This window comes from Oceanobacillus neutriphilus, from assembly GCF_014645515.1.
GTDB lineage: Bacteria > Bacillota > Bacilli > Bacillales > Amphibacillaceae > Oceanobacillus > Oceanobacillus neutriphilus.
This window is the reverse complement of the sequence record NZ_BMLW01000011.1, coordinates 57,672-115,342: the sequence shown is the minus strand read 5'-3', so window position 1 is coordinate 115,342 and position 57,671 is coordinate 57,672. Positions and strand designations below refer to the sequence as shown.

53 protein-coding genes and 1 riboswitch (2 of these 54 cut by a window edge) are annotated in these 57,671 nt (G+C 36.8%); of the genes, 50 read left to right on the top strand and 3 right to left on the bottom strand.

The annotated features are described in order from the left end of the window. From IEX29_RS18020 to IEX29_RS17870, 31 genes are all read left to right on the top strand, one after another. Window positions 1-1,057, top strand: the 3' portion of a protein-coding gene (locus tag IEX29_RS18020) for a glycosyltransferase family 1 protein (protein WP_229720278.1). It extends 80 nt beyond the left edge of the window; the window shows 1,057 of its 1,137 coding nt (coding positions 81-1,137); the start codon falls outside the window, past its left edge; its stop codon occupies window positions 1,055-1,057. Then, window positions 1,029-2,219 (top strand): glycosyltransferase, encoded by a 1,191-nt coding sequence (locus IEX29_RS18015; protein WP_188735879.1) that lies wholly within the window; start codon window positions 1,029-1,031, stop codon window positions 2,217-2,219. Before IEX29_RS18020 ends, IEX29_RS18015 begins: the two co-directional genes overlap by 29 nt. 74 nt (window positions 2,220-2,293) lie before the next feature. Further along, window positions 2,294-3,436 (top strand): polysaccharide pyruvyl transferase family protein, encoded by a 1,143-nt coding sequence (locus tag IEX29_RS18010; protein ID WP_188735877.1) that lies wholly within the window; start codon window positions 2,294-2,296, stop codon window positions 3,434-3,436. Window positions 3,437-3,464: 28 nt separating this feature from the next. Beyond that, window positions 3,465-4,655, top strand: coding sequence for a glycosyltransferase (locus IEX29_RS18005; RefSeq protein WP_188735875.1), 1,191 nt, complete (start codon window positions 3,465-3,467; stop codon window positions 4,653-4,655). Between the two features lie 33 nt (window positions 4,656-4,688). Beyond that, a complete protein-coding gene (locus tag IEX29_RS27135) occupies window positions 4,689-5,855 on the top strand; it encodes a glycosyltransferase (RefSeq protein WP_188735873.1) in 1,167 nt (388 codons plus the stop codon). Beyond that, the gene (locus IEX29_RS17995; protein WP_188735871.1) at window positions 5,848-7,026 is read left to right on the top strand and encodes a glycosyltransferase; all 1,179 of its coding nucleotides are present in this window, start codon (window positions 5,848-5,850) and stop codon (window positions 7,024-7,026) included. Before IEX29_RS27135 ends, IEX29_RS17995 begins: the two co-directional genes overlap by 8 nt. Window positions 7,027-7,226: 200 nt before the next feature. Then, window positions 7,227-8,993, top strand: a complete 1,767-nt coding sequence (locus IEX29_RS17990) for an ABC transporter ATP-binding protein (protein WP_188735869.1) — start codon at window positions 7,227-7,229, stop codon at window positions 8,991-8,993. Between the two features lie 29 nt (window positions 8,994-9,022). Continuing rightward, a complete protein-coding gene (locus IEX29_RS17985; protein ID WP_188735868.1) occupies window positions 9,023-10,156 on the top strand; it encodes a GNAT family N-acetyltransferase in 1,134 nt (377 codons plus the stop codon). 65 nt (window positions 10,157-10,221) lie between these two features. After that, on the top strand, window positions 10,222-11,163 hold the full coding sequence (locus IEX29_RS17980) for a PIG-L deacetylase family protein (RefSeq protein ID WP_188735866.1): 942 nt from the start codon (window positions 10,222-10,224) through the stop codon (window positions 11,161-11,163). Beyond that, on the top strand, window positions 11,160-11,864 hold the full coding sequence (locus IEX29_RS17975; RefSeq protein ID WP_505762183.1) for a hypothetical protein: 705 nt from the start codon (window positions 11,160-11,162) through the stop codon (window positions 11,862-11,864). The genes IEX29_RS17980 and IEX29_RS17975 overlap by 4 nt, the downstream gene beginning before the upstream one ends. Before the next feature lie 259 nt (window positions 11,865-12,123). Continuing rightward, window positions 12,124-14,109, top strand: coding sequence for an asparagine synthase-related protein (locus tag IEX29_RS17970; protein ID WP_188736059.1), 1,986 nt, complete (start codon window positions 12,124-12,126; stop codon window positions 14,107-14,109). Next, entirely contained in the window at window positions 14,063-14,206 is a 144-nt protein-coding gene (locus IEX29_RS17965) for a paeninodin family lasso peptide (RefSeq protein WP_188735862.1), read from the top strand. Before IEX29_RS17970 ends, IEX29_RS17965 begins: the two co-directional genes overlap by 47 nt. Window positions 14,207-14,417: 211 nt before the next feature. Next, complete coding sequence (locus IEX29_RS17960) at window positions 14,418-15,401, top strand: phosphoenolpyruvate carboxykinase (ATP) (protein WP_188735860.1); 984 nt, start codon at window positions 14,418-14,420, stop codon at window positions 15,399-15,401. Continuing rightward, window positions 15,398-15,688, top strand: a complete 291-nt coding sequence (locus IEX29_RS17955; protein WP_188735858.1) for a lasso peptide biosynthesis PqqD family chaperone — start codon at window positions 15,398-15,400, stop codon at window positions 15,686-15,688. Before IEX29_RS17960 ends, IEX29_RS17955 begins: the two co-directional genes overlap by 4 nt. 15 nt (window positions 15,689-15,703) lie before the next feature. Further along, window positions 15,704-16,162 carry a lasso peptide biosynthesis B2 protein gene (locus tag IEX29_RS17950; protein ID WP_188735855.1) on the top strand — a complete coding sequence of 153 codons (459 nt, stop codon included), beginning with the start codon at window positions 15,704-15,706 and terminating at the stop codon, window positions 16,160-16,162. A 5-nt stretch (window positions 16,163-16,167) separates the two neighbouring features. Further along, on the top strand, window positions 16,168-17,352 hold the full coding sequence (locus IEX29_RS17945) for a nucleotidyltransferase domain-containing protein (RefSeq protein WP_188735853.1): 1,185 nt from the start codon (window positions 16,168-16,170) through the stop codon (window positions 17,350-17,352). Window positions 17,353-17,364: 12 nt separating this feature from the next. Further along, window positions 17,365-19,158 (top strand): ABC transporter ATP-binding protein, encoded by a 1,794-nt coding sequence (locus tag IEX29_RS17940; RefSeq protein ID WP_188735851.1) that lies wholly within the window; start codon window positions 17,365-17,367, stop codon window positions 19,156-19,158. A 32-nt stretch (window positions 19,159-19,190) separates the two neighbouring features. Then, entirely contained in the window at window positions 19,191-20,186 is a 996-nt protein-coding gene (locus IEX29_RS17935) for a metallophosphoesterase (protein ID WP_188735849.1), read from the top strand. A 673-nt stretch (window positions 20,187-20,859) separates the two neighbouring features. After that, window positions 20,860-21,474, top strand: a complete 615-nt coding sequence (locus IEX29_RS17930; RefSeq protein ID WP_373290693.1) for a TetR/AcrR family transcriptional regulator — start codon at window positions 20,860-20,862, stop codon at window positions 21,472-21,474. A gap of 264 nt (window positions 21,475-21,738) precedes the next feature. Next, complete coding sequence (locus IEX29_RS17925; RefSeq protein WP_188735845.1) at window positions 21,739-21,921, top strand: anti-repressor SinI family protein; 183 nt, start codon at window positions 21,739-21,741, stop codon at window positions 21,919-21,921. Between the two features lie 304 nt (window positions 21,922-22,225). After that, window positions 22,226-22,555 carry a helix-turn-helix domain-containing protein gene (locus tag IEX29_RS17920; RefSeq protein WP_188735843.1) on the top strand — a complete coding sequence of 110 codons (330 nt, stop codon included), beginning with the start codon at window positions 22,226-22,228 and terminating at the stop codon, window positions 22,553-22,555. Between the two features lie 112 nt (window positions 22,556-22,667). Then, window positions 22,668-23,420: a phosphotransferase family protein gene (locus IEX29_RS17915; protein WP_188735841.1), complete on the top strand. Its 753-nt coding sequence runs from the start codon at window positions 22,668-22,670 to the stop codon at window positions 23,418-23,420. Between the two features lie 63 nt (window positions 23,421-23,483). Continuing rightward, window positions 23,484-23,672 (top strand): undecaprenyl diphosphate synthase family protein, encoded by a 189-nt coding sequence (locus IEX29_RS17910; protein ID WP_373290692.1) that lies wholly within the window; start codon window positions 23,484-23,486, stop codon window positions 23,670-23,672. A gap of 143 nt (window positions 23,673-23,815) precedes the next feature. After that, complete coding sequence (locus tag IEX29_RS27265) at window positions 23,816-23,968, top strand: undecaprenyl diphosphate synthase family protein (protein ID WP_188735837.1); 153 nt, start codon at window positions 23,816-23,818, stop codon at window positions 23,966-23,968. After that, window positions 23,929-24,366: a polyprenyl diphosphate synthase gene (gene uppS, locus IEX29_RS17900; RefSeq protein ID WP_188735834.1), complete on the top strand. Its 438-nt coding sequence runs from the start codon at window positions 23,929-23,931 to the stop codon at window positions 24,364-24,366. Before IEX29_RS27265 ends, uppS begins: the two co-directional genes overlap by 40 nt. A gap of 81 nt (window positions 24,367-24,447) precedes the next feature. After that, complete coding sequence (locus IEX29_RS17895; RefSeq protein ID WP_188735833.1) at window positions 24,448-25,281, top strand: ABC transporter ATP-binding protein; 834 nt, start codon at window positions 24,448-24,450, stop codon at window positions 25,279-25,281. Window positions 25,282-25,292: 11 nt separating this feature from the next. After that, window positions 25,293-25,997: a hypothetical protein gene (locus tag IEX29_RS17890; protein ID WP_188735831.1), complete on the top strand. Its 705-nt coding sequence runs from the start codon at window positions 25,293-25,295 to the stop codon at window positions 25,995-25,997. Window positions 25,998-26,079: 82 nt separating this feature from the next. Next, on the top strand, window positions 26,080-26,388 hold the full coding sequence (locus tag IEX29_RS17885; protein WP_188735830.1) for a hypothetical protein: 309 nt from the start codon (window positions 26,080-26,082) through the stop codon (window positions 26,386-26,388). Between the two features lie 380 nt (window positions 26,389-26,768). Continuing rightward, window positions 26,769-28,670: a heavy metal translocating P-type ATPase gene (locus tag IEX29_RS17880; protein WP_188735828.1), complete on the top strand. Its 1,902-nt coding sequence runs from the start codon at window positions 26,769-26,771 to the stop codon at window positions 28,668-28,670. Between the two features lie 31 nt (window positions 28,671-28,701). Continuing rightward, window positions 28,702-28,929: a heavy-metal-associated domain-containing protein gene (locus IEX29_RS17875; protein ID WP_188735827.1), complete on the top strand. Its 228-nt coding sequence runs from the start codon at window positions 28,702-28,704 to the stop codon at window positions 28,927-28,929. A 75-nt stretch (window positions 28,930-29,004) separates the two neighbouring features. Further along, the gene (locus IEX29_RS17870; protein ID WP_188735826.1) at window positions 29,005-29,670 is read left to right on the top strand and encodes a Crp/Fnr family transcriptional regulator; all 666 of its coding nucleotides are present in this window, start codon (window positions 29,005-29,007) and stop codon (window positions 29,668-29,670) included. A 44-nt stretch (window positions 29,671-29,714) separates the two neighbouring features. Here the strand turns inward: IEX29_RS17870 and IEX29_RS17865 are convergent, their stop codons facing one another. Both IEX29_RS17865 and IEX29_RS17860 read right to left on the bottom strand, forming a co-directional pair. Further along, window positions 29,715-30,263: a GNAT family N-acetyltransferase gene (locus IEX29_RS17865; RefSeq protein ID WP_188736057.1), complete on the bottom strand. Its 549-nt coding sequence runs from the start codon at window positions 30,261-30,263 to the stop codon at window positions 29,715-29,717. Window positions 30,264-30,480: 217 nt separating this feature from the next. Next, window positions 30,481-31,410 carry a C40 family peptidase gene (locus IEX29_RS17860; protein ID WP_188735824.1) on the bottom strand — a complete coding sequence of 310 codons (930 nt, stop codon included), beginning with the start codon at window positions 31,408-31,410 and terminating at the stop codon, window positions 30,481-30,483. 575 nt (window positions 31,411-31,985) lie between these two features. Here IEX29_RS17860 and IEX29_RS17855 point away from each other — a divergent pair. From IEX29_RS17855 to IEX29_RS17795, 13 genes are all read left to right on the top strand, one after another. Next, on the top strand, window positions 31,986-32,495 hold the full coding sequence (locus IEX29_RS17855; RefSeq protein ID WP_188735821.1) for a hypothetical protein: 510 nt from the start codon (window positions 31,986-31,988) through the stop codon (window positions 32,493-32,495). A gap of 11 nt (window positions 32,496-32,506) precedes the next feature. Continuing rightward, window positions 32,507-33,535: a TFIIB-type zinc ribbon-containing protein gene (locus IEX29_RS17850; RefSeq protein ID WP_188735819.1), complete on the top strand. Its 1,029-nt coding sequence runs from the start codon at window positions 32,507-32,509 to the stop codon at window positions 33,533-33,535. Continuing rightward, complete coding sequence (locus IEX29_RS17845; RefSeq protein WP_188735817.1) at window positions 33,532-34,314, top strand: TPM domain-containing protein; 783 nt, start codon at window positions 33,532-33,534, stop codon at window positions 34,312-34,314. The genes IEX29_RS17850 and IEX29_RS17845 overlap by 4 nt, the downstream gene beginning before the upstream one ends. 36 nt (window positions 34,315-34,350) lie before the next feature. Beyond that, window positions 34,351-35,391 (top strand): SPFH domain-containing protein, encoded by a 1,041-nt coding sequence (locus tag IEX29_RS17840; protein WP_188735815.1) that lies wholly within the window; start codon window positions 34,351-34,353, stop codon window positions 35,389-35,391. A 238-nt stretch (window positions 35,392-35,629) separates the two neighbouring features. Beyond that, complete coding sequence (locus tag IEX29_RS17835) at window positions 35,630-36,409, top strand: SDR family NAD(P)-dependent oxidoreductase (protein ID WP_188735812.1); 780 nt, start codon at window positions 35,630-35,632, stop codon at window positions 36,407-36,409. A gap of 19 nt (window positions 36,410-36,428) precedes the next feature. Further along, window positions 36,429-37,814 carry an aminomethyl-transferring glycine dehydrogenase subunit GcvPA gene (gene gcvPA / locus IEX29_RS17830; protein WP_188735810.1) on the top strand — a complete coding sequence of 462 codons (1,386 nt, stop codon included), beginning with the start codon at window positions 36,429-36,431 and terminating at the stop codon, window positions 37,812-37,814. An 18-nt stretch (window positions 37,815-37,832) separates the two neighbouring features. Continuing rightward, window positions 37,833-39,401 carry an aminomethyl-transferring glycine dehydrogenase subunit GcvPB gene (gcvPB, locus tag IEX29_RS17825; protein ID WP_188735808.1) on the top strand — a complete coding sequence of 523 codons (1,569 nt, stop codon included), beginning with the start codon at window positions 37,833-37,835 and terminating at the stop codon, window positions 39,399-39,401. 37 nt (window positions 39,402-39,438) lie between these two features. Next, on the top strand, window positions 39,439-40,851 hold the full coding sequence (locus IEX29_RS17820) for an ABC transporter substrate-binding protein (protein ID WP_188735806.1): 1,413 nt from the start codon (window positions 39,439-39,441) through the stop codon (window positions 40,849-40,851). Between the two features lie 200 nt (window positions 40,852-41,051). Further along, window positions 41,052-42,005 carry a carbohydrate ABC transporter permease gene (locus IEX29_RS17815; protein ID WP_188735803.1) on the top strand — a complete coding sequence of 318 codons (954 nt, stop codon included), beginning with the start codon at window positions 41,052-41,054 and terminating at the stop codon, window positions 42,003-42,005. 1 nt (window position 42,006) lies between these two features. Further along, entirely contained in the window at window positions 42,007-42,831 is an 825-nt protein-coding gene (locus tag IEX29_RS17810) for a carbohydrate ABC transporter permease (protein ID WP_188735801.1), read from the top strand. Between the two features lie 128 nt (window positions 42,832-42,959). After that, window positions 42,960-44,651, top strand: coding sequence for an amylo-alpha-1,6-glucosidase (locus IEX29_RS17805; RefSeq protein WP_188735799.1), 1,692 nt, complete (start codon window positions 42,960-42,962; stop codon window positions 44,649-44,651). A 48-nt stretch (window positions 44,652-44,699) separates the two neighbouring features. Continuing rightward, window positions 44,700-47,783 carry a beta-galactosidase subunit alpha gene (gene ebgA / locus IEX29_RS17800; RefSeq protein ID WP_188735798.1) on the top strand — a complete coding sequence of 1,028 codons (3,084 nt, stop codon included), beginning with the start codon at window positions 44,700-44,702 and terminating at the stop codon, window positions 47,781-47,783. Between the two features lie 307 nt (window positions 47,784-48,090). After that, the gene (locus IEX29_RS17795) at window positions 48,091-49,242 is read left to right on the top strand and encodes an ROK family transcriptional regulator (RefSeq protein ID WP_188735796.1); all 1,152 of its coding nucleotides are present in this window, start codon (window positions 48,091-48,093) and stop codon (window positions 49,240-49,242) included. Between the two features lie 72 nt (window positions 49,243-49,314). Here the strand turns inward: IEX29_RS17795 and IEX29_RS17790 are convergent, their stop codons facing one another. Next, the gene (locus IEX29_RS17790) at window positions 49,315-50,346 is read right to left on the bottom strand and encodes an aldose epimerase family protein (RefSeq protein WP_188735794.1); all 1,032 of its coding nucleotides are present in this window, start codon (window positions 50,344-50,346) and stop codon (window positions 49,315-49,317) included. 327 nt (window positions 50,347-50,673) lie between these two features. Between IEX29_RS17790 and IEX29_RS17785 the strand changes: the two genes are divergently transcribed. The 6 genes from IEX29_RS17785 to IEX29_RS17760 all read left to right on the top strand — a co-directional run. After that, entirely contained in the window at window positions 50,674-51,504 is an 831-nt protein-coding gene (locus IEX29_RS17785; RefSeq protein ID WP_308423654.1) for a sulfite exporter TauE/SafE family protein, read from the top strand. 12 nt (window positions 51,505-51,516) lie between these two features. Beyond that, the gene (locus IEX29_RS17780; protein WP_188735792.1) at window positions 51,517-52,911 is read left to right on the top strand and encodes a bifunctional metallophosphatase/5'-nucleotidase; all 1,395 of its coding nucleotides are present in this window, start codon (window positions 51,517-51,519) and stop codon (window positions 52,909-52,911) included. A gap of 80 nt (window positions 52,912-52,991) precedes the next feature. Beyond that, window positions 52,992-53,300, top strand: a complete 309-nt coding sequence (locus IEX29_RS17775) for a YunC family protein (protein WP_188735790.1) — start codon at window positions 52,992-52,994, stop codon at window positions 53,298-53,300. Between the two features lie 218 nt (window positions 53,301-53,518). Beyond that, a complete protein-coding gene (yunB, locus tag IEX29_RS17770; protein ID WP_229720277.1) occupies window positions 53,519-54,310 on the top strand; it encodes a sporulation protein YunB in 792 nt (263 codons plus the stop codon). Between the two features lie 45 nt (window positions 54,311-54,355). Next, a riboswitch (Lysine riboswitch) is annotated at window positions 54,356-54,531 on the top strand. Window positions 54,532-54,771: 240 nt separating this feature from the next. Further along, window positions 54,772-56,334 carry a Na+/H+ antiporter NhaC family protein gene (locus IEX29_RS17765; protein WP_188735788.1) on the top strand — a complete coding sequence of 521 codons (1,563 nt, stop codon included), beginning with the start codon at window positions 54,772-54,774 and terminating at the stop codon, window positions 56,332-56,334. A 249-nt stretch (window positions 56,335-56,583) separates the two neighbouring features. Then, window positions 56,584-57,671, top strand: partial view of a sodium-dependent transporter gene (locus IEX29_RS17760; RefSeq protein WP_188735787.1) — the 5' portion only. The gene runs 436 nt beyond the window's last position; the window shows 1,088 of its 1,524 coding nt (coding positions 1-1,088); it begins with the start codon at window positions 56,584-56,586; the stop codon falls past the right edge of the window.

Here is a 57,671-nt window from a genome sequence, read left to right as displayed (position 1 = left end):
TAGTGAAAAAATCCAATTTGATTTTATCTCCTACAATCAGGAAGAAGCACATTATGATCAGGAAATAAGAGAATTGGGTGGAAGGATTATCCGGCTAAAAAAAACGAATTCCGTTTTCGAACTCTATCATGTGATAAAGAAGTATGGACCCTATGACGCCGTTCATGCACATACCTTATTTCATTGCGGTCTCTCCATGATTGCAGCACGATTAGCCGGTATAAAGGTAAGAATTTCCCATGCGCATACAACGCTGGATGACAGTGAAGGGCTGCTTAGAAAGCTCTACCTGAAATCGATGCGTTTTTTTATTGCTCAATACTCAACAGATCTGTTGGCATGCAGTGAAGCAGCCGGGAAATACTTATTTGGAGAAAAAAGAAGTGCAGGCTCAAAGTACACCTATTTTCCCAATGCCATCGATTATTACCCGTATTTGGAAGAACCTGAAATGAAAGTAAATGAATTTTTGCTTCAGCAGAGTCTGGGGAAGAGTATCATCATTGGACACATCGGCAGATTTATAGATGCAAAAAATCATCTATTTTTAGTAGAGATAATGAAAAGAATCATTCAAAAGGATAAGACGGTGAAGCTGCTATTCGTAGGAGATGGTGATTTAAGAGATGAAATAGAAGCAATTGTATCAGCAGCAGATTTGAAAGAAAATATCCGGTTTGCCGGTTTAAGAGAAGATATTCCAGTTATGCTGCATAGTATGGATGTTTTTGTCTTTCCATCTATTTATGAAGGCTTAGGACTGGTCTTATTAGAGGCTCAGGCAAGCGGTGTGCCATGTATTGTTTCAGAGGCAATCCAGCCGGAAGCAGATCTTCACATCGGCTTATTCACAAGACTCTCCCTATCGGATCATCCAGATGTATGGGCAGATAAAATTATTGAAAAAGCGGGGCAAAAAGAACAGAACCTATCTAAAATTAAGGATGGATTTGAGAATAATGGTTATTCTGTAAACCAGGCAGTTCATAAATTAAAAAAAATTTATCAATATAATGAGGTCGAAGAGCATGGAAAATATATTGATAGCTTCTTTTGATCTGGAGGTAGGAGGGGTCGAGCGCAGCCTGATCAGCATGTTAAATAATTTTAATTATACAGATTATCATGTCGATGTTATGCTGTATAGCCATACTGGTGATTTTATGGATCAATTACCAGTTCAGCCTAATCTGCTGAAAGAATCAGAGACCTATAAAACATTCCGGATGTCTATCAAAGATACTTTTAAAGCAGGACATCCAATCATGGGGCTCGCCCGTTTATTGGCGAAGTATAAGGCTGTCAGAAATCAGACATCTGAAACGGGCTATAGACAAATGCAATATATGTGGAAGTATGCATTACCGTTTTTACCAAAGCTGGATACAGCATATGATGTGGCAATAAGTTACTTATGGCCACATTATTTTGTTGCAGAAAAGGTTGATGCCAAGACGAAAATTGCCTGGATACATACAGATTTTTCTGTAGTGGAAACCGATAAAACAATGGATGTAAGCATGTGGATGAAATTTGATTATATTATAGCTGTTTCCGAGGAATGTAAAAAGGCATTTATAAATAAATATCCCATTTTGAAGAAGAAAGTTATTGTTATCGAAAATATTACTTCTCCGGACCTTATTCAAGCGTTATCAGCAGAAAATCTTGAAAATCCAATGATTCACGATAATCGTTTTAAAATCATTACCGTAGCCAGATTATCTCATGCAAAAGGTATTGACAATGCAGTCAGAGCACTAAAGCTCTTAAAGGAAAGAGGCTGCCATAACCTTGCCTGGTATATTGTCGGCTATGGAGGAGATGAGGCAATGATTCGGCGTCTTATCTCTGAATATGATCTTCAGGATAATTTTTTCTTATTAGGAAAGAAAATTAATCCATATCCGTATATGAAGGAAGCGGATCTTTATGTTCAGCCATCACGATATGAAGGTAAAGCAGTAACGGTCAGTGAAGCACAGATTCTCGCAAAACCGGTGCTTATAACAAATTATTCTACAGCAAAAAGTCAGGTTCTGGATAGATATGACGGGATGATTTGCGAATTATCCGTAGAGGGGATAGCAGATGGAATAGAGGAATTATATCATAATTTGAATTTAAGGAAGAGATTAGCTCATCATTGTTCCAGATCCAATTTTAACAATTCCTATAATGAGTTAAGTAAGCTTTATGATTTAATCATGTCTTGTTAAAGAATGTTCCAAACATCCAGTAAAACACACACGTCGGCATGTACACGCACTGAAAAGAAAAAACGGGGTGTAATATGAAAATTTACACAATAACATGTCATGATGCTTATAATCACGGAGCATCATTGCAGGCATTTGCATTATTAAGGTATTTAACCAAATGTGGACATGATGTCGAAGTAATTGACTATAAGCCAGCGTATTTAAGCAATCATTATAACTTATTCCGAATTGATAACTCAAAATGGGATACGAATTTGCTGACAAAGCTGATCTATTTAGGGATTAAAGTTCCATTAAGAATACCGGGATTTAAAAGGAAAAGAGCTTTTGATCAATTTACAGCTTCATATTTAACATTAACAAAATGTCAATATCACTCAAACGAAGAATTAAAGGATAAATTGCCTGAAAGAGACGTTTATTTATGTGGAAGTGATCAGATTTGGAATAGTCTTTACCAAAATGGAAAAGACCCAGCCTTTTATTTAGAGTTTGTACCGGAAGGAAAGATAAAAGCATCCTTTGCAGCAAGCTTTGCTACAGAAGAGATTGCACCGGATTTGGCCCCCATTGTTCAAAAAAGGATAAAAAGGCTGGACGGAATAAGCGTCCGGGAAAAAAGCGGCATTAACATCCTGAATAAAATGGGAATTTATAATGGAAAACAGGTTGTTGATCCCGCGCTTTTGTTGAGTAGGGAGGAATGGAATGAAATAGGAAAGAAACAATTTCACGATAAGTATATTCTGGTCTATGATTTTGATAATAATTCGCTGATAAAAGAGGTTGCTGTAAAGATTTCTAAAGAAAAGGACTTGAAAATATACAGTATCAATCCAGGAAAGGTAAATTATGCTGATAAGTATTTTCGGCATGTTGGTCCGGACGTGTTTATCTCACTTGTCAGAGATGCAGCCTTTATTATTTCCAACTCATTTCATGCGGCAGTATTTTCCGTACTGTATCAGAAAAACTTTGCCATTGTGAATAGAGAAGAATCTATTAACACGAGAATGAGAGATTTTCTGGAGGATTTAAAGTTAGAATCAAGATTAATAAATCCTCACTATAAAATGAAAGATTTATTAAATCCAATAAACTATAAGGAAAGTGAATTAATCCTTAATGAGAAAATAACGCAATCTAAATTCTATCTAGAAAATGTTTTACATCCTGGGGAAGCTGCAGAGCCATCATTAAGTGAAAATGGGTAATCCAGAAATAAAAAAGGAGGGCAGAAAAGTGAAAAAAAATATTCTATTTGTGATTGATTCATTGGATATTGCCGGAGCAGAGAAGAGTTTAGTATCTTTATTATCAATACTGGATTATTCAAGATTTAATGTGGATTTACAATTATTCTCCTATGGACATATTTTGGAGAAATTAGTACCGAAAGAAGTAAATATACTTACACCGCTGGGCTATACGACTTTTGCAAATCAAACGATGAAACATTCGCTGAAACATGCCCTATCAAAAAGAGAGTTCCAAATGCTTTTTACAAGAATTAAATACTCCATGGCAATTTACAAAAAGGAATATCATAATACGAAGCGGGCCATTCTTTATTGGAAAAACGCATCTAAAGTAATTGAAAGCAACCATAAAGAGTATGATGTGGCAATAAGTTATGCACAGGGAGTTCCAACTTATTATGTAGCAGAAAAAGTAAGTGCGGAAAAAAAGCTGGCTTGGGTTAATGCTACCTACATAATTGATGAGGAAGATATAGCGTTCCAAAAAAAGTACTATGCTTCTTATAATAAGATTATAGCTGTATCCAAAACAGCTGAAAAAGATCTAGCAGAACGTTTTCCTTATTATGCAGGTAAAATAGAAGTAATGTACGATATCAATAATCCTGAGCTTATTTCCTTCATGGCGGGTGCAGGAAATAGTTATCAGGATTCTTTTAATGGAATAAGAATTTTAACCATTGGCCGGTTATCTGCTCAAAAAGGCTATGATATTGCACTTCAGGTATGCAGGATGTTAAAGGAAAAAGGAATTCACTTCAAGTGGTATGTATTAGGAAAAGGACCTTTGAATAATGAAATAGTGGATTATATAAAAAAGCATAATCTGGAAGAGCACTTCATTTTATTAGGAGTTGAGGCTAATCCCTACCCGTTTATCAAGCATGCTGATATATATGTTCAGACTTCTAAATTTGAAGGATTCGGTCTTGCTATTGCGGAGGCAAGAATGCTAAATACGCCTGTTGTAACGACAAGGTTTGATGCAGTATATAATCAGATGATTCATGAAAAAAATGGGCTTATCGTCGATATGAATGCGGAATCTGTCGTGGAAGGGATCTTAAGATTAATTCATGAACCAGACCTTAGAAAAGCTATCACCCATTATCTGAAGCAGGAGAAGAAGGGGAATACGGAGGAAATCGAGAAATTTTATCAATTAATTGGATAACACAACATGCGCCTGTAGGAAGAGGGTAGCAGTATGAAGACGAAAATGATATTTATGCTGATTAATATGAATATCGGCGGTACAGAAAAAGCATTGCTAAATATGATAGCAGAAATGCCTGAACAAAAATATGATATTACTATTCTAATGCTGGAGAAATATGGAGGTTTTTTAAACGCAATCCCAAGTCATGTCAACGTAGAATATGTGACTGAATATCCTGCAGTAAAAGGGATGCTTACTAATCCGCCGAAGCAGACTATATGGAACCTTATGAAAAACGGCAGGCTTATCAGAGCAATGAATTTCTCGCTGATATATGGACTGTCCCGACTCTTGAAAAATAAGAGTATTTTCTTGAAGTATATGCTAAGAAATGTGGCGGATATAAAAGATGAATATGATGCAGCAGCGGCTTATGCTGGTCCGATGGATCTCATAAGCTATTTTGTTATTCACAAAATAAAAGCAGAAAAAAAGCTGCAGTGGATTCATTTTGATGTGACAAAGATAGATTTCGATGTACAGTTTTCCAAAAGATTATACCCAAGGTTTGACAGAATTTATACTGTTTCAAATGAGGGGAGGGATCGGTTGATTCGTGTACTGCCTGAATTACAGAGTAATATAGCGTTTTATCCTAATAGAATATCTTCTGATTTGATCTTACGAATGGCAGAAGAAGACAGGGGCTTTGATGATGCCTTTGATGGAATAAGAATATTAACTATCGGCCGGTTAAGTAAAGAAAAAGGGCAGGATCTTGTTATTCCGGTATTAGCAAAACTGAGAGAAAAAGGATATAAAGTCAGATGGTACTGCGTTGGCGAGGGTAATAGCAGGTCTGAATATGAATACCTTATTAAACGTTTTGATGTAGAGAAAGATTTTATTTTATTAGGTGCACATGCAAATCCTTATCCTTTTTTTAAGCAATGTGATATCTATGTTCAGCCGTCCCGGCATGAAGGATTCTGTATAACGCTGGGAGAAGCTAAGGTCTTTAAGAAGCCCATTATTACTACTAACTTCACAGGTGCACATGAACAAATGGATGGAATAGATACTGGTGTTGTAGTTGAAGCTGATGGACGGGAAATATATCAGGCAATTACTCATTTCATAAATAATAGATTAAGAAACAAAGTTGAAAAAAACCATATAGAACCGCTTTTTAGTGAGGTGAGAAAAGATGCGTAAAAAAATATTGATTGTAACACAAAAAATGATAATGGGCGGAATCGAAAAGGCATTAATTGCTATGCTGAATAACATGCAGGTAAAAGATTACGATGTGACAGTAAAGCTGGTCGCAGAGGATGGAGAGCTTTATGGGGAAATTCCGGATTTTGTGAGCGTAGAAAATATATTTGGAGCTAAGGAAACGGCATTGGAGAAAATGTTAGATTATACAAAAAAAGGGGATATTAAAACCGCTTTTAAAACCGGTTTATACACGAAATTGATACAGCATACGAAGTCTAATTATAAGCAGAACAAGTATTATTCCAGGATGGTCCCAAGAGATGAAACAGTTTACGATATTGCTATAGCCTACCATAGTCCGGTCACACTTCCTACCCTTTATGTGATGAATAATATTAAAGCAAAAAAGAAAGTCATCTGGATTCATTGTGATGTCTCTTATTACGAGGAGGGAATGCGGAAACATGGCGAGAAGTTTTATGACAGATTCGATTGCATATTTTGTGTTTCCAAATACGCTGTGACAAGGTTTATTGAAATATTCCCTAATCTGAAAGATAAAACATTTCCATTTTATAATATTATCGAAAAGAACAAACTGGAAATCTTGTCGGAGCAGGAAGAAGGCTATCATGATAAGTTTGAAGGAATCCGCATTCTGACAGTTGGCAGACTGTCAGAAGAGAAGGGGCAGGATATTATACCGGAAATTCTCTCAAAATTATTATTGAAAGGATACCCTGTCCGCTGGTATTTAATAGGTGATGGTGTTCTCAGAGAGAAGATGGAGACAATGATCAAAGAATATCATTTAGAAAATAATCTGTGTTTACTGGGTACGATAAAAAATCCCTATCCGTATATAAAGGAATGTGATATTTATATTCAGCCATCCCGACATGAATCCTATGCTCTCACCGTTGCAGAGGCAAGAGTGCTGCACAAACCGATCATTACAACAAATACCGGTGCAGCCGAACAAATCAGCCATGGAGAAACAGGACTAATCGTAAATTTTGAGAAGGAACAGATTTATAATGCCATCCTGCGATTACTAAGCGATAAAAGCTTAAGAGGGAAATTTAGCAGTAATCTGGCGGAGCAAGCTGCAGATACAACGATAGAGATGGAAAAGCTTTATAACATGGTGGAAGGGATCCAATAATCTGTCTTAAAAACTTCTAAAAGAGGATGTTCAAAAAGTCCAATAAAGATGACATGGCGAATTTCTGCGTTGACGAATATTTTACAATACTCACGTATTATAAAGCATACGCTCCGTTTGAAAAATATTCGTCGCCTTGAACTTCTTGGTCCTATTTACCGGACATTTTGAACACTCATTAAAATTAAAAAGGTGAGGAAATGGCGAATAATGTTCATAAACTACTAAGACTTTTTTCAAAAAGAGAAAAGCAGAAACTAATCATTTTACTTATTATGATGATTGTCGCAGCAGTATTTGAAACCATCAGTATAGGCATCATTGTTCCCTTTGTTGGAATTGTTGTAAATCCAAAAGTGATCCAGGAGCAGCCTGTCCTTGAAAATGTATACGACTGGTTTAACTTCCAGACAGTAAACGCCTTTATCATATTTGCAGTAGTCATCTTATTAGCGGTATTTATCGTTAAAAATGTGTATTTACTTATTTTTAATTACACTCAAATTACAGTGACATTGAATCAAAAAGTAAGATTATCCCGGGATTTATTTCAGGCGTATTTAACCAAGCCCTACACCTTTCATCTACAGAAAAACACGGCTGATCTTTTGAGAAATGTAAACGAAGAAGTAGCAAAAGTCTTCAATGGAATAATGATTTCCGGATTTCAATTATTAACGGAGATTCTGGTAATCCTGTTTATTGCAGCACTATTGTTAATAACATCCCCGTTGGCAACCGCAGCAGCAGCTGTCTTATTAGGGGGAAGTGTCTGCCTGTTTTTTATCAGCTATCGTAAAAAAATCAGTTATCTCGGGGAAGAACATCAAGAGGTAACCGGAAAAATGATAAAGTGGGTAAATCAGGGGCTTGGAGCCAGTAAAGAAGTAAAGGTTTCCGGGAGAGAGCATTTTTTTATAAAGGAATATACGGAGCACAGTCAAGTTCAAGCAAATAATACAAAATACTTAAAAATGCTGGAAATTGTTCCTAGATACTTTATCGAAACAATGCTGGTGGCAATCGTTCTAATAACAGCACTGATCATTATTCTTCAGGGGACAAATTTATCTCATTTTATTTCAACAATGGCATTATTTGCTATGGCAGCATTTCGGCTGATGCCTTCTATAAACCGTGTTGTTTCATTGATTACGATAATGCGGTACAGTATGCCGGCTTTACACATTGTGTATGATGATTTATTTATGAATAAAGATGTTCTGTTATCCAGTCAAAATGATATGGAAATGAGCCGGGGAGAAAAAATATTTCACAACACCATTCAAATGGATGAAGTATCTTTCAAGTATCCAAATCAAAATAAGTATGCTGTTCAAGACGTTTCTTTATCGATTCCTATTGGGAAATCAGTTGCGTTTGTCGGAGAATCAGGAGCCGGTAAAACAACGATTGTTGATATTATATTAGGCTTGTTCCCGCCTGAAAAGGGGAGTATTTTAGTTGATGGTATAGATCTATTGGAGCAGCGATCTTTATGGCAGGAGAAGATTGGGTATATCCCGCAGGCTATTTTTCTTTCGGATGATTCTATCCGCAGAAATGTTGCTTTTGGATTAAATGATGATCAAATTGAGGATGAAGAGGTTTGGAGAGCTTTAGAGCAGGCCCAGTTAAAGAAATTTGTAGAAGAGCTTCCAAACCGGCTTGATACACCGGTTGGCGAAAGAGGAGTTAAATTATCAGGGGGGCAGCGCCAGCGAATCGGCATTGCAAGATCGTTATACCATAATCCGGAGATATTATTTATGGATGAGGCAACTTCTGCATTAGATAATAAAACGGAAAAAGAAATTATGAATGCGTTCAATAAACTGAAAGGAAATAAGACTTTAATTATCATAGCACATCGATTAAGTACCATTGAAAATTGTGACATTGTCTACAGGATAAACAACGGCAGGTTAGTATCGGTAAATAATAAGCTGAATCAATCCATTATGTAAGGTATGAGCTTTTAAAGGAGGACAGGGGAGTGGAAGTTATTCTGCATAAAGATGAGGATGCAGTGGAAAGATTATTTTCTGAATGCAGTATTTTTAACGAGAAAACTCATGAATTTACCATTTTCCAGGAGGGCAGCTGGATGAAAAACTGGTGGGAATATCAAAAAAACTGCAAAACAATACATCCTTATATGATAGAAGTTAAAGAAGGAATGAATACCATAGCGATTGTCCCTCTTTACAGTTATAAAGCAACCTGGAGCTTTACTGTCATCCGGCCAATTGGATTAGGGGCGGCAGATTATTTAGTACCAGTTATTTCAAAAAAATATGATATGGAAGAGATCTTTAACCTGATAATAAAGAAGCTTATAGAGGACAGGAGAAAGTGGGACTGTATAGTATGGTCAGACTTACCCGGAGATTCCATATATAATAAAATCTTTTCTGATAGTTTACTAGATGGTTTTAAAATGATAGAGAAAGTAAAGACGGTAGATTGTCCTTATATCATACTTGATCAAAATATGGAACAGGAGAAGTTTGGACTAAATAACAAGTATGTTAAGAAAATACTTTTTAAACAAAGAAAGCTAATCAGACAAAAAGGGGAATACCTTTATCAAAGAGTAAGAAGAGAAACAGATATAGAACCTGTGATGAATAAATTATTTGAGCTGCATCAGAGAAGATGGAATGGTACGGAAACTCCCAGTAAATATAATAATCGGAAAGAGAGGGAGTACGCACTATTAACTGCAAAGAATCTTTTTCAGAACGAATTATTACATCTTTCTTATTTGGAAATAAATAAGCAAATTATTGCAGTACATTTCGGCATGACCGATGGAAATAGATTCTATTTTTATATTCCAAGCTTTGATACTGAATTTGGAAAGTATTCAGCAGGTCAGCTATTAATTTATCATCTTATCCTTGATGCCGGTAAAGAAGGATGTCAGCATTTCGATTTCTTAAAGGGAGAGGAAGCCTATAAATACAAATGGGGAGCAGTCAATAGACAGAATGTAGAATATACATTCACCAATAAAACATTAAAGTCACAGTTTTTCCATTTTTTATTTCGAATAAATAAATCCCGTTTATTTCATGTTTACTTGCGGAAAATTGCAGAAAGACTATTAATCAGAAAGACTTCATAAGATTCACAGAAACAACGAATAAAGGTTGGATGGTGATTATTTTGGCTGTTATAAATATCAGGAGCATGATTTTTAAAGGTATTAAAAGGACACTTGGTGAGGAGAGAACAATTAAACTTATTGAATATACACGGGGATTGTATAGATATCCCGAAAAAATGATGGGGAGAGCATTACCGGATAATACAACAACAAAAGCGGATATACTTGTTTTTGCAGCACATCCTGATGATGAGGTTCTGGGTTTAACTTCCGTTTTATACGATCATCAGCAAAAGGGTGAGAAATCCGTCATAACATATGTGACGAATGGATCCGGGTTAATTGGCGAGAGCTGGCGGATGAATAAAGCCTTTTCAAAAGATAGAGCGGAGGAGAGATATAGAGAAGGCCTGCACGGATTATCACTATTAAATATACCAAGAGAAAATATACATTGTCTTGGATTTCCTGATGCTGGAACACATCGCTATTTAAGGGAAATAGCGAAGGATGTTCTTTTTTTAATGGAAAAATACCAGCCCAAAAAAGTTTATGTTCACTGTGTGGAGGGGGGACACAATGATCATGATATAACAAGCTATGTTGTTAAATCCGTTTGTAAGCAGCTGGACTTTTCTAATGTATTTGAGTGGGCAGAATACAACGAGCTGCAGCCCCTTGGTACAGAGAATATTCATTTTAGGAACTCCAAATCAGCTAATACTGAGGAAACTATAATGAAGCTATCAGACAATCAGTACAAGATAAAGAAACAAATGCTGGCTTGTCATCAATCGCAGGATGTTGCTAAATATTATTTAATGGGAGAAGCCATCCGAAAGGCGGATTTAGATGATTTGGAAAAAGAAATATTAACGTATTCAAATTTCCAGGAAGCAAGAATCAAGCCATTTATTAATCGGCATTCTAAGTTTATTAAACATGTTCAAATAAAGGAGTCTTCTATTCACAGCAAGCATCATTATTCAAAAAATAAAATGAAAAAATTGATGAATGGGAGGTGATTTTTCTGGGAGCTATTGCTGGAATTTATCCGTTTTACAATAAACAGGTACAGGGAAATCATATATATATAATGATGAAGGAATTGCAACGGTTCCTTGGGGATGATACGGTACTGTGGCAGCAGGAAAATATTTTTCTCGGCTGTCATACCCGGCAGATAACGCCTGCGCCAGCGGAGGAAATTTTACCTTATTATGATAAGGAGAAACAACTGGCAATTACTGCTGATGCAGGGATAGATAATCGCAATGAATTATTTGACAGGCTAGAAATGGATCGTTCCAGGAATCAGGCTCTGCCGGACAGCCAGTTAATATTGCTTGGTTATCAAAAATGGGGAGAAGCATTACCGGAATATCTGGCAGGTGATTTTGCATTTATGATTTGGGACGGAAAATATCAGAAACTTTTCGGTGCGAGAGATTACTCGGGGGCAAGGACGCTTTATTATTTTCATAATCAAGAGCATTTTGCATTTTGTACATTAATACAGCCGCTATTATCATTGCCATATGTAGAGAAGCGCTTCAATGAGGTTTGGATTGCAGACTTTTTCCTGGCTGACCCGGATAGAGTTGATCATATGAACCCGATGACTACCATTTATAAAAGTATCACGCAGGTACCTCCATCACATTCTATTTCTGTTTGCGGCAGCACAGTTAAAATCAAAAGATACGATCAATTTATCAACAAATAGAAGTGTTTTAGATGCTGCAGCTGATTAGGAAGAAGTCTATGAATATTAAATAATTTTCAAAAAAATCAGGAATAAGTATTGAATTATTATTTGAAATGATGTATGTTCTTTATATAGAACAATAACATATTTACTTTCTTTTTTTAAAATGACTATCTAAATAAACTGCTCTTAATTAATAGCAGAATTTAGTTTTTTTTAAAACTTGTTGTTCTTTAATAAGAACAATCGGATAATCCTATATATTGGAGAAGATATGATGAGTGCAATTGCTGGAATTTATCACGTGAAAGATACTGTTCCGCAACAATTTGGACGGCAGATGATGCTGGCATTAAGGAAGTTTCCGGCTGATGATATACAAATCTGGAGTAAGAAAAATGTGTTTTTAGGCTGTCATGCGCAGTGGATTACGCCTGAATCAATTCATGAACAGCTTCCTTTTTATGATGAGACAAGACAACTGGCAATTACGTCAGATGCAATCATCGATAATCGGGATGATCTATTTGATAGATTGGGAGTTCATATGGGAGAAAGAAAAGGGATGCCGGATAGCCAATTGATATTACTTGCTTACACAAAATGGGGCGGGGAGGTTCCTAAATATTTGGTTGGCGATTTTGCCTTTATGATTTGGGATGAAAAAAATCAAAAGATATTTGGGGCAAGAGATTTTTCTGGTTCAAGGTCACTCTACTATTTCTCTGATGACCAGCGATTCGCATTTTGTACAGTTATGGAGCCGCTGTTAAAGCTGCCATATGTTAACAGACAATTAAATGAGGAATGGCTGGCTGAGTATTTAGCAATATCGACCTTTATAGATGCCATTGATGTATCAAGAACAATTATAAAGGATATTCAGCAGATCCCGCCATCTCATACGATTACTGTAGCTGATGGAAGGGTGAAGCTTTCGAAATATCAGGTGCTGTCATTTAATGACAAAATCAGATTCAAGAAAGACGATGAATATGTGGAGGGTTTCCGTGATATATTCCAGAAAGCAGTTGATTCGAGATTGCGTACATTTAAATCTGTCGGTTCTCAGCTGAGTGGCGGCCTTGATTCTGGCTCTGTTGTCAGTTTTGCTGCAAAAACGCTGCGAAAGCAAAATAAAAAATTACATACCTACAGTTCAATCCCGGCTGCAGATTTTAATGACTATACACCAGGAAACTATTTGCCGGATGAACGTCCATATATTCATGCATCGGTTGATTATGTAGGGAATATTGAAGATCATTATTTAAGTCTGGATAGTAAAAATCCATACCATGATATAGATGACTGGCTGGATATTATGGAAACACCTTATAAGTTTTTTGAGAATTCATTTTGGATGAAGGGGATTTTTGAACAGGCCGCCAAGGATAACGTCGGAGTTTTGTTAAGCGGTGCCAGAGGGAATTTTACAATATCCTGGGGACCGGCAATGCAATATTATGGACACTTATTAAAGAAAATGAAGTGGGTTCGTTTTGCCCGTGAATTTACACCTTACAGCAGAAACATCGGGGTGGGCAGAAAGAAGCTGTTATCGCTTATAAGTAAACAGGCATTTCCGTTTTTAAACAAGGAAGAAGATAATCCATTTCCAATGCTTGTGAATCCTGATTTTGCTAATAAAATGAATGTGTTTGAAAAAATTCAAAAGTATGGTATTGGGGCTGATGGGCTAACTGAACTTACCATTTTAAATCAAAGAACCTACCTGATTGATAATGAATTTATTTGGAATTCTAATGGAGTAGCATTTTCAAAGCTATCCCTGCAGTATGGGGTATTGATGCGTGACCCGACAAATGATGTCCGGGTAATTAAATATTGTATGTCCCTGCCATTAGATCAATTCATAAATAACGGAATGGACCGGGCGCTAATCAGAAATGCAACAAAAGGATATTTGCCTGATAAAGTGCGGTTAAACCAAACGAAATATGGTGTCCAGGCAGCAGATTGGCTTCACCGCATGATATCCTGTTGGCCGGATTTTATTAATGAGGTGAAGGAGCTTTTAAATGATAAGAATATAACACAATATTTGAATACAGATTCAATCAGAAACGCCCTGTCAGCAGCTATGGAAGAACCAAAGGGAGCTTTTGCTTTTAAACCTGAGCTCAGGTTGCTAATGCGTAGTATCATCGTTTATCGATTTCTGAAAACATTTGACCTTAAAGGAGGTGATACAAATGAAAAAGCATTGGAAAGAACCAAAATTGGAATTATTGGATATTAAAGAAACAATGGCGAAATGGACAGGTGATTCTTGGGATGGATTTTTTATTGGCAGACATAATAAACCTGATCCGAATCCGGGAGAAGACATAAGTTAAGCAGTACATTGAGAGAATTTTACAAGATCAACATGTTCTTCATCCAAAGATAGATACTTAAACCTGAATCGCAGTGCTCTTCGAATAGTTGCAGCCGGTAGATTATTGGCCCTTATACCATCCTGTTTGTATAAGGGCTCATTTTTTCTTGTTTCCTGTATTCCACCTCTCTGCAATAGCCTGTTTATTATAAAAAGAAGGTGATTAATAGATGTTTGAAACTTCAAAAATTCATTCCTATCGAGCATTTGGATTAAATATTTTAAGTGATTTCCCATTACCAGAATTAATACCTGTCAGCTGCGAAAATTTTGATGAAGCAGATTTAACAATAAAGGAAACCAATTTATCTTCCTTATGGTCAAAGCTTGCCGAACCAGATGCTTACTACTACATAAAAAAGAATTTTTGCATGATTAAAGTTCCGGGTGTGGCCATTTATAGAATTGAAGATGGAAGGACTATTTCATTCTCAGCAATAGAGGGTTCAAACAATAATCAAATCCGGCTTTACATGCTTGGAACATGTTTGGGTGTTTTGCTCATGCAAAGAAAAACATTGCCGATACACGGAAGCTGCATTGTCATTAATGAGAAAGCCTATGCTGTTGTGGGAGATTCCGGTGCAGGAAAATCAACACTCGCCTCCGCATTTTTAAATCGCGGCTTTCCATTACTGACAGACGACATTATGGTAGTGACACTATCTGAAGATAATATTCCGCTAGCTATACCTTCTTATCCGCAGCAAAAATTATGGCAGGAAAGCTTAGATCACTTTGGTATGGAGTCTAATCAATTTAAACCAATCTATAATAGAGAAACAAAATTTAATATACCGGTTAATGACCATTTTGTTGATAGACCAATACCTTTAGCCGGGATTTTTGTATTAAGTGAAGCTAATCAAAATGATATTGAAATAGCATCCATCCCAAAATTAGCACGTTTCCCTGTCCTGTTTCATAATACCTATCGTAATTTTATGATAAACCGTTCGGAATTATTGGATTGGCACTTTGCATTTTCGGCTAATTTGGCGAATAATCTTGATTTTTATCGAATCATACGTCCTGTCTCACGATTTACAGCCAATGAATTAGTGGACTATATTCTGAGATTAATTACGAAGGATACTAATTTAAATGATAAAAAAGCAGCTCCAATCTATCAAAAGGGAGAGATAGTAATATGAATAAGACGATTTCAAACAACGATATTGTAAGTCAATTAGAGGGATTGATTGTCAGCGATATGGACGGGGAAAAGGTCATGTTAAGTATTGAGAATGGAAAGTACTACAATCTTGGTGAAACAGGAGGAGAGATTTGGGATTGTATGAAAGAGCCTATCTCTATCCAGGATCTTATTCAATCATTAGTTAAGGAATATGATGTGAGAGAGTATGAATGCAGTGAACAGGTACTCAGATTCATAGATCGTTTAGCAGAAGAAGGCTTAGTGAAAGTAGAGTTTGTTTAAAAAAGGGGGAGCGGGATGAGAAGAGTGAAATTATTTCTGTCTTTAAATAAGAGAATGAGACACCTTCTATTTGAAGCATTTATTTATCTTGCTTTAGCTCGTCTTATCAAAGCGATGTCCTTTTCAAAAATGGCACCTTCATTAGGTGAAAAAATGAAAGAAACTTCGACAGATCTAAACCCTGAATACAAAAAGACATTGATGGGGATATCACAGGCTATCCATATTATGAGCAAGTATACGTTTTGGGAGAGTGAGTGTCTTGTTAAGGGAATCGCTGCTTTGAAAATGTTAGAAAAGCGGGATATAGAGAGTACACTTTACTTAGGAATGACAAAAGATAAGGATGGAAAGTTAATTGCTCACGCATGGCTGCGCAGTGGTCCATTCTTTGTAACAGGAGTAGAAGGGGCGGAACGATTTACAGTTGTCAGCAAGTTTGCAAAGAAAATAGATACGAAGGATAAAAGGTGAAATGAATGATAAATAAACATCAATTGGACCTGAGTAATATACCTGAGGAATTACAGCTCATCATTGAATTATTAAAGCATGAGCATCTTGACAGACATTTGAAAGATTTAGAGGCTTTCACTGATATTAATTGGGATGCTTTTATTGATTTAGCAATCCATCACCGTATTTATCCGATACTTTATCCGAAATTGAAAAAAATGGGTGAAGGTATTATTCCTTCATTGGTTTTAGAAAGATTTTCTTATCTGTATAGAAGAAATACAATGAAAATGCTTTTCTTAAGCTCAGAAATGCAGCAGGTCAGCAAGCTGTTTTTAGACAATCACATATACCTTCTTTTTTTAAAAGGACCTGTATTGGCTCAAGCGTTGTATGGTGATATTTCACTCCGAACCTCCAGGGATCTGGATGTTCTTATTCCGATAGAAAAACTGGATGATGCGGAGCAACTGCTATTAGCGCAAGGCTATGAAAAGGAATATGAGATAAATAAAGAATTAAATGAATGGAAGTGGAGACATCGTCATGTCAACTATTATCATCCGCAAAAGAAAATCACTATAGAAATTCATTGGAGACTGAATACCGGTCCGGCGAAAGAGCCGAATTTTAATGAATTGTGGGAACGGAGAACACAGAGCACAGTGCCGGGGCATGAAGTCTATATGCTAAATGGCGAGGATCTCTTTTTATATCTTAATATTCATGGAGCACAGCATGGATGGTCACGATTGCGCTGGTTATTTGATATCCATCAATTAATGGATAAAGATTTGAACTGGAACAGGATATATAAACGATTAAAACGCTTTGGTTACCTTCAGGTTGGCGGACAAGGTCTGGTGCTTGTGTCTGAATTATTTAATAGAGAGCTTTCCAGTGAAATGAAGCAGTATTTAGTGAATAATCGTTCCGAAAAATTGGCTGCAAAATCCATTTTTTATTTGGAATCTATGATTAATATATATACGTTACCAGTACCTGAAAATGTTATGAAGTATCATAAAAAATATTTAACGGACTTAATGTCGGTGGAGCAGAGAATTCTTTTTACTTTAAGTTTGCTGTATCCATATCCGGATGACGTGAAAATTTTGCCATTACCAAAAACGCTCCATTTTCTCTATTTTCCGCTTCGTCCATTTCTCTGGGCATGGCGAAAAAGAAGAAAGCATGCACTATCATAAGGAGACATAGAGATGAAACCGATTTTATATTTTTTGAAACAAATCTATCGTTATTCCGGGAAAATCGTCTATATTAATTTATTTGCAATGGCTGGTATTGGTCTATTAGATAGTGCTGCGATTCTATTACTTGTCCCATTGATCAGCATGAGCGGCATTGTAGATATGGGAGTAGAAACAATACCGATTTTAAGCATGTTTGACTTTATGGCGGACATACCAGCCGCTCTTGGTCTGCCAATCATATTAGTTGTTTTTGTCATGCTTGCCATTGGGCAAAATATTGTAAAACGGCAGCTGAACGTGAAAAACACCAGGTTACAGCAGGGCTTCTTACGATATATGCGTGTGGAAACATATAATTTGTTACTGTATTCTAAATGGCAGATTTTCATTAGAAATAGAAAGTCCGATTTTATTAACATTTTAACATCCGAAATTGCACGTTCCAGTGTAGGTGTTTATTCTGTATTACAATTTATATCATCTATTGTGTTCACTTTTATTCAGATAGGGCTGGCATTTATTCTTTCTCCTGTGATTACGGCATTTGTACTTCTGTGCGGCTCTGTCCTTATCCTGTTTAACCGTAAATTTTTAAAAAGGTCATTGACTTTAGGAAACAGGAATTATGAATTGTCTAAGGAGTATATCAGCGGGATAACTGATCATATGAATGGGATAAAAGATATTAAAAGCAATACATTGGAAAAATCAAGATTAGACTGGTTTGGGCTGGTGACCAAAGAAATGGAAAATGAACAAGTGGAGTATATGAGGTTGAAATCAACTTCACAGTTATATTATAAAACAGCATCTGCTATTTTAATTGCTATTTTTATCTATTTTGCCATAATGATGTTTCATGCCCAGGCAGCACAGCTTATGCTGATTATCATTATATTTTCAAGGCTATGGCCCGGAGTTGCAGGGATTCAGTCATCGATGGAACAAATCGCAGCAACAATTCCTTCTTTCAGGGCAGTAATCTCCTTACAGGAAGAATGTAGAAATGCGAAAGAGTTTAACACAGATGAAAGTTTAAAAAGCACCCCAATTATAATGAAAAAAGCTATTCAATGTGACCAAATTTATTTTCGCTATAATGCAAATAACGATTGCGCCTTAACAAATATTAATCTGGTGATTCCACCCAATCAAATGACAGCATTTGCAGGGCGCTCTGGAGCAGGGAAAAGCACATTAATTGATTTATTAATGGGATTGAACCGGCCGGAGAAAGGAAAAATTCTAATAGATGGGGCACCACTTTCGTATGATAATATTTCAGCCTGGAGAAAATCTATCAGCTATGTGCCACAGGAACCGTTTCTTTTCAATACAAGTATTAGAGAAAACCTGGAAATAGTAAAAACAGATGCAGCAGAGGAAGAAATATGGGAAGCTTTGGAGTTTTCGTCGGCTATAGAATTTGTAAAGAAACTTCCTGATGGATTGAATACTATTATCGGTGATCGTGGAATTAAGTTATCTGGCGGTGAACGGCAGCGTATTGTATTAGCGCGGGCAATATTAAGAAAGCCTTCTATCCTTGTGTTGGATGAAGCCACTAGTGCTTTAGATACAGAGAATGAGTCCAAAATTCAAACTGCACTGGAAAGGCTGAAAGGTAAGATGACAATTATCGTTATTGCACATCGTCTATCAACCATTCGAAATGCCGATCAGGTCGTTGTACTGGAGGAAGGGCGGATTATACAACAGGGAGGCTTTATGGAGCTTTCCAATGAGAAGAAAAGTATGTTCAGCCATCTTTTAAATAACCAGATAGAAGCAATGAGATAAGAGGAGTTTTCTGTATTGGAGAGTGATAAACTGTGAGGAAAATAAGAGCAAAAATTCTTCCAATCCTATTTTTAATATTTCTTGTAATCGTTTTATACACTGTTTGGGACAATAATCGGTTTATCATCGCCAGACAGGAAATCAAAATAGATCATTTACCAGAACAGCTGAACGGTTTCCGTATTCTCCAGGTTAGTGATCTGCATGAAAAGCAATTTGGTGAAAATCAAAATAGGCTGATAGAATCAATTAATTCGATAGACTACGACGCCATTGTTTTTACAGGCGATATGCTCGATGATGTGGAAAGCACCAACTATGACAGCTTTTTCACATTAATCGAAGGAATTGATAATAAAGAAAATGCGTTATATATACCAGGGAATACAGATCCGGCAAATTATCAGATTGACAGAACAGTTGAAAAGAGTGAGTTTATTCAAGGGATGGAAGAACGAGGAGTTCAATTATTAGAATCCATTTATTCAGTTCCTGTTGATGGAAAAAATGTTCATTTTATTCATTTTGAATTGTCTATCTTAAAAGATCCAGAATATATGGGCAGCGTACGAGGAATATCAAAACCGGATTACATGAATGAGGAAAGCTACCTTCTGCAGCAGGAAACGTTGTGGGAAGAGCTGTCATCACTTGAGGACCGGGATGAAGCGGATGTCCTTATTGCATTGAACCATTATCCGATTCCTGATATTCGGATTGATCATATTCAAGCCAATCCTGAGCTGGTATGGCCTGACTATGATTTGATTATGGCAGGACACTATCACGGAGGACAGATTCGTTTACCATTTATAGGTGCTCTCTTTATTCCAGAGCCCTGGTATGAACCAAACAGCTTATTTCCACCGCAGGGCCGTGTAAAAGGATTATGGGAATATAGTGATACAAAGCAGTACGTCAGCGCAGGGCTAGGCAGCAGCGGTGCAGTTCCTTTTATGAAATTCCGCTTGTTTAATCCTCCTGAAATCAACCTTGTTATCTTAAGAGGGGCAGTCAACGGGCAATAAAATAATAATTGTAGAAATCCAGTTGTATTTATCAGACAGCAGAGCTCGTAATAAATAAATTTCCTTATAAGAGAAAGATAGGATACTTTTAATTTTTAAATAAGAATAAACTATAAATACAAATGAAGATTATTATAAAAAAATTAATTTATTGTCAAAATCCCCATTGGAAATTCGACTTGTTTTTTGGTTTTATTCTTTATTATTCACAGATTTTGTTTCAATAAAAATTTCAGATTTATAATAAAAAGAAGCCCTGTTTGTTGAATGGAGCTGTAGTTATAGTTATTTGCTTCACCAAATAGATGGTTAAATAGGGGGGATATGTCATAATTTGAATTTTCTTATTTGACAAAACTAGTGCGCTAATGACAAAACAAGTCAAACGCTTCATGCTAAATATATAGTAAAATAGGCTTGTGTATTTGTGTTTATAGGTAATCTTGGGGCATTTCTATTCCGTCTTTTTAATACAAAAGAGAGTGGAGAAAACATGGTTATCACTATCGCCCATTATTTTGTGTTATCTGTTAAATATGTTGAAGACCTGCACTGACACGGATGAAAAAGCTTTTCTGGACTTGTTATCTCTTGACTATATAAATTTCATTCTATTATAATACTAATGAATAATATTACTGGTGAGTAATATATTTAATATAAACTGGAGCAGGTGTTTTTCTTGAATCAAAGAGGAAGAAAAAAAGGAGCAGATGGAACAAAAAGCAGAGAATTATTTCTTACTATTGCTAAAGAAGAATTTGCCAATAATGGCTATCATGAAACAAAGGTAAGCACAATCGTTGAAAAAGCTGGTTTGACACAGCCAAGTTTTTATTTATATTTTCAAAGTAAGCAGGCAATTTTCCAGGAAATACTGGATTCATTCCGTATTAAACTAACTGATTTGACAACACAGAGCAGACTTAGTCCTGGAATTGATGAACATGCTTTGGAAGATCGGATTGCTGGAGGATTAAGTGCCATTTTTAAATTTTTTGCAGAAAATATACATTTAACGATCATCGGTTTTTATATGTCTGCAGAGGCTGATGACATCAAAGAAAAAATGGCAAACCAAATCAAAGATAACCTTCTTTATGAACAGGAAATCGGCTACTTTCATCTTCACCTTGATATGAAATTTGTTTCGGAAAGTCTGGTAGGCATGATAGAGTACTTGACAAAAACTCAATTATTTACAGGATTAAAGGAGCCGCAAGCACTTGCTAAGGATATTGTTCAAATCTTGTTATATGGTATGACAAGAGGAAAAAATGAAATTTAAAATTACAAACATATTGTTCTGAAAATAAATCTGCTGGTATTATTAATCAATTTAAAGAAGGGAGGTGAAATGATAGTCTCATTTGACGTAAGCTTTGTCGTTTAATTAAAAATTGAAAGTAGTCATTAATATGGGTGGCAGCTACCATTCATATCTTTGTTGCCTTTATGATAATAGATAAGAATAAATTTCGGAATATTTTGTTTTAATTATTGTTACTAATTTACCCTGTTTGATAAGTAGAAAGGTCTTTAAGCAGCATGAATGACTGATAGTAGCCATATTATCTGTATTAATGATGGGGGCGGGGTTGTGAAAAAGAAAATCGAAAATGTTGTGCTTGATCAAGAATGGATTACATTAATAAAAGAGGCAAAAAAATTAGGGCTGTCACTGGAGGAAGTTCGTCAGTTTCTAGTTCATATAAGAGAAAAAACAAAAGTTTGATTTGGATTTCAATGATAGAGAATTTAATAAATGCACCTTTGGCAAAATGTGGTAAAATAAAGAATCTTAAACAGTTCAGAATACCAATTTGCAAGGTGCATTTTCTTATGAAATTACAACTTAAATATACACTTGATTTTTCCTCAGTCTGATTATTATACTTTTATTTCTAATTATGAAGGTGTAAAATACCATAATTATACCTGAACCCTCATTAAGAATTAACTTTCTGTACATCCTCTAAATAATGATAGAACTCTTCACCAAAGTTATGATATAATTCGCAGAGAAAGAGGTGAAAAACTTGATTGGTGAAAAAATCAAACAATTACGAAAAGAAAAGAGGATGTCGCTTTCTGAGCTTGCTGAAAAAGCAGGAGTGGCGAAGTCTTATTTAAGCTCAATTGAGCGAAACCTTCAATCAAACCCTTCTATCCAGTTTATCGAGAAAATCAGTCAAGTGTTGGATGTTTCTGTAAACGATTTAATAAATGAGAATAATACGATAGTTGAAACGGAGTTAGACAGTGAATGGATGAAAATTGTAAAAGAGGCAATGGAGTCCGGAGTTTCCAAAGAACAATTTAAAGAATATCTGGAATTTAATAAATGGCGGCAAGAAAAAGATAAGTAAGTCACCTAACCGTTTAGCAGCATGCTTTACGGTTTTTTTGATTATATGGCCTTCATTTTTTAATCAGACATAGAAACTGCAACCTAAAAGAATCGGAAAAGGAGAGATTCCAATGAACACAGATACTCAGATAGCGACAGGGAATACTGCTGAGATATACCTTTATAACAATAGAATTGTAAAGGTTTTCAATGATTATCTGCCTGACACAGAATCTGAGATGGAGGCAGTGAAACAACAATTTGCCTTTTCATCAGGTCTTCCTGTGCCAGAAGTTTTCGATCTTGGACAGTTTAAAGGAAAACAAGCTATTATGATGGAATATATTAAAGGAAGAACTTTAGGAGACCTGTATATGAGTAATAGAGAACAAGCAGAATATTACTTGTCTATTTCCGTTGAAATACAGCAAAAGATCCATCGGGTGATTCCTGATTTAGGTGCGTCAGAATTAATGTATAATAAGCTTTGCCGGCAGATTAAGGAAGCTGACAGCTTAACTGAAAAACTGAAAAACAATCTATTACGAAAACTGGACACAATGACATTTGAAAACAGACTTTGTCATGGAGATTTTCATCTGTTTAATTTGATTTCAGCAGATGGAAAGGTGTATATCATTGACTGGGTAGACTCCAGTGCAGGAGATATCCGGGCTGATGTATGCAGGACTTATCTATTATATAGCCGGCATTTCTCTGAATTAGCTGACAGCTATCTTCAGTGTTATTGTAAAAAAAGTGGATTGTTAAAAGAAGAAATTTTGCAATGGGCTCCAATAATTGCCGGAGCGAGATTATCAAAATACGTGTCTACAGAGAATGCAGCACAATGGATAGAAATTATTAACAACTATCGTTTATAATGAAAATAAAATAATTTTGCTTGAAAAGATGTATAAATGTACTATTTAGGGAGATGCGAATTAATGGATACAGATTATTGGACGAATTTGGATCATATACCAAGGCATGTAGCAATGATTTGTGATGGAAATGGACGATGGGCAAAGAAAAGAGGGTTACCGCGTAGTGCCGGTCATCTTGCGGGTGTGAATACTGTAAACGAAATAACAATTGAATGTAAGAGGGCAGGCGTAAAATATTTATCGTTATAGAGGATGTTCAAAAAGCTCCCAAATGATAAGCTGCGAATCTCTGCGTTGACGTGGCTTTTACGATACTCACGTATTTAAAAGAATACGCTCCGTTCGTAAAAGCCACGTCGCCTTGACCTTCTTGCTTCTAATCTGGCTACTTTTTGAACTCACATTTATATGGATTCTCCACAGAGAACTGGAAACGCCCAATCAAAGAAGTAAATTATTTAATGCAATTATTTGTGAAATTTTTGCTTGAGTGGAGCAGGAAGCGATGGAAAATAATATACGTTTCCATCATATTGGTGATTTAAATGGATTACCGGAAAAATTAATAGAGGAAATAAACAAAACTATTTTGCTGACCAAAGATAATGACGGTATGGTTTGTAATATAGCTCTAAATTATGGGGCAAGATCTGAAATTATTCGGGCAGTAAAAAGAATTAATGAGGCATCTCAAGAAGATAATACAATAATTCAGCAGCTTAATGTAGAAAATTTTAATAATTACTTAGACACACAGGAACAGCCCGATATTGATATTTTGATCCGGACAGCTGGAGAACGCAGAATTAGTAATTTTCTTCTTTGGCAGATACATAATGCCTATTTATGGGCAGATAAAGCATTCTGGCCCGATTTTAAGATTGAAAATTTGGCTCTGGCTTTTCAGAATTATAACAGCTATTTGATGAAGCAAAGAGTATAACTATGCTTCCGTTAGTAAATGAAAATATATTTTTCCAAGTGTTATAGAGATATGATGAAATGGCACAGCAAGGAGAATCACATGAATCAGCTTGCAGAACTAAAAAACATTAATAAGAAATACGGAAAGAAAAAAGTTTTACATGATGTTTCACTTACCATAAAAGAAAAACAGGTTATTGCGATTCTGGGGGAGAATGGAAGCGGTAAAAGTACCTTTTTACGTATTGCAGCAGGGATAGAACGGCCAGATTCAGGGCAGGTTTTATATGCTCCTAAGAACTTAAGGACCGGTTATGTACCAGAACGGTTTCCTAAATATCTCCGTTTTACACCGGATGAGTATTTGCACTATATTGGAAAGATAAACGGTATTTCAGAAATTATTCTAAAACAGCGTATTCCATTATTATTGCGCCGTTTTCAATTGGATAAATGGAGTAATAGGAGAATTAACGAGTTATCTAAAGGGAATATCCAAAAAGTCGGGATTATTCAAGCAATTCTTCAGCAGCCAGAATTATTAATTTTAGATGAGCCGTTATCTGGATTAGATCTATCAGCGCAGCAGGAATTGCTTTCTATTATCAGCGAATTGAAGGAACAGAAGACAACGATATTGTTGACCTATCATGAATCTTCTATGTTTGAAGGGATTGTGGATCAAACATATTACATAAAAGATGGCTGCCTGGCGGAAGAAATGATAACTGAAAAACAAGATATGAAGCTGATTGAGATAAAAGGTTTAATAGATATCGATGTGGAGGAATGGAAGGAAATATTATATAGTGAAAAAAGAGAGGATAAATTATTACTATATGTAAGCTCAGATGATAGTAATCAAATTTTAACGAGAGTGCTTACAGCTGGAGGAAGTATCGAATCTGTCAACAGCACAGATTTTAATAACTAAGGAGAGATTTTTTGAAAGATGTAATTAAATATAGTTTGCATGACTATATACGTTCCCATAAATATTTTCCGCCAATTTCTACTTTTTTTGTGCTAATCCTGGTGTTTTATACTTATAAGCCAAATCCAATTGTTGACAGTTATGCGATTACGGCATTATTTTTATTTGTAATTTCTGCCTGGCTATGTTTGAGTGTTCTTTCCCTGGATTCACCTGTCCAAAGACAGCTGATGATTTTGCATTTGGGAAGCAGCTATCGGTATTATTCAGCAAAATTATTGACCGTGATGCTGATTGCCGTCCTGTTAACTGTATTTGCGTTTCTCTATCCAATTATTTTTAATATGTTTCCTGATTCAGTATCTCTTGCAGTTGGTTTCATATCTTTTGTTAATCATCTTCTCTTAGCTGCTCTTGGAATTTGTGTTGCCAGTTTTTTTAGTAAAGTGATGATGGAAAGTGCTATCAACGCCTATGGAGGATTAGTGCTGACCATTATTTTGTCTATTGCTGCACTGGGTATTGAGAATGTTTTACCCGCATCGTTTAAATATACTGTCTGGCTTTTGCCTCCAGCAACCATTACCCAACGGCCATTGATTCAATGGGAGGAAGAAAGCCTGTCCAGTATATCCTATCTACCATTTTTATGGATTGTTATTTATACTGTAATTATTCTGCTGTTGTTTCTAATAATGGCAAATAGAAGACGGTAATATATATTATATTATGTTCCTAAGCACAGCTATTTTGATAAGCAGCAGAAGATTTACAACATGGAAATAGGGGTGAAGATTCTTGGCTGGTATACTTTCTGTTTTATGTACTATTTTATTAGTTTTTAATTTTTGGAAAAACAGAAAAAAGCTGAAAGAAACATATTCAAAACTTAATTATGTTCAAATAATAGGTGTGATTATTTCGTATTTGATAACAATTGTTATAGTATTTATGCTTATTTATTATGCTGGAAACTGGCTGGTCAGCTTTATTCCATTTACTTTTCTTCGTTCTGCAGCATTTTTGGTAATTGTAGTTGTCGTACTCTTTTCTTGTTTATATTTGCTTAATAAAGCATTAACGAAGATAACAAATGGTATTTTATAAATGTATGCTCAAAATAGCCGGTTGTATAAAGTACCTTTCGAGGTACTTTTTTTAGAGCATAGGAAACTATAGAATTGTAGCCTTGTGGATAACTATTTATAAAAATACAGCCGAGTCCAGCTCCAAGCGCCAAAAACTAGGAGATTTCACGTCGCGCCCTACGATAAGTCAACATCGGTTCGTCACCTCACCGTGTTTCCTTTATCTCAGTTGCGCCGCTCCAATCTCTACGTTTTTAAGCAGGCGCTCTGCGCTTTTGTTCTTGAATTAATAATTGTTCTTTAAGATATTTTTTTATAACTTGATGGGCATCAATTATTTTCTTTTTCCTTCGCGATAAAATGACAGTGTAATCAAAGTAGAAGCGGAGGGAATAAAAAATGAAGCTGCAGAAATTTTTGATAAAACATAGATACTCTTTTGTCTATATCAGTGGTGCGTTGATCGGGTCAGGGTTTATCTTTAAATTCTTATTCAACTGGGATGCAGGATATTCACTTGCAATGATAACAGCTTCCATTATTGGCAGCCCGTCGATAGTTATTCAGGCATATCAGGCACTGAAAGTAAAAATAATCAGTATTGAACTGTTAGTATCCATCGCTGTAACCGGAGCGTTTATAATCGGTGAATTCAGTGAAGCTGCTATTGTTATCTTTCTGTTTTTATTTGGAGGTTTATTGGAACAAAAGACACTGGAGAAAACACGTTCGGCCATTCAGGAACTCATAAAAATGGCACCTGCCAGTGCTTTACGAATCGATAAAACTGCCATAAAAGAAATTCCTGTTGATGAAGTAAATAAAGGAGATCTGCTTCTTGTTAAAACGGGAGCACAAATTCCTGTAGATGGTGTTATTCGAGAAGGAGATGGCTATATTAATGAAGCGAGTGTAACAGGAGAATCCAGAGTAGCTGGTAAAGCAATCGGAGAGAAAGTGTTTGCCGGTACAATTTTAGAAAATGGTACGTTGAAGATAGAAGCTGAGAAAATAGGGGAAGACACGACTTTTGGAAAAATTATTGAGCTTGTTGAAGAAGCACAGGATAATAAATCTGAAGCGGAACGATTTATTGACCGTTTTGCTAAATACTATACGCCGATTGTATTGCTGCTTGCGTTTATCGTCGGTTTTCTTTTCCAGAATATCCACTTGGCAATAACAATTCTGATTTTAGGATGTCCAGGGGCACTGGTTATTGGCGTACCTGTTTCTAATGTTGCCGGCATTGGGAATGGAGCAAAGAATGGCATTTTAATAAAAAGCGGTGAATTGTTGAACGCATTTAGTAAAGTAGATACAATGATATTTGATAAAACAGGGACATTGACCAAGGGCAAACCGGCAGTTTCTGAAGTGAAAGCATATACGGATGATATACAAGAAGCTCTTCAGCTGACTGCAAGTGTGGAAAGAGAATCGGAGCATCCGTTAGGGCAAGCAATATTAGATTACGTGAGGGAAACCAGATATACAAAAATTAATAAAACAGAAGTTGTGAAAGGGCAGGGAATTATTGCACAAATCGATGCACAGAAAATAATAATTGGCAATCAAACATTAATGGAGAATCATTCTGTTTTGGTAAACAGTCAAGCAGAACAGGACTCACTTCGCCTTCAACAGTCGGGAAACTCTACAGTGTTTGTAGCAATCAATAATCAGCTGGCATTGTTGATCGGTATTAAAGACCAGGTTCGACCGGATGCAAAAAGAACGCTGCAAATCTTAAAACAAATGGGAATAAAGCATTTTGTTATGTTGACAGGAGATAATCAGACAACAGCAGAGATGGTGGGAAATGAATTAGGAATAACGGAGATTCATGGTGACTTCCTTCCAGAAGATAAATCCAGCTTTATGAAAAGGCTTCAAGATAAAGGAAGAACGGTAGCATTTGTCGGTGATGGTGTGAATGATAGTCCTTCTATCGCTTTAGCAGATGTAGGAATTGCAATGGGAAATGGTACGGATATAGCTGTGGAAACCTCTGATATTGTTTTAATACATTCTAATTTTAAAAAATTAATTCACGCTTTTGGTTTAACAAAGAAAACAGTTGCAAATATGAAAGAAAATATCATGATTGCTGTGGGTACAGTGATTTTTCTGCTTACCGGATTGGTTTTCGGATATATTTACATGGCCAGCGGTATGCTGGTGCATGAATTAAGCATCTTAACAGTTGTTATCAACGGGATGCGTTTATTACGTTATCATAAAAAATATGAAAAACTTGATAGCTGTCAAGTACTAAATGAAAAATTGGAAGTACAATAAAAATGTAAATAATAGAAAGAGGGGATTATTCATGGAAAAAGTGACAATTCAATTAGAGAGCCTGACTTGTCCGTCATGTATCCAGAAAATTGAAAGTGCTGTCCGGAAGCAGCAAGGTGTTGGAAAGGTTAGTGTCCTATTTAATGCTAGTAAAGTAAAAGCGGAAATTGATAATAAGGAAACAAATGCCGACAAATTAACAGGAGTTATTGAAAATCTGGGTTATACAGTAGAAAATACAAAAGTACAGGGCATATAATGGAGAAAAGAAGATAGATTCTCAGCTTTATTCAATTTCTTAAATAAAGCCGGATTTTGAAACGGAGGGCTTACGATGAATCAGGAGCATTTATGCGTCACAGCAGTACCACTTTTTCATCATTTGGATTTAGAAGATCAAAGGATGATTAATCAGCTGGTAAATCATCGTATTTTTGAAAATGGTGAACAAATTATTACCCCCGATGGAGACCCGAAATTAGTTGTGGTTGCACGCGGAAATATGAAGGTATATCAACTTTCAGCAGCTGGTCGTGAGCAATTGTTAAGAGTTGTCGGACCGAACGGCTATGAAGGTGAGGGTTTACTATTGGGCGCCCGAAATGAAAATCTGTTTGCGGAAGCATTACAACAAACAGAAGTTTGTTTGTTAAAACAGGAGGATTTTCAAAAAATATTACTGCAGTATCCCGAATTAAGTCTAAAGCTGTTAGAAATCAATGCTCAAAAAATGATGGAGGCAGAGCAGCAAACCCGGTTTTTAATGATGGAAAAAGTTGAAGAACGCTTAATGACGTATCTTCTTGATTTATATAAAATTACTGAATCAGCACAAGTAGAAATTCCTATGAAAATGAAAGAATTAGCTTCTTTCTTGGGAACAACCCCAGAAACAGTTTCCCGAAAATTGAAATGGCTGGAAAAAGAGGGACTTATTCAAAGAAAAAGAAATAAAATAAAACTTCATGATAAAAAAGATTTGGAAAACCGTTTATTATGAATAAAATGAAAGACAAGTCTCGTAAAAGACCTGTCTTTTTTAGATTAATCCTTACTGTAATGTTGCTGTTCCCATTCCTCACGCAGCATGCCCATACGGATAGAATCATAATATTCTCCATTATAATACCGGACCTTCCGAATGCGTGCTTCCATCTGCATACCGAGTTTTTCCGCAACCCGAATCATACGCAGGTTGCCAGACCAGGTTGTCAAACCGGCACGAACGAGGGGCAAATGGTTAAAAAGATGATTAATCCATAATTTCAAAGCCCGTGTGCCAACACCCTTTCCCCAGGAATCTGCTTCATGCAATACAATACCAATTTCCAGCCAGGATGAAGGCTCATGCTCCCAGTAGTAAGAAACGGTTCCCAGAACATGACCATCAACTTCCACAACCCAGTAATTTTCGGAAGCTAACCAATTTTCCTGTTCTGATAAAAAGGCTTCGTACGATTTTGTATGGTGCGGGAAATAAGGAGCATCCCATTTTTTCCATTCCGGCTTCTCTTCTTTAAAAATTAATTCCCATAGACGTGGTAAATCTTCTTTTTTTATAGTGCGAATTGTTAGGTTATTATCTGTATACATCAAATGATGAATCTCCTCTTCACTTCATTTTTGTTTGATTTTTTCTATGAAAAATGATTGAAAAGGGAAAATATCTTTACTTTCCAATCACCTGTATAACCTGTTTCATTTTAATCAGCTCCTTAAAATTGAATTACATTTAGTATAACAAAAAATGGTTCGAAAAGTAGGCACAAAAAAACAAGCGCAATTGCTCTTACGCTTGTTTTTTAAATTATTATTGGAAAGATTTAGCTCCAAGATAATGATCTTGCCAGTAGTCAATGCTCATATCAGCAACAACCATTTCACCGCTTCCGCTGCTTGCGTGAATCATTTGATTATTACCGATGTAGATTCCGCTATGAGATGCACCAGGTGTGTCGTAAGTGCCTTCAAAGAAAACAACATCGCCAGGACTTGGAGAATCTACATGCACTCCGTCATTTGCCCACATTCCAGCATGTGTACGGGAAACACTGATACCCACTTGCTCAAATGTATAATTGATTAATCCACTGCTGTCTAAAGCAGAAGGATTTGGATCCCCAGGTGTATATGCTCCAAATTTATATGGAACCCCAAGTGCACTTTCCGCTGCCGCTACAATATTTGCTCCAGTAGCTGATGCAGTTTCTGTATTGCCAGAATCGTTAGAACCGTTGGAGTCATCCGTATTGCTTACTTCTTCGATAGTAATACCTTCATCTTCTGTTGCTTCAGAAGATTCACCGGAATCTGGAGTTGAATCAACAGGACCTCCAAGCGCACTAGAAGTTGCCGGCCCTACAATACCATCAACCTGCAATCCCTGATCTGATTGGAAATTTCTTACGTCCTGTGCAGTAAGTTCACCAAAGATACCATCTACATTGCTGGAAGAGTAACCAAGATTTTGTAATGAACTTTGTACCTCTTCTACGCCTGAACCAGAATCACCTTGTTGAATAAGAGAAGAGTTAACTGTTGCAGATGGAGTTTCTGCCTCAGAAGATTGTTCTGCATTAATATTTGGGAGGTTACTTTCTTCGTAGGTGATGTCTCCCTCAGAAGATCCTTCTCCCGCATTTGCTAATACGCTGGATCCTACCACTGGAGTAAGAGCCAAAGTTGCTGCAAATGCAGTAGAAATAACATATTTTTTTGCGTTAAGATTCGATGGTGCCAAAAGAATTCCTCCTTAAAATTTTTACTATAATTTTGCTGAAAAATAGAAACCTATGTAGAAGATTTCATTCCATCATGATGTGCTTGTCCGTAAAACTTCTGCTATGATCAGAGAGAAATACGAATTGATAGATAACTAGAGTAATGGACATGAACATCTTGACCGCTCAGTAAGTTATTAGCTGAACGTTTATTTTTTCACTATGCACAAGTTAACATAGAGACATCACAAGAAGGTGTCCATATTTTTAAGGGACGATAACAAATTATTAAAATATATTACAGGATTAGACACGTTTCGATATTGTCTGAATCAACATTTTCAATGAATTTCACTGTTTTTTTCATTTCATTTTCATGTCGAAAAGCTATTTTTATTACAATCCTGTAAAATAAATTTCTTTTTTTCAAAGATAATTAGAAATCCTGGAGAAAATACGGTATCCTTTAAGAGAATTAACCAGATTATAAGAGTTATCCGATGGTAACTGGTCTGCAGAATGAAAATACCGATGAAACCTTTTGTTATGTTCAAACGTACAATTACATAAGCTCGGAAGAAAGGGATGATTCAGAATGGGTTTTTTTAAAGGCTTTCATTCATCTGAACGAGAAGCAAAGAAAAGCAGGCAAAACTTACAGAAAAGTAAAAAAGAAATGGATAGGGTTATGCGGGAAATGCGTGCTAAAATAGATACAATTCAGGTAAATATAACAAGAACGAATGAAGAAATTTTAGAGCAGCAGGGACTTGCAGATAAATATGCAAGCTATGAAGAAAGAGCAAAACAATCAAATGAAAAAAGCCGTTTTCAAATACAGCGGGAAGCAGCACTCCAAGAGCTTGAAAAATTACAAAAGCAAAAATACGATTTAGAAGCTCAGATGGTTCCTTTCAAGCAAAGCTATGACCGGATGAGCCAGACGTTTAGCGAAACCTTTGACCGCCTCGACGCCATACAGAGAGAGACAGCAGCTAAAGAAAATGAAGCGGATATAATGAAATATACAACAAAAGAAGAAGAAAAAATCCAGTTTGAGCTTGCTGAGGCAGAAGCACTGCTTGAATTGCGATCAGAAAAATGAGGTGAAGACGGATGTTAGTGCATTATAAGTGTCCCAACTGTGGTGCAGATATGAAATTTGACAGTGCATCTGGTCACTTGGCTTGTGAGAGCTGTGGTCATGAGGAGCATATTGATACATTTGATGATGTTAATATTACGCAGTCTTTTGAAGAAGATGAAGCGAAGGAATATCATTGTGAAAATTGTGGAGCTGTTGTCTTGACTGATGCAGATACAACAGCGACATCATGCAGCTTTTGCGGTGCAGGAGTGGTCCTTGCTGATCGGTTATCCGGTGAGCTGGCCCCTGCTAAAGTCATACCATTTACCATCAGTAAAGAGGAAGCAATGCAGGCATTTAAAAAATGGTGTAAAAATGGCCGACTGACACCAAAGGGCTTTATGACAGCTGATCGTGTTAAAAACATCACCGGGATGTATGTACCGTTTTGGATGTATGATCTGGATAATGATGTAGAGGTGAAAGCAACAGGAACCAAGGTGCGTACATACCGCCGCGGGGATTACCGTTATACAGAGACAAAGTATTATCGGGTGCGCCGGGATATTGATATCAGTTATTTAAAGGTTCCTGTGGATGCCTCAGAAAAAATGGATGATGAGCTGATGGATAAGCTAGAGCCTTATGACTATAACAAGCTGGAAGGCTTTAAAACACCTTATTTAGCTGGTTATTTAGCAGAAAAATATAATTATACCGATGATGAGCTGTTTGATAGGGTAAAAGCAAAGATTAGAGGATTTTTGGATACTTATATTGGTTCAACCGTACGGGGTTACACCTCTGTAAACTATGAGCAGAAAAATATACGCACTAAGAAAGCAAAAAGCTACTATGTTCTTTTGCCGGTCTGGATGGTTTATTATGATTTTGACAAGCAGGAGCATACATTTGCAATGAACGGGCAGTCAGGAAAAATTGTCGGCAAGCCGCCGCTGAGCTATTCAAAGGCTGCACTCTGGTTTTCTGGTATTGCCGGAGGGTCATTTGTATTATTTAAAACAATAGCTATTATGCTGGGCGGTGATATCCTATGAGAAAGTATTTAATCACAGCCATTTTTCTATTATTTATATCTTTATTTATTGTTCCTGGAGTTTTTGCAGAGAAGCAGTATATCTATGATGATGCCAATATATTTACTGATAATGAGCGGACAGACCTGGAGAATAGAGCAGCTGAGTACAGTGAAGAGAATGAGATTGATATTCTTATTTTGACAAAGGATGAGTCTGATGGAAGGGATATTGAACCTTATATTGAAGATTTTTATGATGAGCAGGGTCCTGGATATGATGGGGATCACGGAGATACGGTTATTTTGGGACTCGATTTTTCGGGTGGACCAGGAGATCGTGATTTATATGTAGCAGGTTTTTATGCAGGTGAAAAATATGTAGATAATAAGCGTGCAGCTCAAATTGTAGATCAACTTATCCCAGATTTATCAGTAAATGATTATTATGATGCTAGTTTATTATATTTTGAAAAGGTAGATAAATATATGGGAGTCAGTCCAATAGTAAATCCAGATGGCTTTTTACTTCAGACATGGTTTCATTTATTAGTAGCTGTTATAATTGGGGCAGCAATCGTCGGCTCAATGATTTTTAATATGGGTGGACGTGTAACAACTAATGCAAGCACGTATCTCGATGCAAATAATTCACGTGTAAAAAGCAAGTCAGATAGATACTTGCGTCAAACCGTTACGAAAACAAAAATTCAGAAAAACACTGGAGGCGGCCGCGGCGGTGGTGGAGGTGGAATGACAAGAGGAGGTCATTCACATTCTGGAGCACGTGGTAAATTTTAACTTATAGAAGGCTATAAAGAAAGGATGAACTGAATAATGGGTTTTTTTAGAGGACAGTTAGCTAATGTTATAGAGTGGGAATCATTCCGCGATGATATGATTTTCTGGAAGTGGAATAACAGGGAGATTAAAAAAGGAAGTAAATTAATTATCCGGCCCACCCAGGATGCTATCTTTTTTAACCAGGGGAGAATTGAAGGTGTTTTTAAAGATGAGGGTGAGTATGAGCTTGAATCAGATATTATTCCTTTCTTATCAACATTAAAAGGATTTAAATTTGGCTTTAACAGTGGAATGCGCGTGGAAGTACTGTTTGTAAATACCAAACAGTTTACTGTGAAATGGGGTACAAAGAATGCGATAAATATTCCTTCACCGCAGCTGCCAGGCGGTATACCTATCCGCGCCAATGGAACCTTTCAATTTACGGTAAAAGATTATGTGAAGCTTATAGATAATATAGCAGGAGTAAAGGATAGTCTTCTTGTTGAGGATATCCGTCTGAGAATCACTGCGGTTCTGGATCAATTACTGATGAAGTGGATTACCAAAGAAGGTAAGGATATGTTTAATCTTCAGGCGAATTCCTTTGAAATTGGTGAGGGAATCAAAGAAGATTTGGATATGCAGGTGAACCAGGACGGTTTTGAGATTAATGGTTTCAATATTATCAGCTTTAATTATCCGAAAGAGATTCAGGATATGATTACAAAAACAGCATCACACGGTATGATTGGTGACATGGGGCGTTATAAAGACGTAGCAATGACAGATGCTATTTCTTCCGGAAAATCAAATGGCGGTAATTCGGCAACGGATATGGCCGGTATGATGATGGGAATGAATATGGCAAAAGAAATGATGAGCGGTGCTAATGAGCAAAAGTCAGCAAATCAACAGCAGCAAAATCAAAACGGTCAACAAAATCAGAGTCACCAGCAAAATCAGCAGCCGCAGAACCAACAGGGATCCTCAGAGAATGAATCAAGTGGATCTATTCCAAACTTCTGCCCAAACTGTGGAAGTAAAACGCAAGGAATGAACTTTTGCGGGAATTGTGGGTATAAGTTGGTTTAAATAAGAAAAAACAATTAGAAAATCAGGTAATGAAGGTACTATCTTAATTAGATGGTATCTTTTCTTTTTTTATTTCACTAACCGTCATTAAAAGAACTAATCTAATAAGAATAATACGCTTTTAATCAAATGGGAATTTTCAAAAATTTATTGAAAATTCTATTGACATTAAATAAAATGCTATGCTAATATATTGTTAATTTAATTAATTAAGAAACTTTTAGAGGGAGGACGAAGAATGAATTTAGAGAGCTTGATTGGAATGAAAGATAAGGTTGCAGTCATTACTGGAGCAGCTTCAGGAATTGGTTTAGCTACATCTAAATTATTCGCTCAATTAGGGTGTAAGGTAATTCTGTTAGATATTAATACACAAAATGGTAAGGCAGCAGAAGAAGAAATTATACATAGCGGAGGAAGTGCAGAATTTATTACTTGTGATGTCACTTCTGAATCAAATATTAAAGAAGTTATTCAAAAAGTTGTAAGCGATTTCAATAAAATAGATATTCTTTTTAATAATGCAGGAGTGATTAAGCGTAAGAATTTATTGGAGCATTCAGAAGAAGAATGGGATTTAGTAATGGATGTTTCTTTAAAGAGTATTTTCCTTCTTTCAAAACAAGTCATACCTATTATGAAGGAGAACGGGGGCGGCACTATTATTAATACAGGTTCTGGATGGGGTCTAAAAGGGGGAGATAATGCTGTTTCTTATTGTGCATCAAAAGCAGGAGTCGTTAATTTGACAAAAGCGATGGCTATAGACCACGGAAGTGACAATATCAGAGTAAACAGTATTTGCCCGGGAGATACAGATACGCCGCTGTTGAGGGGAGAAGCAAAACAGCTGAATGAAGAAGAAGGGAAGTTTTTAGAGGATTCAGGTAAAGACAGACCGTTGAGCAGAGTTGGTACACCAGAGGATATTGCAAAAGGTGTTTTATTTTTAGCAAGTGATTTATCAGAATGGGTTACTGGAACAACCTTAGTAGTGGATGGTGGAGGATTAGCCTGATAAAGGAGGATGATAAACAATGACAAAAGCAATAACGCACCCTTATTTACCAAATACGAATCCGGAAATAAAAGCACAGATGCTAAAAGAAATTGGTGTAGAAAGCATCGAAGAACTGTATCAGACTATACCAGAGGAGCTAAGATATACCGGTAAATTAAACATTCCGGAAGCTTTGAATGAATTTGAACTGAAAAGAGAAGTAGGAAATTTATTGCAGAAGAATAAAGGGACAAATGAAGTGATCAGCTTTTTAGGCGGCGGATGCTGGCAGCATTTTATACCAGCTGTATGTGATGAAATAGCTTCCAGAGCTGAGTTTGTAACTGCATACGCTGGAGATGAGTATGAGGATCATGGAAGATTCCAAGTACTGTTTGAATACCAAAGTTTGCTGGCGGAATTGCTTTGTGTAGATGTTGTGAATGTGCCAACATTTGACTGGGGACAGGCAGCAGCAACTGCAATCAGGATGGCATCCAGATTAACAACGAAGAAAGAAGCACTTGTACCCAAAACGGTTGCACCGGAGCGATTAAAAATTATTGAAAATTACTGCTCACCGGATGTAGAGATAAAGCTTATTAATTATCAGGAAGCTACAGGGGAATTAGATTTAACCGATCTTAAGAACAATATATCAGAACAGACAGCAGCAATATATTTTGAAAATCCAAGTTATCTGGGATTTTTAGAAACTCAAGGAGAAGAAATAAGCAGGATAGCTAAAGAATCAGGTGCTATTACCATTGTAGGTGTTGATCCAATCTCATTAGGTGTATTGGAATCACCTGTTCAATATGGTGCAGATATAATTTGCGGGGAGCTCCAGCCTTTAGGAAACCCTATGAATTATGGCGGAGGACAGTCAGGTTTTATTGCAACAAGAGATGAGATGGAGTACATTTCCGAGTTTCCTTCCAGATTATTTGGAATTACCCCAACGAGTCAAGAAGGGGAATATGGGTTTGGTGATGTTTTCTATGATAGAACTTCTTTTGCAAAACGGGAAAATGGAAAAGAATCTGTCGGGACACAAACATCTATGTGCGCCATCACCGCAGGAGTTTATCTTGCATTAATGGGCCCAGAGGGAATGGCGGAGCTGGGACAGACTATTATGCAGCGCAGCCAGTACGCCATGAAGAAGCTTAATGAAATAGAAAAGATAAGTCCGAGTTACTTTAATAACGTAAACTTTAAGGAATTTGTTGTCGATTTTAATGAGACAGGAAAAACAGTGGAAGAAATTAATCAGTATTTATTAAGCAAAGGAATCTATGGTGGTATTGATTTATCAGAAGAATTTCCTGAATTAGGACAATCCGCTTTGTTCTGTGTAACAGAGGTTCATAGTAAAGCAGATATTGATACATTAGCAAAAGAATTACGTTCATATTTGTAATGGGAAGGAAGTGAGTATATGCAAGATATAAAAAGCCAGAAGAAGGTTAGAGATTTTCATCAGGCAAAGTGGAATGAGCCAGTCATATTCGAGCTTCATCAAAAAGGAGAAAGAGGCGTTGTACCGCCAAAGACGGAAGAGGAGATTGCATCTACAGTCGGTGACGGGATATCAAAGCTCCCCGGTCATTTGAAGAGAAGCCGGGCACCGGAGCTTCCGGAGATTTCCCAAAACAGAGTGCTGCGCCATTATCTCAGGCTGTCACAGGAAACATTAGGGGCCGCATTTAATGTGGAAATTGGCCAGGGAACATGTACGATGAAGTATTCCCCGGTCGTAAATGAAAAGCTTGTTGCTTCAGAAAAGTTAAGGTCTCTTCATCCAAAGCAGGCTGAAGAGACGGTGCAGGGCACTCTGAAAGCAACATATGAATTAGACTTGTACTTACGTGAAATTTCAGGAATGGACTATTTTTCATTTCAGCCAGGCTCCGGTACCCAAGCACTGTTCGCCATGGCATCAATGGTAAGAGCATATCATGAGGCTAATGGAGAAGGAGAACAAAGGGACGAGATTATTACTACGATATTCTCACATCCTTCACAGGCAGCAACTGCGGCGGTAAAAGGATATAAAATAATCACATTATATCCAGATGAAAACGGCTTTCCTGATTTAGAAAGATTAAAAGATACTGTATCTGAAAGAACAGCAGGATTTGTTGTTGCCAATCCAGAGGATACAGGAATCTATAATTCTAGAATCAAAGAATTTACAAAGGTTGTCCATGATGCAGGAGGTATTTGCTACTATGATCAGGCAAATGCAAATGGACTGCTTGGAATTACACGGGCAAAAGAAGCAGGATTTGATATGTGCTTCTTCAATCTTCACAAAACCTTCTCTACACCGCATGCTTGTGGCGGACCTGGTTCAGGAGCAATTGGGGTGGTAGAAAAGTTAAAACCTTATTTACCAAAGCCGATTATTAAGAAGCAGGGTGAAAAGTATGTTTTGAATACGGATTTAGAGCATTGTATCGGCAAGGTCCGATCTTACTATGGTGTAGCTCAAAATATTATTCGTGCATATGCATGGATTCGTTCACTGGGACCTGATGGTTTGAAGGCAGTTGCTGAGACAGCAGTCCTTAATAACAATTATTTATACAGCAAAATAAAAGAAATCAAAGGTGTAGACGTACCTTATGCAGAAGGCGGCAGGTTAGAACAGGTCCGATACAGCTGGGAACCGTTGTATCAGGATACGGGTATCACGACAGAGGATATCTCAAGAAGAATGGCAGATTTTGCACATCAGTATTGGACAAGCCATCATCCATATGTTGTTCCACAGCCATTTACATTAGAACCGACAGAATCCTATTCAAAGGAGGATCTGGACGAGTATATTGGGAGTCTGTCTCATATTTCCAATGAAGCGTATACATCACCTGAGGTTATACGGACAGCGCCGCATTGCAGTTCGATTCATAAGATTACCACGGATAAATACTTTGAAGATCCGGAGCATTGGGCGATTACTTGGAGGGCTTATTTGAAAAAGCATGTGAATGCAAAAGTATGACATTCGTTTAGGAAATTATTATGAGAGGATGGTTTAAATGAAAAAGAAGCTGGTTGTACTGCTTAGCGCTCTTCTTTTAATGATGATGTTAGCAGCTTGTCAAAGTGAGGAAGCTGATGGAGATAGTGATGAAGTAACTTTAGAATTATGGAATAATCTTGCATCTGGATCTACTTTTTTCCCAAAATTAATTGAAGAATTTGAGGCGGATAATCCAGGTATTAAAATCGAATTGAATAATGTAAACGTAGAATCAAGTGATGCAGAGTATCAAGCAGCAATATCTGATAATAGTTTACCTGATATGTTTATTACGGATGCATTTTCAATGAATGAACTGGTTGATTTAGATTTGGTTCATGAGCTGAATAGCGTATTTCCAGAGGAAGCACAGGAAGAATATACAGATGGTGTTTTTGACGAAGGGAATACAAGAATTGGAGATAATATTTACTTATTCCCGATTTTTAAAGGCGGGACATATATGATGTATTACAATAAAGCAGTATTAGATGATTTAGGGATAGATACTGTTCCAGAAACATGGGATGAGCTCCTTGCAGTAGGGAAAGAGGTATATGAAAAGTCAGACGGAAATACAGAGGGCTTGATATTCGGCGGAACCTCCGGCTGGTTAGTGGATGCATTTGTCCAGCTTATGGCTACAGAGCTTTCACCTGAGAGCCGGATGGACTATGTCAATGGCGAATACAGTTTTAATAATGAAGGTAATATTGAAACGATTGAATTTCTTAAAGAAATGCTTGATGAAAATGCACTATCCAAGCTGACATTAGAAACAAATTCTACAGTTGCCAGAGAATATTTTGCAGTTGGAAAAACGGCATTTCTTATTGACGGAAACTGGACTGGTCAATTGTTGGAAGATGAAAATGAATTTAGTGATTGGGGTGTTGTCCAGCTTCCTACTAAAAATCCAGATGGCAAGCAATATGGTGAATTTGGCGTATCCAGTAATGATGGTATGTTTGTATCTAATAATACCGAACATTGGGATGAAGTAGAGAAGTTTCTAATCTTTTTAAGAGATAATATGTATGAAGAATTAGTAAATGTCGGAGAGGCAACGATTGCTAAAGAATTCGATTTAGTGGATGGAGAAGCTCCTTTTGAACAGATTACAGATATTCAGGATATCTTTTCAACAATGAGTATTCAAGTTCCTAATCCACTCGCAGTGGACCCCGATGCATTAGACGTGCAATTAGAGGTGCTGAAAAATGGGCCGGATTCATCACCTGGAGAAATTCTTATGGGATATTTAACAGGACAGGTGTCTGATTTAGAAGGAGAGCTGGAAGCTTATGAATCTGCTTATAATAAAGCATTTGATGATGCATTAGAAGCACATGAAAGTGTGACACGAGAAGTTTTCCAATTTCCTGATTGGGTGCCATATGAGCCGTATACAGGGGAAGATCATCAGTAGATTAAACCTTACTCTGAACAAATTTCTATTATGAATATAAATTAGATGAAATGGATGGAAGAAAAGCGAAGAGCTGATTATCATTTTATCATAATGATTTTGAATTAAGGTATGGAAATAATGAGGGAGGCTTCTACAAAAAAAGACAGTACAATGTAGAGGCCTGCCTCATTTAATCTTTCGAGATAGGAGAATCTTCCATGGCAAAGAAAATAAAAAACGGTAATGGAATTAGTAAATATAATCGAAATAAATATATTTGGGCTTATATTTTTATACTTCCCCAAATCATTGTGTTTTTTGGTTTCTCACTTTATCCAATCGTCATGAGTTATGTGTACTCCTTTTATGATTGGTCAGGAATTGGACCATTAACTAATTTTGTCGGACTGAAGAATTATTCGAGAATACTTACGGAATCAAGCTTCTGGAATGCATTTGGAAATACCTTTGTTTATACAGCAGGTTTTACAGTTGTTTCAATTTCAATTGCTTTAATACTGGCGCTTGTGCTAAATAATCCTAATTTAAAAGGAAGAGGTATATACCGGACAGTTTATTTCCTGCCAGTAGTTACTACAATGGCGATTATCGGGATTGTAATGCAGAATATTTTCGGAACACAGGGGTTCTTTAATGAATTCCTTAAGGCAATTGGTCTGATTGATCAATCTATTTCATGGCTGTCTAATCCAGTCTTGGCTATGATTCTATTAATTATTATCGGGTCATGGAAGGAAATTGGAATAACAATGATTTATTGGCTGACCGGCCTACAAATGATACCAAGAGAAGTATATGAAGCGGCAAAAATTGATGGTGCCGGATCCTGGCAGACATTGCGATACATAACACTGCCATTACTTAAACCAATTGGTGCCACGATCTTACTCCTGACGGTTGTCAGCAGCATGAGAGTTTTTGATTTAGTAAAAACACTGACAGAAGGTGGTCCATATTTTGCAACGGAGACTCTCGAATTATACATTTACCGTTTTGCGTTTGCACCAGATGGCCCATCGCAGGTAGGATTTGCATCTGCGGCAGGAGTTATTTTAGGATTGACTGTATTTATCGTCAGCTTAATTCTAGGATGGGTTGTTTATAAAGTAAGTGGTCAGAAGAGAAAACCGCTTGGTGGAGGGATTAAATAATATGAAGAATCGCACTGCTATGTTTATGACACATACCCTTTTAATCGTTTTTGGGATTATTTGGATTTATCCGTTTATATGGATGATTTCTTCGTCCTTTAAAACAAATAGCACATTTCTGACTTCAGGAATCAACCCGCTTCCTGAAAATATACATTGGGATAACTATATTCGTGCTTGGGAAGTAGCTAATTTTTCAGGATACTTTTTGAACTCAGTTATTATTACACTATCAACAGTATTAATTGTCATTACACTGAGCTGTTTAACAGGATATGCTCTTGGGAGAGTGAAGTTCCCGGGAAGAAAAGTCATTATTACAATTGTTGTGGCTTTAATGTTCATCCCATCAGGATATACGATTATTCCGCTCTATGAATTAATGAAAATGCTTGGATTATCCGATTCCATATTTGGTGTAGTATTAGCTGAATCAAGTGGTGCTCATATTTTATTTATATTATTATTTGCTGCCTTTTTCTCAAGAGTGCCTCAAGAAGTGGAAGATTCTGCAGCAATTGATGGAGCTGGATTTTTTAGAACCTTTGCAAAAATTGTTCTGCCAACTGCCAAGCCGGTTATAGCTACAGCGGCAATCATGCAATTTGTCTGGACATGGAGTTCGTTCTTAGTTCCGCTTGTACTAACTCTAAATAGTCCAGAATTGAGAACGCTTGCAGTAGGAATGCTCTCATTTGTGGGAAGATACCAAACAGATTGGACAGGAATGGCGGCGGGAGCAAGCATATCCTTAGTACCTGTAATTTTAATATTTATTGTGATGCAACGCTACTTTATTGAAGGTATATCCGGTTCTGTGAAATAGTGGTACGAAGCTTTCACCAGTAATTGGAATACTGAGTTTCCTGTATTGTCGGGGAGTGAAGTGTTTCTATTATTACTTACGAATCGAAAGTGTTTAGATATCAGCAAAATGATTGGAGGAGGACGGTAATGGCCTTTGATATAAAGAAGATTCCCTTTAGCAGATATGGATCTTATTTATCTGTATCGTATTTAAAGAAGAGACAAGGTTTAGAAGAAGGGTTGTATTTAAGGAATATTCGTGGTGGAGACGATAATGATGGATCTGTTTTTAAATTAGATGTATTGGCAGATAATGAAGTTGTTCCATTTGAAAGTATACTGGAACCAACTTCCTTAGAGCTTGTTTCCGAGCATGGTTATGTAAAATTGGTTATGGGGGATGTAGATAATATCTGTCTTTCTTCTGAAAATGTAGGCATTCGGTTTACTTTAGTCAGACAAGCCTATGACAATGCTTTTTCTCGATCAGATAAGAGCTGGCAAATTAATGTTTTTTCTAAGAAAATTAACTTTATAACGACTGTTTTGGATGGGAATTTAGCTGTTGATGCTCCATGGGATGTGAATGGCTGTGAAAGAGTAGTTATTGATTTCCTGCCATCAGCAGAAACAAATAAAATGAACGGAATTTTAGAGGAATTTACAATAAGTTATAAAAATAAAGAATTCGAACAAGATTTTGAAACCTGTCATAAAAGAGTGAAAGAATCTTTCCATTCTTGGCAAGAAAATGTATTGTCCACACCTAAAGCGTATGAGAAGGGTACAAAACAAGCAGCATATATTACATGGTCCAGTATGGTAAGAGAAGAAGGAAAGCTTACTCGTCCGGCAATGTATATGTCGAAAAATTGGATGACGAATATTTGGAGCTGGGATCATTGTTTTAATGCAATGGCATTATTAAAACACCAGCCTGAATTAGCCTGGGATCAAATGATGATTTTCTTTGAAAATCAAGACAGCACCGGGATGCTGCCAGATTTTATAAATGATGAATTTGCTTATTGGAATTGTACAAAGCCGCCTATTCACGGCTGGACAGTATTATGGATGCTGGATAGGTCAGAAAGTATATCAAATAATCATTTGGAAGAAATCTATACACCGCTTTCGAAATGGACAAATTGGTATTTTGAATACAGAGATTCTAATAAGAATGGTTTTCCAGAGTATCATCATGGAAACGATAGCGGTTGGGATAACAGCACAGTCTTTAGCGAAGGTATCCCTGTAGAAAGCCCAGACGTATGTGCTTTCTTAATACTGCAAATGGAAGCACTAGAGAAAATAGCTGGCAGACTGCAAAAAATAGAAGAGGCCAAAATTTGGAAACAAAAACAAGAAGACTTATTAGCTGGATTTCTTGATTACTTCTGGAAGGAAGACTATTTTACGGCATATGTAGCTGAGCAGCAGGTGAAAACCGGAGATAGTTTATTGTTATTTATGCCAATTGTGCTTGGAAAAAGACTGCCAAAAGCTATTTTAAACCAGCTTGTTGAGGGATTGAAGGATGAATCAAGGTTTCTAACAGGTAATGGATTAGCTACTGAAAGTGTATCGAGCTCTTATTATAAGTCAGATGGTTATTGGAGAGGACCTATTTGGGCACCTTCGACGATGCTGATTATTGATGGCTTATACAGAGCTGAGGAAGTGGATTTTGCCAGTGAGCTTTCTAAGCGCTTTTGTAATATGGCGAATAAAAATGGAATGGCAGAAAATTTTGATGCTATTACAGGAGAAGGATTAAGAGACAGGGCTTTTACATGGACCTCCAGTGTCTTTTTAATTTTAGCAAATGCATATGTTTAAAAATAAATAGTTAAAAAACTTACGATTACAAGTAAGGGAGAGAATAATATGCGTGATTATAAAGTTTGGGAAGATATATCAATAACCGATATTAACCGCAGGAAGCCAAGAGCTTATTTTAGATCATTTCCGACAAAAGAAGCTGCAATAGCGGGAAATAATAGTGATACGCACCATTTTAAAAGTCTAAATGGCTCATGGCATTTTCAATTTTTAATTTCACCAGAATATACAGAAGCGGGGATAGAGCAGCCAGATTATGATGTCAGCAGCTGGGATGAGATAGCTGTTCCCGGCAATTGGCAAATGAATGGATATGGGAATATGCATTATTCTGATTTGTGGTATAACTTCCCTATCAGACCGCCTTATGTACCGTCAGATAATCCAACAGGGATTTATAAGCGGAAGTTTATGATAGAGGAGACTTGGTTTTCTCAAGATATTATTCTGCGTTTTCACGGTGTGGATTCCGCTTTTCATGTCTGGGTTAATGGTAAAGAGGCCGGCTACAGTAAAGGGGCAAGAATAACGAGTGAATTTGATATTACTTCTTATCTGCATAAAGGAGAGAACGATATTACCGTTCGTGTTTATCAATGGTCTGATGGAACATACTTGGAAGATCAGGATATGTGGTGGTTGAGCGGTATATTTCGTGATGTAGAAGTTTATACGCAGCCTTGCAGCGGATTAGAGAATATAAAGATAGATACATATCTTAATAATCAGTATAAGGATGGCAGATTAGAGCTTTCAGGAGAACTGAGAACGGATGATGGACAGCCATTAAAGCTTGTTTATGAATTATATGACAGGAATAAAAAACAAATTTTGCAGGGAGAAAAAAAGGCAGAGAAATCATTCTCCATCTCTGAAGAATTAGATGATATCACTCTATGGAGTGCAGAAAAACCTTATCTGTATCAGTTTATTCTATCTGTTTATCAGGGAGAAGAATTAATAGAGGTTATCCCAAATCAAGTAGGCTTTCGTGAAATTGAATTAAAGGGCAATGTATTTACTGTGAATGGAGTGGCTATTAAACTCAAAGGCGTAAACCGGCATGATTTTCACCCGAAAACTGGTAGAGCTGTTACCAAGCAAGATATGCTGGAGGATATTCTTTTAATGAAGCAGCATAATATTAATGCCGTCCGCACGGCTCATTACCCGAACGCACCTTATTTCTATGATCTATGTGATAAGTATGGAATGTATGTTATTGATGAAGCAGATATTGAGTGCCACGGCTTTGAATTAACCAACCGTTATAATTGGATTGCTGAGGACCCTGCATGGCAAAAAGTAATGGTGGATAGAGTTGCAAGAATGGTAGAACGGGATAAGAATCATCCTTGCATCCTGATGTGGTCCCTTGGTAATGAATCCAGCTTCGGTAAAAATTTTAGAAAGCTGGCAGCTGTTTGCAGGGAAAAGGACCCAACACGGCTGGTCCATTATGAAGGAGACCGTGAAGCAGAAGTAACAGATGTTTATTCCACTATGTATACTTGGCTGGAGGCTCCAAATAGTAAGAGGAAAACAATGGAAGACATTATTGAAACAACAAAAAAACCGCATATTCATTGTGAATATGGACATGCGATGGGAAACGGTCCAGGAGGATTAAAAGAGTATCAGGATTTAATTTATGCACATGATCATCTGCAAGGTGGCTTTATTTGGGAATGGTGTGATCATGGAATTGCAAGCACGGATGAAAATGGAACTGTTTATTATCGCTATGGTGGAGATTTTAAGGATGATCCGACAAATGGGAACTTTTGTATCGATGGGCTTGTTATGCCTGACCGAACACCTTCTCCGGCGTTAAAAGAATATAAGAAGATTATTGAACCCGTTCATACACAAGCACTCGATCTGGATAAAGGCATGCTCGAAGTGGAAAACAAATATGAATTTATTTCATTACAGGACTTGGTATTGTATTTTACAATTCAAAAAGAAGATGAAATTATTATCTCTGGGAGTAAGCAGTTGACGGATATTCCTGCCAGACAGAAGAGAAGTATTACATTAGATTATAATCTGGATTTTTATATAGAGCCCGGCTCTGATTACTATCTAAATGTTTCTTATACAACGAATAAAAATCTATCTTGGGCTGCTGAAGGTCATGAATTAGCAAATGCACAGTTTCTGCTGCCATTAAAAAAAGAGGTGCAGCCCAAATCTCCGAAAAAAACTGTTTCTATGGAGGAAAAAGACTTTGAACTCATTATTCGCGGTGATGATTTTGAACTCATTTTTGACCGGGTGAACGGAAAAATGCTTTCTTGGAAAAAGGATAATAAACCGGTGATTCAATCCGGACCGGCATTGCAATTTTGGCGGGCACCGATTGATAATGATATGTACCTGATGCGTGATTATAAAGAAAAATATTTTATGCATCTTTGGCATGAAATGGTAGATGAGGTCTCCTACAGCAAAGAAGCAAACCATGTTCATATCCGCGTTCTAACGGTTAATGGCACAACCAATTCAGCCTGGTATTATCAATGTGAGTACAGCTATAAAATATTTGGGAGCGGAGATGTTCTCTTCCAAGTGCAGGGAACACCAGTCGGCATGATAGAAAATGCCCCGAAAATGATTCCAAGAATCGGTGTGGAATTAAAGCTGAATAAAGAAATGGAGCATGTAAAATGGTATGGCCGTGGTGATGGAGAAAGCTATGCTGACTCTAAACAGGCAAATCTATTTGGCGTGTATCAATCTACAGTAGATGACATGTTCACAAATTACGTAAAGCCGCAGGAAAATGGAAATCGTACAGATACGACCTGGATGAGGTTATCTGACAAGCAGGGAACTGCCTTTATAGCATCAGCACTGGAAGAAAAATTTGATTTTGGAGCAAGCTTTTATGATATAAAAGATTTAGAAACAGCTAAACATACCATTGATTTGCAAAAAAGTGACTGTATTCATTTACATCTGGATTATAAGCAAAACGGGCTGGGATCTAATTCTTGCGGACAAAATCAATTAAAAAAATATCGCTGTACATTCGAACCTTTTACATTGCAGCTGAAGTTGTCAGCCTATCAGCAATCAGAAATTTCGGATATATGGAAAGGAAAAGAAAAAATAGTAGATAAATAGCATTCTTGGGAGCTAAGTGCTCCCTTTTCTTATAAATACCCTCTTTTAGGAAAAAGTATAAGCATTAACAAACATTTCGCGATGTAAAACAGATACAATATGCTATAATGCAAATAAACTAAGCATATCATTAACATTTTCATTGAGCAATAAATGAAATTGATTATTTTAGGAATGAGTAATTACAGTATAATAAAATAGAGCGGAATAAAGAATTTGATAATCATAGTTAGACAGATTAAGATATAATGAAAAACTATAAAAGACGGAAAGAAAAGAAGTTTCATTTCATGGTGGAGGAATTTATATGCAGCGAGGAACCTTTAAATTAATGAAATCCGTAAATAAATCATTGGTGCTAAATAAAATTCGCAAAGATGGTCCTATATCCAGAGCACAAATTGCAAAAGAATCGAAATTAACCCCTCCAACTGTAAGCAGTTTTGTAAAGGAATTATTAGAAGAAGGGCTGGTAAAAGAAAAAGATTTAGGGAAATCTAATGGCGGCCGTAAACCGACAATGCTTGAAATTAATTATCATCACTTCTATATAATTGGTGTAGATTCCGGTTCGAGCAGAGTAGACGTTATATTATCAGACTTATCAGGGAAAATCTATGAACGTATAAGCTCTGTTTTTCCAAAGGATATGTCTAAAGAGCAATTTTTGATTATATTATCAACGGCAGTCCGTGATATTTTATCTAAGGTAAAGCAACCTGAAAAGGTGCTTGGTATTGGAGTTGCAATGCATGGTGTTGTACAGGTGGAAACAGGAACTTCGTTAATCGCTCCTTCATTGGGATTAGAGAACATACCCATTAAAGAGACATTACAGAATGAATTTAATCTGGAAGTATATGTTGAAAATGATGCAAGAGCAATGGCTTTAGGAGAATCATGGTTTGGGGAATACGGAGATCAGGACAGTATGATGACTGTAAATATTGGAAATGGAGTCGGATCTGGCCTTGTGGTTGATGGAAACCTTTATCATGGAGCACAGGATATAGCCGGCGAGATTGGTCATATGATGATTGATATACATGGGGAGGTTTGTGAGTGCGGGAATAAAGGCTGTCTCCAGACATTTATTTCTGGATCATCTATAGCTAGAAGAGCAAATAAATTAGGTGAGGAGCATTATACTTCTGGAAAGGATGTATATGAAGCAGTACAGAATGGAAATACATCTTTAAAAGAAGTTTTTGAAGAGACCGGCAAACTTATTGGTATAGGAATAACTAATCTTATTCATGTGGTGAATCCGAAGCTGATTGTGCTTGGCGGTGGTGTGATGAATGCTGAGGAGATGCTGCTGCCAGCTGTTCATAAAACCATTGCTCAGCATGCTTTAACCCTAGAAGCTAAAGAAACAAAGGTAGTTGTCAGTAAATTAGGCAAGGACGCTGCGATGTTAGGTGCAACAGCTCTTGTTTTAGTAGAGATTTTTAATTAAATTGACTAGGAATGTAAAACAGGACAATCTTTTTCATAGATTAGATGTCCTGTTTTTGGCATTATAAGAAGACTAGTTTATTCCGAATCTAAAGGTGGTTGTTTTATTATAAAGCTCTCCTGCCTGGATAATCATAGTGGGAAGACTGTCTTGATAAAGCGCCGATGGTGTATTTGCTGTTTCAAAACAAACACCATAATGAGCAGGAAAAGTCCCATCTGCCAATACATATCCTTGAGTTCCCTGATTTGCAGTGTACATGACCATTCCAGGCTGATTCGTTTCTATAGATAAGGTTCTGCCGCTGGCTTGTTCATAAACATCGATATTACTTTTTTCATTTTCAAATACAAAGTAATGATCATAACCACCAGCCAGAGCTAATTGTTTTATATCAGGTAAGGATTTTAATCCCTCTCCCAGTAAAGCTCCGGAACGAAAATCAAGTGCTGTATCAGTTACATTGAGAAGATGTCCTGTTGGTAATAAACTGTTATCCAATTCTAAGATGGTACTGCTTGGCATGGTGATATGATGCTGGTAAACAGAATTTTTCATATTTCCGGTTAAATTAAAATAAGTATGGTTTGTTAATGAAAGTATGGTCGCTGTATCAGGGACAGCATGATAATGAATAGAAAATTCATTATCACTGGTAAGACGATAGGTAATAGTTACATTCAGGCAGCCTGGGTAGCCTCCCGAAGATGCTATATCTTTTGTTGTCAATTGTAATTCTGCTGCTGATTCGTTTTTTTTAATTTGCGTATCCCACAGAATTTGATGAAATCCGTCTGATCCGCCATGTAAATGACTTGTACCTTCATTTTGTTCTAATTGATAAGCTTGCTGATTTATTTTGAACCGGCCATCAGGTATCCGTCCAGAAACTCTTCCAATTAGAGCTCCTAAATACAAGGAGTTTTTTTCATAATCATGATAATCCTGGAAAGTCCAAACAATATTTTCTGTATTTCCATTTCGGTCTGGTGTAGATAGCTTTGTGATAATTCCGCCATAATTGAGAATGCTGATTTCAATGATGTTATTTGATAATATGAACTCTTTCCAGCCATTTACAACTTCTTTTACATGTATGTCCATGCTTTCACCTTCTTTTCGACAAGCAACGTCAATTTATTTAGCTGATTTATTATAATAACTAAAATAATTAATTTAATTAATTAACTTATTAATAATATTCTAACTTTTTAAGGCGGCCTTGGCAATAGGGAATATGTATAAATTAGCTGAATGATTTAACAGGTATACTTATAAAATTACGCTAAAATAGTATGAAATGAAAAGCAGGTTTATTAGAAAAAAACGGGTTATTTTATCGGGATGAAAATCAATACAGTCAGCAAGGAGTTTGTTAACTTTCATCTAGTCTACAATATGATATTATAAGATAGAAGGAAGGTGTACTTGGTGATATTAGTTATTCTTATTTGTTTTACTGTTGCAATGCTGGCAGCGTTTGTTGGAAGCCTGGCAGGGCTCGGAGGCGGAGTCGTATTAATCCCATTATTATTCCTTGCCAGCGGTAATATGGAAGGTTTTGAGTGGGTGACTCCTCAAACAGTTGTAGCGATGTCGTTACTGGTTATGTTTTTTACAGGTATATCTTCTGCTTTATCCTTTGCAAAGACAAAACGGATTGATTATAAAGCAGGCGGACTGTTTTTAATCGGCAGTATCCCGGGGAGTATGTGCGGAGCCTGGTTTAATCAATTTGTTCAGGCAAATACATTTTATATTTATTTTGGTACTTTAATCATTATTATTGCCGCTATTCTTTTTTACAGACAGTTAAAGGGGATTCAGCCACGAAAAGTAGATGAATCCGAAAAAGGATCGCGCCAGGCGAAAATAGGAACAGAAATATATACATATAAAATTCAAATAGTACCTGCTGTCGTCATTGCGTTCTTTGTCGGGATGCTGTCAGGTTTTTTCGGTATAGGCGGAGGAGCAATTATGGTTCCGGTTATGCTGCTTGTATTTGGCTTTCCGGCGCATATTGCAACCGCAACTTCGATGTTTATGATTATCTTTGTAAGTTTATTTGGAAGCATAACGCATATTGCACTTGGCAATATTGAGTGGGCTTATGTGCTTTTCTTCATTCCTGGAGCATGGATTGGCGGTAAGCTGGGTGCATTTACAAACCAAAAGATTTCAAGCTCGTTATTGGAGCTGTTTTTAAGAATCTTATTGATTATAATGGGAATTCGTATGATTTTACAAGGAATCGGTTAGGGGCGGTGAAGGATGTCTGAAGAAAAAATTTATTTTTACTATACAAATGATTTGCATAGTAATTTCGAACAATGGCCTAGAGTAACAGCATTTTTAAAAGAGAAGCAAGACCTGAGAAAGCAAAATAAAGAAGCTTACTTTACGATGGATGTAGGAGATCATATTGATCGTTCCCACTCTATTACAGAAGCTTCAAGCGGATTGGCCAATGTCGAGTTATTAAATGAAGCAGGCTATGATATCGTGACGCTTGGAAATAATGAGGGTATCACGCTGTCCCATCAAGAATTATATCAATTATATGATAAGGCGGATTTTCAAGTTGTTTGCAGTAATTTATTTAGTATGGATGAATTTACACCTTTTTGGCTAAAACGTACGCATACATTTACGACTGAGAGCGGTATACGGATAGGAATATTAGGTTTAACAGCCCCGTTCAATGCTTTTTATAATCTGCTCGACTGGAATGTAGAAAATGAATTTGACATTATTGAAAGCTATATAGAAGAATTAGCTAAAGAAACAGATATGATTATTCTGCTTTCTCATTTAGGAATTTCAGTGGATCAGGAAATTTCGAGGAGATACCCGGATATTGATGTTATTATCGGCGGACATACGCATCACTTATTAGAAGAAGGTGAATTGGTAAACCAGACTTTGATAACAGCAGCCGGAAAGCATTGTTACTATATGGGAGAAGTAGAAGTTATCTGGGATCATGAGAAGAAGCAGATTATCTCTAAAGAAGCGGATGCAGTAAGTTTAATAGACAGCGTGAAGGATTTGAAGACAGAAGAGCATCTGCAGCAATTATCGAATCAGGCAAATCATTATTTGGATCAGGTAGTAGCAGTTGTGGAAGAGCCTCTTGAGGTGAAATGGTTTGCAGAAACACCGATTATCCAATCCTTGACAAAAGTGCTCAAGAGATGGACCAATGCAGATATTGCAATGCTCAATGCAGGTGTACTACTGGATTCGCTGCCGGCCGGAGCAATTACAAAAGGAGATCTTCACCGGGTTTGCCCGCATCCGATTAATCCAGTCCTTGTTGATTTAAGGGGAGATGAAATTGTAGAGACAGTCAGAGCGTCACTTTCTCCTGCTTTTACAGAATTAAAATTAAAAGGATTCGGATTTCGGGGGGAGCTTTTAGGTAAAATGATTTTCTCAGGGATCAAGGTAGAAACAGCTTTTCATCGTAATGGTGATATTTATGTAAAGCAGGTTTATACAGAAAATGGTTATCCCATTAATCCAGATAAAACTTACTATGTTGCTACTGCGGATGTATTTACCCTTGGCCAGCTGCTGCCGGAAATTGCCCATTCTGCGAAAAAACAATATTTTCTGCCAGAATTTTTACGTGATCTATTAGCCTATGCTGTAAAGCAGTTTTAGACACTGTCATTTCCGCTTGTGACGTTCTCCCCCCTCTCTGCATACACTTATCACGAGAGAATAACAGAGGGGGCTTTTTTATGATTACGGTAGAACCTCTTGAGGTGGATGGAATTATTTTTACAGCAGTAAGTGTTGAGCTGCCAAAAACAACCTTATTAACCATCAGTAATGATATAGGGTACATTATGTGTGCAGCATTGGATGTTGATATTTTCAATGTAATACCTAAGCTGAAAGAAAGAAATGTCATCGCCGGCCGCGCAATGGGAGTAAGAACCATTGATCAATTGCTGAATGCGCCATTACAAAAGATTACAGATGCGTCCAAGGAGCACGGCTGGGAAGTAGGTATGACCGGAAAGGAAGCACTGCTTAAAATATCATAATATGTTTAAAGACAAAGAAAACACTCCCTTCATTTCATGCTGTTTTAGCATGAAATGAAGGGAGTGTTTTTTGTATATCAATATTAGGGAATGGAGCTTACGTATCGCTCTTTCAGTATTCTGAATGAGAAGAAATATTGTCATACATGCTAATCCAGTTTCCTTTGTTCTAATTCTCTTCAGCAACTGCATAAATTAGGGTGAAGGGGGTTGTTTCATTGAGATTTAAAAAACGTTATCGATATCGTCCAACAAGAAAAAGAAGAAGACCTCCATCCCGGCGCTCCATCCTGATGCTGACATTTATCTTATTTTTTGCAGCGGTTGGTTTCAGCTTCTATTTGATTAATGTCAAAATTGAACCAATTGTCATTGATATTGCTAAACGAAAAGCAGATGAATTTGCTGCCAGAGCAATTAACTCAGCTGTTTATTATGTAGAGGAATATGGATTTGAAGATATGCTTACAATCAACTATGATAATGAGGGAAATTTAGTAACATATAATAGAAACCCGGCAGTTATCAGTGAAATTAACCGGGTGGCAACAGAACGGGTCGAGGAATACTTTACTTATGTAAATCGTGGAGAGCAGCCGGAGTATGAACATAATATGCATGAACCATATGAATACGAAGGTGGTGCAGAGGGAAGGGTTGAAGTAGACCCTACTTTAATTGAGATTCCTTTGGGACAAATAACGGGGAATTCTGTATTAGCTAATTTAGGTCCAAGAATCCCGATAAATATGGAAGTTGTCGGGGCTGTTCGGACGAAAGTGGTAAGCGAAGAAGAAGAGTTCGGCATTAATGGTGCCTGGGTCTCTTTATATATTAATGTAGAAGCAGATGTACAAATTGTTGTACCATTTACATCAGAAGTAAGAACAGTACATACTGAACTTTATTTGGATGGAGGAGCTATTATGGGGAAAGTACCTGATTTTTATGGAGGAGATGGGAATTCTCCGAATATTGCCATTCCTAAAGATGATTTGCAGAAGGATTAAAGATGTAGTATAGTACAATTTAGTTGAATAAAAACCTTATCGGATCGGTGAGGTAGAGGCGCAAATTATATGAGTAACCGGCAGGAGGATGACAACTGTGATTGCCGGAGAAAGGATAGTTTGCCGAAGTATATAAAGGGGTCATACTTTATATTGCTGGCATATTACTGAAGAAGTACTATGCTGTCATGTATTGATTTACATGGAGAACTACTGATCGAAATGGAGGATAACGTTAATTGGTGAAACAATGGTAGGTTATTTTCTATCATTGTTTTTTTGCGTTCACAAGGAAATTTTTATCAATTTTTTGCAGAAATAACCTTGTCTGATTTCCTTATTTCGAATCGGTTGTGTACGCGGCAACGGAGGATTAAATTGCTATTATTTGTCATGCGTTGCTAATCTAGTGCGGGGATTTTTTATCCTAAGCCGGGAAATAAATAGATGGAGGTTTTAATGTGGAAGGTACATTTTGGTCGCTGATACCTGCAATTGTCATGCTGATATTAGTGGTATTAACAAGAAAAGTTCTTATCTCAATAGGAACAGGGATTGTAGTTGGAGCGTTATTATTAAGTAATTTTCATATAGGGGCAACATTAGAAGAGATATGGACGGTATTTTATACTATTTTTTATACAAATGGATCAATAGAAACCGGAAATCTATTATTAATTAGTTTTCTTCTTTTCTTAGGGGTGCTTACCGCATTTTTGCAGGCATCCGGCGGGGCCAGGGCTTTTGGAGACTGGATGCTGCGCCGAGTGAAAACACGTACCGGTGCGGAGCTGATGACTGCTGTTATCGGACTGATTATTTTTATAGATGATTATTTTAACAGCTTAGCAGTAGGTCAAATTGCGAGACCTGTAACGGACAGACAAAATATCTCCCGTGCAAAACTGGCATACTATATTGATTCCAGCTCGGCGCCGGTTACTGTAATCGCACCAATATCAAGCTGGGGAGCTTATATTATTGGTATCTTGGGTGGATTGTTTGTGGCGAATGGTATTACAACAATTCAGCCGATTGAAGCATTTATACAAATGATACCTTTGAATTTTTATGCTATTGCCTCGATAATTTTAGTATTTATTGTAGCGTATTTTCATTTTGATATCGGTCCGATGTATGCTCACGAAAAACGGGCAAGAGAAGAAGGGGAATTGCTAGATCCGAATAGAAATCAAGTATCAGGAGATTTAGGCGATGTATTTGATCCGCATAGAGACGGAAAAGTTTTTCATCTAATTATCCCTATTATTGTATTATTTATTGTTACGGTGATCGCTATGATTGGGACAGGGATAAAGGAAACGGAAGGCAGTGCATCCATCATAGACGCTTTTGCAAATACAAATGTCAATCTTTCCTTAATTATTGGCGGTGTCGCAGCAGTTCTTACTTCGGTTATTTTTCATATGAAGCAGAGAAAACCGCGATCAGATATGAGAAGAATTTTTATAGAAGGTTTTAAAACAATGATTCCTGCAATTAATATTCTTATTCTTGCCTGGATGATTGGTTCTATCATTGGTGAATTGGAGACAGGGAGTTACTTAGCAGGCTTAGTAAATAACTCGTCTATTTCAGCAGACTATCTGCCGGCAATCTTGTTTATCATTGCCGGATTAATGGCTTTAGCGACTGGATCATCATGGGGGACCTTTGGTATTATGCTTCCGATTGCTGCAGAAATTATGGCGAATACAGATATGGAATTATTTTTACCTGCATTAGCAGCTGTACTTGCAGGAGCTGTATTTGGAGACCATTGTTCGCCGATTTCCGATACAACAGTTTTATCTGCAACTGGAGCAGGTGCACATCATATTGATCATGTTCTTACGCAGCTGCCATATGCTTTCATCGCAGCATTTACGGCTTTGGCTGGTTTTTTTGTAATTGGATTTACCCATTCAACATGGATTGCTTTAGCTGCAACGATTATTCTTTTGATAGGAATTGTCTGGGTGACACAGGTTTTATTTGTTCAGAAAAAAAAGAAGGCATCTTAACAGAGGGCTTGGAATACATTTTAGTATTCCAAGCTTTTTGACTATTATCATACAATAATTTCTGCATAAGCATTTTGTAATGTCTATATTTCTGTAATTAAATACTGTAATTTCCATTATTGGATATTGACAAACATCCAGGAAAGGATATAATACAATTGAATAGTCTGAAAGTAACGATTTTTGTTATTATTCATTTTAAAAGCGCTTTCATTCTGTTTTACTTATTAAAAAAGGAGGTTATTATGGATGGAAAATCGTTCACAATGGGGAACACGGGCCGGATTTATTATGGCGGCTGTCGGATCAGCGATCGGTTTAGGAAATATATGGCGTTTTCCGGCAGTTGCTTATGAGAACGGTGGCGGAGCATTCTTTATTCCTTATTTATTTGCTTTATTGACAGCAGGTATTCCTATTCTAATTATGGAATTTGCTATGGGTCAAAAGTATCGTGGATCTGCACCTTTAACGTTTCGAAGAATTAATAAGAAAACAGAATTTATCGGATGGTGGGCAGTACTTGTCGCATTTGTCATTTCAACATACTATTCCGTGATTATTGCCTGGGCAATATCTTATTCTATCTTTTCTTTCAATCAATCCTGGGGAGCAAATACAGAAGATTTTTTATTTGGAGAGTATCTGCAATTAGCTGAAATTCCCGGTCAAATAGGCGGCCTGGTACCAGGCGTGCTAATTCCGCTTATTATCACTTGGCTATTAGTACTTGGAATCTTATTCCGAGGTGTTAAAAAAGGGATTGAGGTAGCAAACCGTATTTTTATTCCTTTGCTTCTTATTGTATTTCTTGTTGTGGTAATTAGAGCCGTCACTTTACCTGGTGCAATGGAAGGTTTGAATGCGTTCTTTACACCTGATTTTAGTCAAATTTTGTCACCTAGTGTATGGATTGCAGCATATGGACAGATTTTCTTCAGTTTATCTATTGCTTTTGCAATTATGATTACTTATTCAAGTTATTTACCTAAAAAATCAGATATTACGAATAACGCATTTATTGTCGGGTTTGGCAATTCCGGTTTTGAACTGTTAGCTGGAATTGGTGTATTTGGAATATTAGGATTTATGGCCTCTTCAGCTGGTGTAAGTGTGGATGAAGTAGTAGCTGGAGGAGTTGGGCTTGCATTTGTTGTATTCCCTGCTATTATTAACGAATTGCCTGCATTTAACGGATTGTTTGGAGCGTTATTCTTTATATCTTTGACTCTTGCCGGAATTACATCACTAATGTCTATTACAGAGACTTATGTAGCTGCATTAGTAGATAAATTCAAAATTTCAAGATCGAAAGCTGTGCTTTTTGGTGGAGGTCT

Excerpts from the sequence above, each read along its gene's own strand:
- IEX29_RS18015 (WP_188735879.1), top strand. The coding sequence starts at position 1,029 with ATGGAAAATATATTGATAGCTTCTTTTGATCTGGAGGTAGGAGGGGTC.
- IEX29_RS18010 (WP_188735877.1), top strand. The coding sequence starts at position 2,294 with ATGAAAATTTACACAATAACATGTCATGATGCTTATAATCACGGAGCA.
- IEX29_RS27135 (WP_188735873.1), top strand. The coding sequence starts at position 4,689 with ATGAAGACGAAAATGATATTTATGCTGATTAATATGAATATCGGCGGT.
- IEX29_RS17995 (WP_188735871.1), top strand. The coding sequence starts at position 5,848 with ATGCGTAAAAAAATATTGATTGTAACACAAAAAATGATAATGGGCGGA.
- IEX29_RS17990 (WP_188735869.1), top strand. The coding sequence starts at position 7,227 with ATGGCGAATAATGTTCATAAACTACTAAGACTTTTTTCAAAAAGAGAA.
- IEX29_RS17980 (WP_188735866.1), top strand. The coding sequence starts at position 10,222 with ATGATTTTTAAAGGTATTAAAAGGACACTTGGTGAGGAGAGAACAATT.
- IEX29_RS17970 (WP_188736059.1), top strand. The coding sequence starts at position 12,124 with ATGAGTGCAATTGCTGGAATTTATCACGTGAAAGATACTGTTCCGCAA.
- IEX29_RS17965 (WP_188735862.1), top strand. The coding sequence starts at position 14,063 with ATGAAAAAGCATTGGAAAGAACCAAAATTGGAATTATTGGATATTAAA.
- IEX29_RS17960 (WP_188735860.1), top strand. The coding sequence starts at position 14,418 with ATGTTTGAAACTTCAAAAATTCATTCCTATCGAGCATTTGGATTAAAT.
- IEX29_RS17955 (WP_188735858.1), top strand. The coding sequence starts at position 15,398 with ATGAATAAGACGATTTCAAACAACGATATTGTAAGTCAATTAGAGGGA.
- IEX29_RS17950 (WP_188735855.1), top strand. The coding sequence starts at position 15,704 with ATGAGAAGAGTGAAATTATTTCTGTCTTTAAATAAGAGAATGAGACAC.
- IEX29_RS17945 (WP_188735853.1), top strand. The coding sequence starts at position 16,168 with ATGATAAATAAACATCAATTGGACCTGAGTAATATACCTGAGGAATTA.
- IEX29_RS17940 (WP_188735851.1), top strand. The coding sequence starts at position 17,365 with ATGAAACCGATTTTATATTTTTTGAAACAAATCTATCGTTATTCCGGG.
- IEX29_RS17925 (WP_188735845.1), top strand. The coding sequence starts at position 21,739 with ATGACTGATAGTAGCCATATTATCTGTATTAATGATGGGGGCGGGGTT.
- IEX29_RS17915 (WP_188735841.1), top strand. The coding sequence starts at position 22,668 with ATGAACACAGATACTCAGATAGCGACAGGGAATACTGCTGAGATATAC.
- IEX29_RS17910 (WP_373290692.1), top strand. The coding sequence starts at position 23,484 with ATGGATACAGATTATTGGACGAATTTGGATCATATACCAAGGCATGTA.
- uppS (WP_188735834.1), top strand. The coding sequence starts at position 23,929 with ATGGAAAATAATATACGTTTCCATCATATTGGTGATTTAAATGGATTA.
- IEX29_RS17895 (WP_188735833.1), top strand. The coding sequence starts at position 24,448 with ATGAATCAGCTTGCAGAACTAAAAAACATTAATAAGAAATACGGAAAG.
- IEX29_RS17880 (WP_188735828.1), top strand. The coding sequence starts at position 26,769 with ATGAAGCTGCAGAAATTTTTGATAAAACATAGATACTCTTTTGTCTAT.
- IEX29_RS17875 (WP_188735827.1), top strand. The coding sequence starts at position 28,702 with ATGGAAAAAGTGACAATTCAATTAGAGAGCCTGACTTGTCCGTCATGT.
- IEX29_RS17870 (WP_188735826.1), top strand. The coding sequence starts at position 29,005 with ATGAATCAGGAGCATTTATGCGTCACAGCAGTACCACTTTTTCATCAT.
- IEX29_RS17865 (WP_188736057.1), bottom strand. The coding sequence starts at position 30,263 with ATGTATACAGATAATAACCTAACAATTCGCACTATAAAAAAAGAAGAT.
- IEX29_RS17855 (WP_188735821.1), top strand. The coding sequence starts at position 31,986 with ATGGGTTTTTTTAAAGGCTTTCATTCATCTGAACGAGAAGCAAAGAAA.
- IEX29_RS17850 (WP_188735819.1), top strand. The coding sequence starts at position 32,507 with ATGTTAGTGCATTATAAGTGTCCCAACTGTGGTGCAGATATGAAATTT.
- IEX29_RS17845 (WP_188735817.1), top strand. The coding sequence starts at position 33,532 with ATGAGAAAGTATTTAATCACAGCCATTTTTCTATTATTTATATCTTTA.
- IEX29_RS17840 (WP_188735815.1), top strand. The coding sequence starts at position 34,351 with ATGGGTTTTTTTAGAGGACAGTTAGCTAATGTTATAGAGTGGGAATCA.
- IEX29_RS17835 (WP_188735812.1), top strand. The coding sequence starts at position 35,630 with ATGAATTTAGAGAGCTTGATTGGAATGAAAGATAAGGTTGCAGTCATT.
- gcvPA (WP_188735810.1), top strand. The coding sequence starts at position 36,429 with ATGACAAAAGCAATAACGCACCCTTATTTACCAAATACGAATCCGGAA.
- gcvPB (WP_188735808.1), top strand. The coding sequence starts at position 37,833 with ATGCAAGATATAAAAAGCCAGAAGAAGGTTAGAGATTTTCATCAGGCA.
- IEX29_RS17820 (WP_188735806.1), top strand. The coding sequence starts at position 39,439 with ATGAAAAAGAAGCTGGTTGTACTGCTTAGCGCTCTTCTTTTAATGATG.
- IEX29_RS17815 (WP_188735803.1), top strand. The coding sequence starts at position 41,052 with ATGGCAAAGAAAATAAAAAACGGTAATGGAATTAGTAAATATAATCGA.
- IEX29_RS17810 (WP_188735801.1), top strand. The coding sequence starts at position 42,007 with ATGAAGAATCGCACTGCTATGTTTATGACACATACCCTTTTAATCGTT.
- IEX29_RS17805 (WP_188735799.1), top strand. The coding sequence starts at position 42,960 with ATGGCCTTTGATATAAAGAAGATTCCCTTTAGCAGATATGGATCTTAT.
- ebgA (WP_188735798.1), top strand. The coding sequence starts at position 44,700 with ATGCGTGATTATAAAGTTTGGGAAGATATATCAATAACCGATATTAAC.
- IEX29_RS17795 (WP_188735796.1), top strand. The coding sequence starts at position 48,091 with ATGCAGCGAGGAACCTTTAAATTAATGAAATCCGTAAATAAATCATTG.
- IEX29_RS17790 (WP_188735794.1), bottom strand. The coding sequence starts at position 50,346 with ATGGACATACATGTAAAAGAAGTTGTAAATGGCTGGAAAGAGTTCATA.
- IEX29_RS17780 (WP_188735792.1), top strand. The coding sequence starts at position 51,517 with ATGTCTGAAGAAAAAATTTATTTTTACTATACAAATGATTTGCATAGT.
- IEX29_RS17775 (WP_188735790.1), top strand. The coding sequence starts at position 52,992 with ATGATTACGGTAGAACCTCTTGAGGTGGATGGAATTATTTTTACAGCA.